Annotated in this window: 58 protein-coding genes and 1 pseudogene (2 of these 59 cut by a window edge); 42 read left to right on the top strand and 17 right to left on the bottom strand. The window is 72.4% G+C overall.

Features of this window, described 5'->3' with window-relative positions:
- The 4 genes from ACLJOU_RS18530 to ACLJOU_RS18515 all read left to right on the top strand — a co-directional run.
- A protein-coding gene (locus ACLJOU_RS18530; RefSeq protein ID WP_410568882.1) for a polymorphic toxin-type HINT domain-containing protein crosses the window boundary here: on the top strand, window positions 1-1,326 show its end. Its footprint begins 2,652 nt before the window's first position; the window shows 1,326 of its 3,978 coding nt (coding positions 2,653-3,978); its start codon lies off the left edge, out of view; its stop codon occupies window positions 1,324-1,326.
- A 5-nt stretch (window positions 1,327-1,331) separates the two neighbouring features.
- On the top strand, window positions 1,332-1,625 hold the full coding sequence (locus ACLJOU_RS18525; RefSeq protein ID WP_410568881.1) for a hypothetical protein: 294 nt from the start codon (window positions 1,332-1,334) through the stop codon (window positions 1,623-1,625).
- 175 nt (window positions 1,626-1,800) lie between these two features.
- Window positions 1,801-5,487, top strand: coding sequence for an ALF repeat-containing protein (locus ACLJOU_RS18520; RefSeq protein WP_410568880.1), 3,687 nt, complete (start codon window positions 1,801-1,803; stop codon window positions 5,485-5,487).
- Entirely contained in the window at window positions 5,488-5,847 is a 360-nt protein-coding gene (locus tag ACLJOU_RS18515) for a DUF6086 family protein (protein WP_410568879.1), read from the top strand.
- A 43-nt stretch (window positions 5,848-5,890) separates the two neighbouring features.
- Here the strand turns inward: ACLJOU_RS18515 and eccCa are convergent, their stop codons facing one another.
- Window positions 5,891-9,826 carry a type VII secretion protein EccCa gene (eccCa, locus tag ACLJOU_RS18510; RefSeq protein ID WP_410568878.1) on the bottom strand — a complete coding sequence of 1,312 codons (3,936 nt, stop codon included), beginning with the start codon at window positions 9,824-9,826 and terminating at the stop codon, window positions 5,891-5,893.
- A 143-nt stretch (window positions 9,827-9,969) separates the two neighbouring features.
- Here eccCa and ACLJOU_RS18505 point away from each other — a divergent pair, with 143 nt between their 5' ends.
- From ACLJOU_RS18505 to ACLJOU_RS18475, 7 genes are all read left to right on the top strand, one after another.
- On the top strand, window positions 9,970-10,740 hold the full coding sequence (locus ACLJOU_RS18505) for a WXG100 family type VII secretion target (protein ID WP_410568877.1): 771 nt from the start codon (window positions 9,970-9,972) through the stop codon (window positions 10,738-10,740).
- A 31-nt stretch (window positions 10,741-10,771) separates the two neighbouring features.
- Complete coding sequence (locus ACLJOU_RS18500; RefSeq protein ID WP_410568876.1) at window positions 10,772-11,812, top strand: hypothetical protein; 1,041 nt, start codon at window positions 10,772-10,774, stop codon at window positions 11,810-11,812.
- A 3-nt stretch (window positions 11,813-11,815) separates the two neighbouring features.
- The gene (locus tag ACLJOU_RS18495; RefSeq protein WP_410568875.1) at window positions 11,816-13,177 is read left to right on the top strand and encodes a WXG100 family type VII secretion target; all 1,362 of its coding nucleotides are present in this window, start codon (window positions 11,816-11,818) and stop codon (window positions 13,175-13,177) included.
- A complete protein-coding gene (locus tag ACLJOU_RS18490) occupies window positions 13,177-13,647 on the top strand; it encodes a hypothetical protein (RefSeq protein ID WP_410568874.1) in 471 nt (156 codons plus the stop codon). The genes ACLJOU_RS18495 and ACLJOU_RS18490 overlap by 1 nt, the downstream gene beginning before the upstream one ends.
- Complete coding sequence (locus tag ACLJOU_RS18485; protein WP_410568873.1) at window positions 13,644-13,964, top strand: YbaB/EbfC family nucleoid-associated protein; 321 nt, start codon at window positions 13,644-13,646, stop codon at window positions 13,962-13,964. The genes ACLJOU_RS18490 and ACLJOU_RS18485 overlap by 4 nt, the downstream gene beginning before the upstream one ends.
- A complete protein-coding gene (gene eccD, locus ACLJOU_RS18480; protein WP_410568872.1) occupies window positions 13,964-15,352 on the top strand; it encodes a type VII secretion integral membrane protein EccD in 1,389 nt (462 codons plus the stop codon). The genes ACLJOU_RS18485 and eccD overlap by 1 nt, the downstream gene beginning before the upstream one ends.
- Before the next feature lie 119 nt (window positions 15,353-15,471).
- Window positions 15,472-16,737: a glucuronoxylanase gene (locus ACLJOU_RS18475; RefSeq protein ID WP_410568871.1), complete on the top strand. Its 1,266-nt coding sequence runs from the start codon at window positions 15,472-15,474 to the stop codon at window positions 16,735-16,737.
- A gap of 2 nt (window positions 16,738-16,739) precedes the next feature.
- On the opposite strand, the pseudogene ACLJOU_RS18470 reads toward ACLJOU_RS18475, so the two are convergent.
- Window positions 16,740-17,779: pseudogene (locus tag ACLJOU_RS18470) on the bottom strand (type VII secretion protein EccE).
- Between the two features lie 140 nt (window positions 17,780-17,919).
- Here ACLJOU_RS18470 and eccB point away from each other — a divergent pair.
- From eccB to ACLJOU_RS18455, 3 genes are read left to right on the top strand one after another with little or no spacing between them, the layout of a single operon-like run.
- Window positions 17,920-19,341, top strand: a complete 1,422-nt coding sequence (gene eccB / locus ACLJOU_RS18465; protein WP_410568870.1) for a type VII secretion protein EccB — start codon at window positions 17,920-17,922, stop codon at window positions 19,339-19,341.
- 11 nt (window positions 19,342-19,352) lie between these two features.
- Entirely contained in the window at window positions 19,353-20,048 is a 696-nt protein-coding gene (locus tag ACLJOU_RS18460; protein WP_410568869.1) for a response regulator, read from the top strand.
- Window positions 20,045-20,674: a response regulator gene (locus tag ACLJOU_RS18455; protein ID WP_410568868.1), complete on the top strand. Its 630-nt coding sequence runs from the start codon at window positions 20,045-20,047 to the stop codon at window positions 20,672-20,674. The genes ACLJOU_RS18460 and ACLJOU_RS18455 overlap by 4 nt, the downstream gene beginning before the upstream one ends.
- Window positions 20,675-20,778: 104 nt before the next feature.
- On the opposite strand, the gene ACLJOU_RS18450 is transcribed toward ACLJOU_RS18455, so the two are convergent.
- On the bottom strand, window positions 20,779-21,573 hold the full coding sequence (locus ACLJOU_RS18450) for a carbon-nitrogen hydrolase family protein (protein ID WP_410568867.1): 795 nt from the start codon (window positions 21,571-21,573) through the stop codon (window positions 20,779-20,781).
- An 84-nt stretch (window positions 21,574-21,657) separates the two neighbouring features.
- On the opposite strand from ACLJOU_RS18450, the gene hisD reads away from it, so the two are divergent.
- Genes hisD through ACLJOU_RS18430 form a run of 4 tightly spaced genes read left to right on the top strand, consistent with a single transcriptional unit; the run spans window position 21,658 to window position 24,831 of the window.
- Window positions 21,658-22,983, top strand: a complete 1,326-nt coding sequence (gene hisD, locus ACLJOU_RS18445; protein WP_410568866.1) for a histidinol dehydrogenase — start codon at window positions 21,658-21,660, stop codon at window positions 22,981-22,983.
- Entirely contained in the window at window positions 22,980-24,080 is a 1,101-nt protein-coding gene (locus ACLJOU_RS18440) for a histidinol-phosphate transaminase (protein ID WP_410568865.1), read from the top strand. Before hisD ends, ACLJOU_RS18440 begins: the two co-directional genes overlap by 4 nt.
- A complete protein-coding gene (gene hisB, locus ACLJOU_RS18435) occupies window positions 24,077-24,676 on the top strand; it encodes an imidazoleglycerol-phosphate dehydratase HisB (RefSeq protein WP_410568864.1) in 600 nt (199 codons plus the stop codon). The genes ACLJOU_RS18440 and hisB overlap by 4 nt, the downstream gene beginning before the upstream one ends.
- Window positions 24,673-24,831, top strand: a complete 159-nt coding sequence (locus ACLJOU_RS18430) for a hypothetical protein (protein WP_410568863.1) — start codon at window positions 24,673-24,675, stop codon at window positions 24,829-24,831. The genes hisB and ACLJOU_RS18430 overlap by 4 nt, the downstream gene beginning before the upstream one ends.
- 47 nt (window positions 24,832-24,878) lie before the next feature.
- Here ACLJOU_RS18430 and ACLJOU_RS18425 read toward each other — a convergent pair whose 3' ends face one another.
- Entirely contained in the window at window positions 24,879-27,062 is a 2,184-nt protein-coding gene (locus tag ACLJOU_RS18425; protein WP_410568862.1) for an MMPL family transporter, read from the bottom strand.
- A 206-nt stretch (window positions 27,063-27,268) separates the two neighbouring features.
- On the opposite strand from ACLJOU_RS18425, the gene ACLJOU_RS18420 reads away from it, so the two are divergent.
- Window positions 27,269-27,862 (top strand): TetR/AcrR family transcriptional regulator, encoded by a 594-nt coding sequence (locus ACLJOU_RS18420; protein ID WP_410568861.1) that lies wholly within the window; start codon window positions 27,269-27,271, stop codon window positions 27,860-27,862.
- 37 nt (window positions 27,863-27,899) lie between these two features.
- On the opposite strand, the gene ACLJOU_RS18415 is transcribed toward ACLJOU_RS18420, so the two are convergent.
- Together ACLJOU_RS18415 and soxR are read right to left on the bottom strand one after the other, a co-directional pair.
- The gene (locus ACLJOU_RS18415; RefSeq protein ID WP_410568860.1) at window positions 27,900-28,433 is read right to left on the bottom strand and encodes an RNA 2'-phosphotransferase; all 534 of its coding nucleotides are present in this window, start codon (window positions 28,431-28,433) and stop codon (window positions 27,900-27,902) included.
- Between the two features lie 33 nt (window positions 28,434-28,466).
- The gene (soxR, locus tag ACLJOU_RS18410) at window positions 28,467-28,928 is read right to left on the bottom strand and encodes a redox-sensitive transcriptional activator SoxR (RefSeq protein WP_410568859.1); all 462 of its coding nucleotides are present in this window, start codon (window positions 28,926-28,928) and stop codon (window positions 28,467-28,469) included.
- A gap of 52 nt (window positions 28,929-28,980) precedes the next feature.
- Here soxR and ACLJOU_RS18405 point away from each other — a divergent pair, with 52 nt between their 5' ends.
- Together ACLJOU_RS18405 and ACLJOU_RS18400 are read left to right on the top strand one after the other, a co-directional pair.
- Entirely contained in the window at window positions 28,981-29,673 is a 693-nt protein-coding gene (locus ACLJOU_RS18405; RefSeq protein WP_410568858.1) for a thiamine pyrophosphate-dependent enzyme, read from the top strand.
- Window positions 29,674-29,684: 11 nt separating this feature from the next.
- Window positions 29,685-30,569, top strand: a complete 885-nt coding sequence (locus ACLJOU_RS18400; protein ID WP_410568857.1) for a transketolase family protein — start codon at window positions 29,685-29,687, stop codon at window positions 30,567-30,569.
- On the opposite strand, the gene ACLJOU_RS18395 is transcribed toward ACLJOU_RS18400, so the two are convergent.
- Entirely contained in the window at window positions 30,547-31,650 is a 1,104-nt protein-coding gene (locus ACLJOU_RS18395) for a hypothetical protein (RefSeq protein WP_410568856.1), read from the bottom strand. The genes ACLJOU_RS18400 and ACLJOU_RS18395 overlap by 23 nt on opposite strands.
- A gap of 465 nt (window positions 31,651-32,115) precedes the next feature.
- On the opposite strand from ACLJOU_RS18395, the gene ACLJOU_RS18390 reads away from it, so the two are divergent.
- Window positions 32,116-32,544 (top strand): NUDIX hydrolase, encoded by a 429-nt coding sequence (locus tag ACLJOU_RS18390; protein ID WP_410568855.1) that lies wholly within the window; start codon window positions 32,116-32,118, stop codon window positions 32,542-32,544.
- Here the strand turns inward: ACLJOU_RS18390 and ACLJOU_RS18385 are convergent.
- Genes ACLJOU_RS18385 through ACLJOU_RS18375 form a run of 3 tightly spaced genes read right to left on the bottom strand, consistent with a single transcriptional unit; the run spans window position 32,530 to window position 34,510 of the window.
- Window positions 32,530-33,072, bottom strand: a complete 543-nt coding sequence (locus ACLJOU_RS18385; RefSeq protein WP_410568854.1) for an NIPSNAP family protein — start codon at window positions 33,070-33,072, stop codon at window positions 32,530-32,532. The two genes, ACLJOU_RS18390 and ACLJOU_RS18385, sit on opposite strands and share 15 nt — an antisense overlap.
- Before the next feature lie 37 nt (window positions 33,073-33,109).
- Window positions 33,110-34,285 (bottom strand): acyl-CoA dehydrogenase family protein, encoded by a 1,176-nt coding sequence (locus tag ACLJOU_RS18380; protein WP_410568853.1) that lies wholly within the window; start codon window positions 34,283-34,285, stop codon window positions 33,110-33,112.
- 48 nt (window positions 34,286-34,333) lie between these two features.
- On the bottom strand, window positions 34,334-34,510 hold the full coding sequence (locus ACLJOU_RS18375) for a hypothetical protein (protein ID WP_410568852.1): 177 nt from the start codon (window positions 34,508-34,510) through the stop codon (window positions 34,334-34,336).
- Window positions 34,511-34,681: 171 nt separating this feature from the next.
- On the opposite strand from ACLJOU_RS18375, the gene ACLJOU_RS18370 reads away from it, so the two are divergent.
- From ACLJOU_RS18370 to ACLJOU_RS18340, 7 genes are all read left to right on the top strand, one after another.
- Window positions 34,682-35,545 carry a hypothetical protein gene (locus tag ACLJOU_RS18370; protein WP_410568851.1) on the top strand — a complete coding sequence of 288 codons (864 nt, stop codon included), beginning with the start codon at window positions 34,682-34,684 and terminating at the stop codon, window positions 35,543-35,545.
- A gap of 32 nt (window positions 35,546-35,577) precedes the next feature.
- Complete coding sequence (gene hisH / locus ACLJOU_RS18365) at window positions 35,578-36,195, top strand: imidazole glycerol phosphate synthase subunit HisH (RefSeq protein ID WP_410568965.1); 618 nt, start codon at window positions 35,578-35,580, stop codon at window positions 36,193-36,195.
- Window positions 36,196-36,231: 36 nt separating this feature from the next.
- The gene (gene priA, locus ACLJOU_RS18360) at window positions 36,232-36,969 is read left to right on the top strand and encodes a bifunctional 1-(5-phosphoribosyl)-5-((5-phosphoribosylamino)methylideneamino)imidazole-4-carboxamide isomerase/phosphoribosylanthranilate isomerase PriA (RefSeq protein WP_410568850.1); all 738 of its coding nucleotides are present in this window, start codon (window positions 36,232-36,234) and stop codon (window positions 36,967-36,969) included.
- Between the two features lie 109 nt (window positions 36,970-37,078).
- Complete coding sequence (locus ACLJOU_RS18355) at window positions 37,079-37,672, top strand: TetR/AcrR family transcriptional regulator (RefSeq protein ID WP_410568849.1); 594 nt, start codon at window positions 37,079-37,081, stop codon at window positions 37,670-37,672.
- A 55-nt stretch (window positions 37,673-37,727) separates the two neighbouring features.
- A complete protein-coding gene (locus ACLJOU_RS18350; RefSeq protein ID WP_410568848.1) occupies window positions 37,728-38,069 on the top strand; it encodes a DUF1330 domain-containing protein in 342 nt (113 codons plus the stop codon).
- A gap of 194 nt (window positions 38,070-38,263) precedes the next feature.
- Window positions 38,264-38,443 (top strand): hypothetical protein, encoded by a 180-nt coding sequence (locus ACLJOU_RS18345; protein WP_410568847.1) that lies wholly within the window; start codon window positions 38,264-38,266, stop codon window positions 38,441-38,443.
- A 32-nt stretch (window positions 38,444-38,475) separates the two neighbouring features.
- Window positions 38,476-38,952 (top strand): GNAT family N-acetyltransferase, encoded by a 477-nt coding sequence (locus ACLJOU_RS18340; RefSeq protein ID WP_410568846.1) that lies wholly within the window; start codon window positions 38,476-38,478, stop codon window positions 38,950-38,952.
- Here the strand turns inward: ACLJOU_RS18340 and ACLJOU_RS18335 are convergent.
- Window positions 38,936-39,322: a PPOX class F420-dependent oxidoreductase gene (locus ACLJOU_RS18335; protein WP_410568845.1), complete on the bottom strand. Its 387-nt coding sequence runs from the start codon at window positions 39,320-39,322 to the stop codon at window positions 38,936-38,938. The genes ACLJOU_RS18340 and ACLJOU_RS18335 overlap by 17 nt on opposite strands.
- Window positions 39,323-39,488: 166 nt before the next feature.
- Between ACLJOU_RS18335 and ACLJOU_RS18330 the strand changes: the two genes are divergently transcribed.
- A complete protein-coding gene (locus ACLJOU_RS18330) occupies window positions 39,489-40,427 on the top strand; it encodes a hypothetical protein (RefSeq protein ID WP_410568844.1) in 939 nt (312 codons plus the stop codon).
- Here ACLJOU_RS18330 and ACLJOU_RS18325 read toward each other — a convergent pair.
- The 3 genes from ACLJOU_RS18325 to ACLJOU_RS18315 form a co-directional block, all read right to left on the bottom strand.
- Entirely contained in the window at window positions 40,417-41,394 is a 978-nt protein-coding gene (locus ACLJOU_RS18325) for a hypothetical protein (protein ID WP_410568843.1), read from the bottom strand. The two genes, ACLJOU_RS18330 and ACLJOU_RS18325, sit on opposite strands and share 11 nt — an antisense overlap.
- On the bottom strand, window positions 41,391-41,891 hold the full coding sequence (locus ACLJOU_RS18320; RefSeq protein WP_410568842.1) for a SigE family RNA polymerase sigma factor: 501 nt from the start codon (window positions 41,889-41,891) through the stop codon (window positions 41,391-41,393). The genes ACLJOU_RS18325 and ACLJOU_RS18320 overlap by 4 nt, the downstream gene beginning before the upstream one ends.
- 68 nt (window positions 41,892-41,959) lie before the next feature.
- Window positions 41,960-43,132, bottom strand: a complete 1,173-nt coding sequence (locus ACLJOU_RS18315) for a phytase (RefSeq protein ID WP_410568964.1) — start codon at window positions 43,130-43,132, stop codon at window positions 41,960-41,962.
- Between the two features lie 117 nt (window positions 43,133-43,249).
- Here ACLJOU_RS18315 and hisF point away from each other — a divergent pair, with 117 nt between their 5' ends.
- Genes hisF through ACLJOU_RS18295 form a run of 4 tightly spaced genes read left to right on the top strand, consistent with a single transcriptional unit; the run spans window position 43,250 to window position 45,115 of the window.
- Window positions 43,250-44,023 carry an imidazole glycerol phosphate synthase subunit HisF gene (hisF, locus tag ACLJOU_RS18310; RefSeq protein WP_410568841.1) on the top strand — a complete coding sequence of 258 codons (774 nt, stop codon included), beginning with the start codon at window positions 43,250-43,252 and terminating at the stop codon, window positions 44,021-44,023.
- On the top strand, window positions 44,020-44,397 hold the full coding sequence (locus ACLJOU_RS18305; protein ID WP_410568840.1) for a hypothetical protein: 378 nt from the start codon (window positions 44,020-44,022) through the stop codon (window positions 44,395-44,397). Before hisF ends, ACLJOU_RS18305 begins: the two co-directional genes overlap by 4 nt.
- Window positions 44,394-44,756, top strand: coding sequence for a phosphoribosyl-AMP cyclohydrolase (gene hisI / locus ACLJOU_RS18300; RefSeq protein ID WP_410568839.1), 363 nt, complete (start codon window positions 44,394-44,396; stop codon window positions 44,754-44,756). The genes ACLJOU_RS18305 and hisI overlap by 4 nt, the downstream gene beginning before the upstream one ends.
- Window positions 44,753-45,115 (top strand): DUF1304 domain-containing protein, encoded by a 363-nt coding sequence (locus tag ACLJOU_RS18295; RefSeq protein WP_410568838.1) that lies wholly within the window; start codon window positions 44,753-44,755, stop codon window positions 45,113-45,115. Before hisI ends, ACLJOU_RS18295 begins: the two co-directional genes overlap by 4 nt.
- Here the strand turns inward: ACLJOU_RS18295 and ACLJOU_RS18290 are convergent.
- On the bottom strand, window positions 45,090-45,278 hold the full coding sequence (locus tag ACLJOU_RS18290) for a DUF397 domain-containing protein (RefSeq protein WP_410568837.1): 189 nt from the start codon (window positions 45,276-45,278) through the stop codon (window positions 45,090-45,092). The genes ACLJOU_RS18295 and ACLJOU_RS18290 overlap by 26 nt on opposite strands.
- 13 nt (window positions 45,279-45,291) lie before the next feature.
- Window positions 45,292-46,125, bottom strand: coding sequence for a helix-turn-helix domain-containing protein (locus ACLJOU_RS18285; protein WP_410568836.1), 834 nt, complete (start codon window positions 46,123-46,125; stop codon window positions 45,292-45,294).
- Window positions 46,126-46,324: 199 nt separating this feature from the next.
- Between ACLJOU_RS18285 and ACLJOU_RS18280 the strand changes: the two genes are divergently transcribed.
- Window positions 46,325-47,398 (top strand): DUF3592 domain-containing protein, encoded by a 1,074-nt coding sequence (locus ACLJOU_RS18280; protein WP_410568835.1) that lies wholly within the window; start codon window positions 46,325-46,327, stop codon window positions 47,396-47,398.
- Window positions 47,395-48,393, top strand: coding sequence for a DUF3592 domain-containing protein (locus tag ACLJOU_RS18275; protein WP_410568834.1), 999 nt, complete (start codon window positions 47,395-47,397; stop codon window positions 48,391-48,393). Before ACLJOU_RS18280 ends, ACLJOU_RS18275 begins: the two co-directional genes overlap by 4 nt.
- Before the next feature lie 115 nt (window positions 48,394-48,508).
- On the opposite strand, the gene ACLJOU_RS18270 is transcribed toward ACLJOU_RS18275, so the two are convergent.
- Window positions 48,509-49,165 carry a TetR/AcrR family transcriptional regulator gene (locus tag ACLJOU_RS18270; protein WP_410568833.1) on the bottom strand — a complete coding sequence of 219 codons (657 nt, stop codon included), beginning with the start codon at window positions 49,163-49,165 and terminating at the stop codon, window positions 48,509-48,511.
- A 53-nt stretch (window positions 49,166-49,218) separates the two neighbouring features.
- Here ACLJOU_RS18270 and ACLJOU_RS18265 point away from each other — a divergent pair, with 53 nt between their 5' ends.
- The 6 genes from ACLJOU_RS18265 to ACLJOU_RS18240 all read left to right on the top strand — a co-directional run.
- Window positions 49,219-50,778 (top strand): anthranilate synthase component I, encoded by a 1,560-nt coding sequence (locus tag ACLJOU_RS18265; RefSeq protein WP_410568831.1) that lies wholly within the window; start codon window positions 49,219-49,221, stop codon window positions 50,776-50,778.
- 88 nt (window positions 50,779-50,866) lie between these two features.
- Complete coding sequence (locus tag ACLJOU_RS18260) at window positions 50,867-51,394, top strand: Trp biosynthesis-associated membrane protein (RefSeq protein ID WP_410568963.1); 528 nt, start codon at window positions 50,867-50,869, stop codon at window positions 51,392-51,394.
- Window positions 51,395-51,518: 124 nt separating this feature from the next.
- Window positions 51,519-52,328, top strand: coding sequence for an indole-3-glycerol phosphate synthase TrpC (gene trpC, locus ACLJOU_RS18255; protein ID WP_410568829.1), 810 nt, complete (start codon window positions 51,519-51,521; stop codon window positions 52,326-52,328).
- Entirely contained in the window at window positions 52,307-53,539 is a 1,233-nt protein-coding gene (gene trpB / locus ACLJOU_RS18250) for a tryptophan synthase subunit beta (RefSeq protein WP_410568962.1), read from the top strand. Before trpC ends, trpB begins: the two co-directional genes overlap by 22 nt.
- The gene (trpA, locus tag ACLJOU_RS18245) at window positions 53,536-54,327 is read left to right on the top strand and encodes a tryptophan synthase subunit alpha (protein WP_410568827.1); all 792 of its coding nucleotides are present in this window, start codon (window positions 53,536-53,538) and stop codon (window positions 54,325-54,327) included. Before trpB ends, trpA begins: the two co-directional genes overlap by 4 nt.
- Window positions 54,328-54,488: 161 nt before the next feature.
- Window positions 54,489-54,538, top strand: the beginning of a protein-coding gene (locus ACLJOU_RS18240) for a peptidoglycan recognition family protein (protein ID WP_410568825.1). It continues 610 nt past the right edge of the window; 50 of the gene's 660 nt are visible here — the first part of the coding sequence; its start codon is at window positions 54,489-54,491; its stop codon lies off the right edge, out of view.

The raw sequence follows: 54,538 nt of genomic DNA, 5'->3' as shown, positions 1-54,538 counted from the left end.
AACTCGGCCGTTCAGGCCCGGGCGTCGGCCAGCCGTGCGAGCACGGCCGCGAGTTCGGCCCAGGAGTACGCCGAGCGTGCTCGCACCGTCGCGGCGCAAGCGGGCAAGGACGCCGCGGAAGCCGCCCAGGCGGCCACGGAAGCGGCGAAGTTCGCCGCGGACCGGCAGAACGAAGAGGAGCAGCGGCGGCAGGCGAGCCCACCGCAGCAGTCCGGGCCGCTCAGCGCCGAAGACGAAGCGGCGTTGCGTGCCGCGGGCGGGCAGGACCTGGTCGACCAGTACAAGCGGGCGATGGGGGGCGCCGAGCAGAACCTGATCGACTGGATCATCGAAAACGGCGGTCAGATCCTCGTCGACCTCTTCATCGGCGGGATCAAGTCGTGCGTCAAGGAGCCGAACCTCGTCAACTGCCTGATGGGCGCCATCGACGTCGCCTCGCTCGGGCTGGCGGTGCTCAAGGCCTACGACGTCGGCAAGGCGCTCTGGCGGGTCATCTCGACCATCGGCAAGTACTTCGAGGAGACCGCGAGTTTCAAGAAGATCCTCGACCGCGGCCGGTCGGTGATCGCGGAAGCCAAGGTCAACTGCTTCCCGGCGGGGACGCTGGTGGCCACCGCGGACGGTGACCGGCCGATCGAGCGGATCCGGCCGGGCGACCTGGTCTGGGCGAAGGACACCGCCGGCGGCGGGACCCGGCTGCAGAAGGTGGTCCGGACCTTCGAGCACGACGCGCGGTCGCTCGTCACCGTCCACTTCGGGACGACCAGCGTGCAGGTGACCCGGGAGCACCCCTTCTGGGTACCGGAGCGGGGTTGGGTGCACGCCGACGAGCTACGCGTCCACGACCGGGTGCAAAGCCTGGACGGCGGCGCACCGGAGGTCACCGCCACGGAGACCACGACCGCCCCGGTCTCGGTCTACAACTTCGAAGTCGAAGGTGACCACGACTACTTCGTCACGGCTGCGCACCTGCTCGTGCACAACAACTGCCTCGACGACCTCGGCGAGAGCTGGGTGCCGAAGTCGGTCGCCGAGGTGTGCCATACGAACACCTGCACGCAGACCGCGCGGGAGATCCAGCAGAAGATCGGCGGCGACGTGTACCGGATCACCGACCGCTACAACGCACCATCGGTCGGCGAGATCCGTGACCTCGACCACCCCGAGGTCTGGTACGAGTCCGGGTGGGCCTACCACGACGTCCTCCTCAAGGACGGCCGGGTGTACGACGCCACGACCGGCCGGTACGGGCTTTCGCTCGAGGAGTACCGGAACAAGTTCAAGTACGGTGAGTACCTCGACTTCACCCCAGTACCCGGAGGATGAAAGCTTTGGACACGGCCGACCGGATCGCCGATGTGATGCGGCGGCCAGGAGCGTACGAAATCCGGACCCTGGAGCAGGCGATTGCCTTTTTCGGCGGTTTCGACGCCGCCACCGGATTCGATTTCCTCCGGGGTTTCCGGGAATGGTTGTCCCGTAACGGCGGCGACGGCCCGAATCTCACCTGGGCCTACCAGGTGAGCCGGGTCGTCGCCGGCCAGGTAGGTCCGGACGTCGGCGAAGAGGCACGGATCGCCGAATTTTTCCGCTTGGTCCGGACCTTCCTCGCGGCCGCTGAATGACGGGTGCCGTGGTCGCATTCATCCCGTGAGAACCTTGCTGATCGCCGCCGCGGGTCGCTAGTCTTTTTCGGGGCGGGAGGGGTCGCGATTTTTGCCGGAAATCCATCCGGGCTGCCTTTCGCGCCGGCCGGTGAAGCCCTCAGCTGGTTGATTTCCGGAAAGGATGCGACGACGAATGAGACGCAGATGGTCATGGCCCGGCAGGGCCCGCGACGCGGTGGGACTGCTCGCCGCCGTGGCACTCACGGTGGGCTTGGCGCCCGCCGCTTCCGCCGACGACCCGCCCGCGCCCACCGAACGGCAGCAGCTGGTCGCCTTGCTGCGCACCGGGGGCCCGGTCGTTTCGCGGGCGGCCGAGGCGGCCTTGTGCGGTACCGATGAAGACGTGCACGCCTTCGTCACCTCGGGGCTCGCGCAGATGCAAGAGGTCGAGGACCGTGTCGCGGTCCAGAAGATGCTCACCGCCGGCGGCCCGGCGACCCGGTACGCCGCCAACAGCGCGCTCAGCGGCAGCATCATCGACGTCCGGACGTTCCTCACCGCCGGCTGGCAGCAGCCGTGGCGGGACGACGTCCGCATCCAGGTCAGCAGGCTGCTCTCGGCGGCGACCGGGCCACGGGTGAAGTCCGCCGCGAACACCGCGTTGAACGGCACCACCGACGACCAGCTGGCTTTCCTCGGCAGCGGCTGGCAGCAGGCCCAGGACGCCGACGACCGGATCGCGGTACAGCTGCTGCTCAACAACGGCGGCCCGGCGGTCAAGAAAGCGGCGAACCAGGCGCTCTCGGCCACCATCGAAAGCGTTCGCGAGTTTCTCCGCACCGGCTACCAGGTGGCGACGCAGCGGGACGCGGAAACGCTCTCGGTGAGCGCACTCGCCGATCTGGCCAAGAGCGCGCAGGCCCGATCGGCCGTGCAGACGCAGGCCGCCAAGGACGCGTCCGACCAAGCGGTGGCCGCGGCCGCGGCGGCCAGGACCGCGGCCCAGAAGGCGGCCGAGGAAACCCAGCAGGCGCAGAACTCGGCCGCGCAGGCCGCGAGTGCCGCCGGCCGCGCGGCGGACGCCGCGAACCGGGCCGCCCAGGCCGTTCAGAAGGCGATCAACGCGGCCGCCGCAGCCGCGAGCGCCGCGCGCGAGGCCTCGCACGCGGCGGGCCAAGCGGCGTGGGCCGCTTCGATGGCGGGCCAGGCGGCCGCGCGAGCCCGCAACGCCGCCGCGGCGGCCGCGACCGACCGCGGGCAGGCCGACGCCGCCCGCGACGCCGCCCGGAAGGCGCGCGACGCGGCCATCGGGGCGCGGACCGCCGCGGACGCCGTCGCCCAGGCCGTCGAGGCCCTCCGGCAGGTCTCCGTGGCGGCATCGGCGGCCGCGTCGGCCGCCGGGGATGCCGCGGCCGCCGCCCAGGCTTCCCGGGACGCGGGTGGTTGGGCCCAAAAGGCGGGCGCCAGCTCCGCGGAGGCCGCGGCCGCGGCCAACCGGGCGCAGCGCAACGCCGACGAAGCCAAGCGCGCCGCCGGGGTGGCGACCGCGCTCGCCAACGACGCCGCTGCCGCCGCCGGCCAGGCCAGGCAGGCCGCGACGGACGCCGCCGCGCACGCCGACGCCGCCGCGGCGGCCGCCGACGAAGCCGCGCAGCACGCCGGCGAGGCCGCCGGCGCGGCGGACCGGGCTCAGGCCGCGGCCAACGAGGCGAAGAACGAGGCGGACAGTGCCCAGGCGGCGGCCGACCAGGCGAAGAGCACGGCCGAGCTGGCCCGCCGGGCGGACACCGAGCGCCTCGCGCAGCAGCAGTCCCAGGCGACGCGCGACGCGCAGGACGCCAAGCAAGCCGAAGCGGACCAGGTGAGCACCCCGCGTTGGACGGCCGGCACCGCCGAACAGGTCGACGCGGCCACCCAGCGGTTGCTGACCGAGGCGGCCGATCCGGCCACCGCGCCCGGCACGGCGGTCGCCGACGGCCGCCGAGGCGCGGCCGCGCTGTGGCACAACGGCGGGCCGCAGGTGCGGCGCGCCGCCTCCGAGGCGCTCGGCGGAACCGACGCGCAGATCCTCGCCTTCGCCCGCGCCGGGCTGGCCGCCGCCCTCGAGCAGGACGACCGGCTGAGCGTCGACATCATCGCCGGCACGACCACGATCGCGGCCCAGCGCGACGCCGCCCGCGCGGCCAACGCCGGGTCTTACGACCAGGTCAAGGCATTCCTGCGGACGCGGGCCTACCCGCACAAGGACGACGACGACCGCGTCGCCGTCCAGCGGATCCTCAACACCGGCGGGCCGATCACCCGCGACGCGGCGAACCGCGCCTTGTCCGGCACCGTCGACGACGTCCGCGCGTTCCTGGCCACCGGCCGCTACCTCGCGGCCCAGGACGACGACCGGGTCGCCGTCCAGAAGATCCTCGACGCCGGGGGTCCCGAGGTCCGCGCGGAGGCCAACGCGGCGCTGTCCGGGCCGTGGTCGTACGTGAAGAAGTTCCTGGCCACCGGCCAGTTCGCGGCCGCGCTGCGGGACGCGGACGCCGCCGAGCACGTCGCCCAGATCAACGGCTACGTCGCGGACGCGGCGCAGTCGGCCGCGCTGGCCAAGCAGAACGCGGCCCTGGCCGCCCAGTACGCGGCGACCGCCCGCGGAGCCGCGGACGAGGCACGGCAATGGGCCGACGCGGCCAAGGCGTCCGCGGACGAAGCCGGGCAGTTCGCCGCCCAGGCCAAGGCGTCCGCCGACGAGGCGAGCAAGTCGGCCGCGGAAGCGGCGCTGTCGGCGAAGCAAGCTCGTGACGCGGCCGCGGCGGCCCAGGGCAGCGCACAGGCGGCCAAGAACTCGGCTGCCCACGCCGCCCAGTCGGCCGCGCTGGCGTCTCAGTACGCGGCGCAGGCCCGTGCGTCGGCGGCGCAGGCGCTGGCCGACGCGATCGCCGCCGGCAAGTCCGCGGCCGAGGCGGCGGAGGCCGCGGCGGCCGCGCAGAACGCGGCGGTGGAGAAGCAGCGGGAAGAAGCGACCCGCCAAGCCGTGACCGACATGCGCGACCAGGTGCAGAAACTGCGCGACCAGGCCGCGGCCGGGGCACAGGACCGGCCGGAGCTGGCCGCGCTGCGGGACGCGGCGGACCAGCTGCTGGCGATGATCGACGCGATGGCCCGGGGCACCCTCGACTTCGTGCGCGACCACGCCGGGGAACTGCTGGCCCTGATCGCGCACCTGCTGGAGATCGGTGGCGGGATCGGGCTGGCCTTGGCCGGCGCGAGCGCGGTCGCCGGCGGCGCGGCCACCTGCGGTGAGGAGATCGCCGGTGCCACCGCGGCGGGAGCGCTGATCGGGCTGCCGGAAGGCGGTGTCGGGGCCATCCCCGGCGGCGCCATCGGCTTCGTCGGCGGCGTGATCGCCTGTGTGTTCACCGGCGGCCCCGAAATCGCCGGTGGCATCGCCGGGATCATCGGCGGCCTCAAGATGGCGATGGACGGCATCGGGGGCGCGGCCGACGACATCGGCAAGCTGGTCCAGAACAAGGGGCCGCTCGAGGGCCAGAAGATCGTCAAGGTCTTCGACCCGAAGGTGCCCAACAACGGCCGGATGATCACCGACATCGACCACGTCGAAGGCGGTGTGCTGTGGGAGGAGAAGAGCGCGACCTGGGCCGGGAACGTCGACGACTGGGTGGACAAGCAGGTGACCGGCAAGCTCAACTCGTACCTGGAGGCTCGGGCGATCAGCCCGGAACTGTCCGCGTACCGTAACGCCCCGATCGGCTTGCGGATGACCGTTCCCGGGGTGGAGGTGGAGCTGCGCGAGTCGATCGAAGCCGCGGTGAGCCAGTTCCGCACCGCCCACCCGGGCGTGACCGTCTACCTGGAGTTCTTCTGAATGAGTTACATCTTCGACGTGGACGGCGAGGTCGTCTGGAGTCCGGCGCTCCGGATCGGGAAGCTGTTCACGACCTTGGTGGACGTGCTGGCCGGAGACGTCGACGTCGAGCCCCGGGCCACCGGGCTCACCGCGATGGCGAGTGACTACTACTACGTGAACCCGCCGGTGTTCGCGCAGTTCGTCCGGGCGCTGCTCGGCAGTTCGGTGCTCGCGAACCCGGTGTACGCGGAGCTCGCCCGCGGGTTCCTGGTGATCAGCCTGGTCGTCCTCGACCGCTGCGGCGTCGATCTGACTCCGGAGCGGGCAGCCCACCCGGAGCTGTTCGAGGCCCGGGACGCGCTGGCACCGTCGGTGTGACCGGGAGCCGGCCCCGCCCGCGCCGGGCGGGGCCGGCTTTCCGTCAGCTCTCCGCCGGTTTCGTCCACGCCACCTGGACCAGTCCGGTCCCGTGCCGCCGCGACACCAGCGTTCCCCGGCCCGGCGGTTGCGGCGACGGCTTCACGTCCGCCAGCAACGCCCCCTCGTCCTTCGCCCCCGACATGATCAGCCCCGGCGTTCCCAGCTCCCGCAGCCGCTGCAGGACCGGCTCGAACATCGCCCGGCCCGCCCCTCCGGCGCCGCGGACGATCACCAGGTGCAGGCCGATGTCGCGGGCCTGCGGGAGGAACTCCAGCAGCGGCTGCAGCGGGTTGCGGCCCACCGTCGCCACCAGCTCGTAGTCGTCCACCAGCACGAACAGCTCCGGACCGCGCCACCAGGACCGGTTGCGCAGCTGCTCCGGTGTCACCGACGGGCCCGGCAGGCGGTTGCGCATCGCCTGGGCGCACTCCGCGATCAGGTCCGTCAGCTTGCCCTCCGCACCCGCGTACCCCAGCAGGTGCGGCTCGGACACCGCGCCCAGGAGACCCCGGCGGTAGTCCGCCACGATGATCGCCGCTTCCTCCGGCGTGTACGCCGTCGTGATGCCCTGAGCCAGCGCACGCAGCAGCGACGACTTGCCGGACTCCACGTCGCCGAACGCCACGAAGTGCGGGTCCGCGGCGAAGTCCAGGTACACCGGGCGCAACGTCGATTCCGCGATGCCCAGCGTGACCTGGCGCGCAGGAGCGGGCGGCAACCCGTCCAACGGCACCTCCGGCGGCAGCAGGCGAACCTGCGGCGCCCGTGGGCCCCGCCACGCCTCGGAAATCCGCCGGACCAGGTCGACGCCGCCCGCGCCGACCGTCTCCGGGCGCTGGTCGCCGTCGATGCGGGGCAGGGCCGCCAGGAAGTGGAGCTTCTCCGCGGTGAGGCCGCGGCCCGGGCGGTCGGCGGGGACGTTGGCCGCCACCTTGCGGTCGATCGACGAATCCATCGGGTCGCCCAGGCGCAGCTCGAACCGCGTGCCGATCGCGTCGCGCAGCTGGGCGCGGACGCCGATCCACTGGTTGAGCGAGACGATCACGTGGATGCCGAAGCCGAGCCCGCGCGCCGCCAGCCCGGTGATCTGCTCCTCCAGCTGCTCGTACTCCTGGCGGATCGTGGTCCAGTTGTCCACGAACAGGAACACGTCGCCGAACTCGCGCTCGTCCGTGCTCTCGGTGAACTCCGCACGGCGGGCGCGGAACGCCGCCATCGACTCGATGCCGTGCGCGGCGAAGAACTCCTCGCGCTGCTCCAGCAACGTCGTCAGCTCGGCGACGACCCGGCGGCAGCGCTGGGCGTCACGGCGGGTCGCGTACCCGGACACGTGCGGCAGCCCGGCGATCGGCGCCAGCGCGCCACCGCCCATGTCCAGCACGAACAGCTGCACTTCGGCCGGGGTGTGCGTCAGCGCGAGCATGCCCGCGATGTCCTTCATCAGCGTCGACTTCCCGCTCTGCGGCGCGCCGACGATCAGCGCGTGCCCGGCCGCGCCGGAGAAGTCCGCCCACAGCAGGTCGCGGCGCTGCTCGAACGGCTTGTCCACCAGTGCGACCGGGATCGTCAGCTTCCCGTTGCCGCCCCAGCCGAGCGGGCACAGGCCGCGCGCGGCGTCCTCGCCCAGCGGCGGCAGGAGCTGGTCCAGCGTCGGGGGTTCGGCCAGCGGCGGCAGCCAGATCTGGTGCGCGGCCGGGCCGCGGCCCTCCAGGCGCGAGAGCATCGCGCCGATGATCGTCTCGCCGGTGCCCTCGGCCGAAGGGGCCGGGGAAACCTCCGAGGGCTCGACAGTCACCGGGATTTCCACCGGGGCCAGGGAAAACGGCAGCACGCCGAGTTCCTGGCCGTCCTCGCGCACCACCGTGCTCCGCGGCGGCAGCTCGCCGGAGACGTAGGCGGCCTTGAGCCGGATCAGCGTTTCGGTGTCGGACTTCAGGTACGCCGACCCCGGCACCGGCGGCAGGTGGTAGGCGTCCGCGACACCCAGCACGGCCCGGCTTTCCGCGGCCGAGAACGTCCGCAGCCCGATCCGGTACGACAGGTGCGAGTCGAGCCCGCGCAGCCGGCCCTCCTCGAGTCGTTGGGACGCCAGCAGGAGGTGGATGCCGAGCGACCGCCCGAGCCGGCCGATCGCGACGAACAGGTCGATGAACTCCGGGCGCGAGGACAGCAGTTCGCTGAACTCGTCGATGATCACCAGCAGCGACGGCAGCGGGTCCAGCGGCGCGCCGTCCGCGCGGGCCTTCTCGTAGTCCCGCACCGACGCGTAGTTCCCGGCCGCGTGCAGCAGTTCCTGCCGCCGCAGCAGCTCGCCGTTGAGCGCGTCGGCCATCCGGTCGACGAGCGCGAGGTCGTCGGACAGGTTGGTGATGACCGCGCAGGTGTGCGGCAGCCCGGTCATCCCGGCGAAGGTCGCGCCGCCCTTGAAGTCGATGAGCGCCAGGTTGAGCGTCTCCGACGAGTGCATCACGGCCAGCGCCGTCACCAGCGTCCGCAGCAGCTCGCTCTTGCCGGACCCGGTCGCGCCGATGACCAGGCCGTGCGGGCCCATCCCGCCCTCGGCCGACTCCTTGAGGTCCAGTTCGACCGGCCGGCCTTCCGGGTTGACGCCCAGCGGGATCCGCAGCCGGTCGCGCGCCGCCCGCGGGGCCCAGGTGACGGCGGTGTCGGTGTCGCGCGGGTCGCCGATGCCGAGCAGCCCGGCCAGCCCGAACGTCGACGACATCGGCTTCTCGCCGACGACCGCGGCCGGGGTGTGCAACGGCGTCAGCATCCGGGCGAGGGCTTCCGCGGCGCCCCGGTCGAGGACGTCCGGGCGGCCCAGGAAGCCGAGCCGCTGCTCGCCGCCGTCGCCGACGACCATGCCGAGGGACTCCGGCGCGGTGTGCAGGCTCAGCAGCTTCTCGGTCGAGGACGCCCGCGGGTGCTCCTGCCCGACCTCGAGCACCGTGACGCCGAGCCGGCCGTCCGCGCCGATCAGCCGGGGCTCGCCGTGGGCGTTGCCCCCGTCGACGACGACCACGAGGTGGGGCAGGTCGAGTTCGGCGGCCGCGCGGCGGCTGAACGCGGGCCGTTCGCCGAGGTCGGCGCCCAGCAGCTCGGCGAGCCCGGCCGCGCTGGCGTCGGCCAGCCGCCGCGAACCGACGGCGTCGGCCGCGCCGGCCGCGGTGGCGTGCGGCAGCCACTTCGCCCATTCCCAGTCGTGCTGCCGCTCCGGCGACACGCAGACCGCGATCCGCAGGTCCGCGGGGGAGTGGAAGGTGACGAGCTGGCACAGCAGGGCCCGCACCAGGCCGAGCACGTCGGGCCGCCGCCCGGCCACCGTGACCGCGGCGAACGACCGCAGCGACAGCGCCACCGGCAGGCCGTCGACCGTCGAGTAGGTGCGGATGAAGTGCTTGAGGCTGGTGGAGGACACCGGGTCCAGGTCCTCCAGCGGCACGGTCTGCGGCGCCTTCAACGGCGTCGCGAGCCGCTGCGGCCCGGTGCCCGCGCGCACCTGCGCGAACTGCGGCTCACTGCGGCGGCGGTCCCAGAGCTTCCCGGTTTCGACGTAGGCCCACAGGTCGGCCGGGTCGGGCTGGACGGCGATCATGGCCGCGCGCTGGCCGTCGGCGATGTCGCGGACCTGGGCGCGCAGCCCGGACAGGTACCGCTGGTAGTCCCGGCGTTCGTCGTTGATCTGCGCCTTCTTCGCCATGCCGCCGCGGCCCAGCGACATCACGACCATGCCGCCCATCGCGCAGAGGAACAGGGCGCCGAAGATCCACGTCATCACGCCGCCGTCGCGTCCGATGTAGACGAACGACATCGCGCCCATGCCGAGCATCATCGGCAGGAACATCATGAGCTGGACCATCCCGCCGGACGAGCTCTTCGGGAGCATCGGCGGCGACTGCAGCACGATCTCGGACGGGCGCTCGGGCGTGAGGCTCATGCAGCAATGCTCCAGCGGGTAGCGGCGGCTCTGACCGGTATTTTGGCCACTAGCCGCCGCGGCGCGGTGGGTACTTTTGCCGTCCGCCCGCTTCCGGGGCCGAACTTACGCTCGGGCCGAGCACACCCCCCGGAAGGAGACCCATGGCCGGCGAGTACCGGGCTGAGCCCGAGGCGATGCGCTCCGCCGTGGGCAACGTCGGGGGCATCATCGCCCACGGCATCAACGCCGTGGCCGACCTGGAACGGCTCGTCGTCCAGCCGATGTCGTTCGCCACGTTCGGCAGCGCGGTCGCCGCGGCCAACGCGGCCCTGCACTCCGGCCAGATCACCGCCGTCCGCACCTTGCTGCAGCTGCTGCAGCAGATCAACGGGCTCGTCAAGGCCAGCGCCGACGCCTACCAGGCGGCGGACCAGGACGTCGCCTCGGGCTACGGCGGCGGGCACACCCCGAGCGGCACCGCGTCGTCGATCTGGGGCAACTCGCACGCGTCCGAGCTCGCCACCCTGGCCATCAACGACAGCGCGGGCGCCCACGGCGAGCCGTCATCGGTCGGGAACGTGCTGCGCTACCTGGGGGACGCGCGGCTGGGCCGGCTCGGCGACCACCCGATCACGGACACGCGCTTCCACGGCGTGGCCGACTTCAACGACTGGCTCGCCGGCGACGCCGACAACCAGGCGCGGGTCGGGCTGATCGAGGTCTACGCGGGCACCGCGCGCACCTTCTCCGACGTGCCGGGCGGGGTGCACAGCGGGGACGTCGTGGTCGTGGAGCCGCTGCGGTTCTCCGACCGCCAGCCGGTCATCGGCGTCGCCGGCGACGGCGGGCGCCTCTACAACCACGGGCTGCTCGACGCCCGCACCGGCGGGCTGGCGCGGGTCAGCGTCTACCGGCCCGCTTCCGTCGTCTGATCGTCCGCCCCCGAACTCCCTGTGAGGACCGATGCTGACTTTCCCGAACTCCAGCGCGATGGACGCGACCGCGTCTTCGGGTGGGCCGATCACCGTCCTGCCGCAGATCGTCACCGGTCAGCCGGAGCAGATCGCGAAGCACGTGACCGACCTCGTCCGCAAGGCCGAGCAGTTCCTGAGCATGTACAACGAGCTGACCAAGGCCGCCGACCAGCTGGGCCGGATCTGGTCGGGTGCGGCGAGCGAGTCGGCGCTGAAGAAGATCAGCGACTCCCTCGGCCAGCTGACGAAGATCATCGACGTCGTCCAGAAGGGCGCCGAGCTCCTCGGTGTCTCCGGCACGCTGATCAAGACCGCGCAGGAGGCCTACCGCGCGGTGGTTTCCGCGGTGAACCCCACGGTCGCCGCGCTGATGTCGAACTGGTGGACCTACGGGGCCGCGGTCGCTTTGTCGACCGCGACGAGCGCGTCGCTGCGGGCGTTCATCACGTCGATCGGCGCGCTGCTCAAGGCGCTCGGCGCGGTGGACCTCGCCCAGCAGGTCACCACCCTCGCGCAGGTCATCGGCGAGATCGAGAAGCTCTTCCACCACTCCTCCGGCAGTTCGGGCGCGACATCACAGTCGTCGATCGGGAGCACCCCGGTCACCGCGCCGCAGACCCCGCCGCCGGTGGCGAGCCCGTCGGGGCAGCAGGCGGTGGCGGGCGGGAGCGGCGGGGGGATCCCGCAGCAGCCTTCGTTCACCGACTACACCCCGCCCGCGCTCGCCACCGGCGGCGGTTCCAGCGGCGGCGCCGCGGTGACCGGCAACGGCTCCCCGCTGAACCCGGCCAACAGCTGGATCGCCGTCGACCACCCCGTGGCGACGCCTGCCGTCCCGGCGCCCTCGGTGCCTTCGGTGCCCGCTCCCGCGGCCGGGCACGCCGACGAGGTCGTCATCCACACCGACCTGACCACCGGTGAGTCCACTGTGGAGGCTCCGGGCGGGCAGGACTTCGACCTCGATATTGCGCTGGACTACAACGGGAAGCACTTCAGCCAGCACGTCGGCTACGACGCGGCCGGGAACTAGCCGGTGGCGGGCTCGGGGGTCGTCGACGCGTCCGGGGTGGTCAGCTCGGTGCTGTCCGGGTACCGGCGTGTGCTGGTCGAGTGCCACCGGCGCGTCACCGGGGACCCCGGCGCGCTGAGCGCCGCCTCGCAGCGGGTCGCGACCCGGGCGTCGGCTGTCTCCGGCAAGGCGCGCGAAATCGAGGAATCCGCGAAGACCCTGCACGCGGACTGGGACGGCGACGCCTACACGGCGTTCGCGACGGCCGCGGGCGACCTCGGCAAGGAACTCGCCGAAACGGCCGCCAAGCTCGGCGACCAGGCGAACCGGCTCGCCACCGCGGCCCGGCTCGTGCAGTCCGCCGAAGCCGCCGTCCGCTCGGTGCTCGCGCAGTTCGACTCCTACGCCGCCCAGCTGACCGCGCAGGCCCGCGCGGTGAACTCCGCGTCGGTGGGTGCGTTCATCCAGGCCGCGCGCCAGCTCGGGGAGCAGAGCGTCGCCGCGGCCCGCCAGGTCGTCGACGAGTTCTCCGACGCGCTCGCCGAACTGTTCCCGCCCGAAGGCGTCGGACGGCTCGAGCACGAGCTCGGCAAGTGGGCCCGCGGGCCGCTGCACTGGCTCAACGGCGAACCCCTGGACGGCCGGAAGCGGCCGCGGACCGTGCCGTCGTGGTTCGGCAACTCCGGCTGGAAGAAGCTCACCTGGGACGGCCTCGAAGGCACGCGCGCGCCGAAGAAGGCGGACACGCCGTTCGGGCAGCCCGAAGCCGAGGGCCTGAAGAACAAGATCGGCCGCAACACCGAGATCACCTACTACAAGTTCCAGCACGAGCAGGACGGCTTTTCCCCGGAGTACGACGGGAAGATCACGTCGAAGGGCTGGGACGCCGGCGCGTCCGGGCACGCGGAACTCGCGGCGCTGCACGGCGAAGCCGAAGCCAAGAAGGCGTGGGGCGTCGCCGAAGCCCACGCCAAGGGCACGGTGTTCGCCGGCGGCGAGGTGAGCGCGGCCGGCACGATCGGCGCCCACGGCGTCGGCGCGCACGCGAACGCCTTCGTCGGCGGGAAGGTCGAAGGCGAGGTCGCCGCGGACGTCGCCGGCATCGGTGTCGGCGCGAACGGCACCCTGCAGTACGGGCTCGGTGCGCAGCTGGACGCCCAGGCCGTCTACGACGCCGGGCACCTCAAGGTCAACTTCAAGGCGGGCGCGGCACTCGGCCTCGGCCTGGGTGTCGGCGCGAAGATCGACATCGACCTGCCGAAGCTCGGCCACACGATTGGCGAGTACGGCGGCGGGGCGGTCGACGCCGTCGGCCACGCGGCTTCGGACGCGGCCGACGCCGTCGGCTCCGCCTGGAACGACGCCGTTTCCGCCGTGGGGCTGTGATGACCCTTCCCCTCGACTTCGTCATCCCGGACGGCTGGACCGCCGTCGACCCGGGCGACTCCGGTGCGGTGTTCGTCGCCGTGCACGCCGCTGCCCCGGGCGAGTTCGTCCCGAACATCACCGTCAGCGTGCAGCAGCGGCCGGACGACGCCTCGATCGACGCCATCGCGGCCGAAGCCGTCGAACGGCTTTCCCGGACGCTGGCCGGGCTCGAGGTGCTGAGCCGCCGCGACGTCGGCGATGCGGCCGCTCCCGCCGTCATGCAGCTCCTGCGCCTGCGCACCGGCGAGGGCACCGAGCTGGTCCAGACCCAGGTGCACCTGACGGTCCCCGGCGCGGTGCCGGCGGACCGGCTGGTGCTCGAGCTCGCCTGCACGGCCGCGCCCGCGACCGCGCGGCGGCTCTCACCCGGTTTCCAGCGGTTCGTGGCCAGCGTCCACGTCCGCCAGCACGAAGGGAAAGCACAGTGACCGATCCGTACGCGGTGCCGGACATGGACGAGCTGCTCGCACAGGTGCGCAAGCAGACCGAAGAGGTCCAGCGGATCCAGCGCACGGTCGAGGCGATGGAGGTCAAGGCGCACTCGCGGCAGAACGAGGTCACCGTCACCCTCCGCGGCGACGGCCGCTTCACCTCGATCGACATCGACCCCCGCGCGATCCGCGAGTACGACGCCCGCAACCTGTCGGAAATCGTGCTGGAGGCGGTGAACGCCGGGCTGCAGAAGCTCGCCGAGGCGTCGAGCGCCAAGTTCGCCCCGGTCATCGCGGCCGCGAAAGACGCGTGATGACCCGAGGCGGCGTGAGCACGGCTTCTCTTACGGGGACGACCCGGCGGGTCACGGTGGTCACGCCGAGGGCCCGCGTCGACGTCGCCCTGCCGCAGCAGTCGACGTTCGCCGAGCTGGTCCCGCAGCTGGTCCGGCTGGCCGGGGCGTCGGGCCAGGCGTCGGCCGACCACCCGGGCTGGGTGCTGTCGAGGCTGGGCGGCGCCCCGCTGGCCTTGGGCCTAAGCGTGGCAGCGGCCCAGATCCGCGACGGCGAAGTGCTGCACCTGACCCCGCGGGAGCGCCCGCGGGGTCCGCTGCTGTTCGACGACGTCATCGACTCGATCGCCAGTGTCGCCGACACTTCCGGTGGCTGGAGCCCGTCGGTGGCGCGGCGGTCCGGCCTGCTCGCGGCCGTGGTCCTGCTGCTGGCCGGCGGCCTGCTGGTGCAGGCGGCGGCGTCGGGCAGCGTCCTGGCCCCGATCGGGACCGGGCTCCTGGCGTTGGTGCTGCTGCTCGGCGGCGGTGCGCTGAGCCGCGCGTACGGCGACGCCGAAGCGGGCGCGGCCGGGTCGCTGGCCGGTGTCGGGGTGGCGCTGCTGGCGGGGATGTCGGTGCTGCCACCGCACCCGCTGTTCTCGCTGTCGGCGGGGCCGCTCGCCGCGGGGTTCGCGGCCGTGACGGTGTACGGCGTCCTGGCGGCGGTCTCGGTGGCCGACCGCCTGCCGTGGTTCGTGGCGATCACGGGCGCGGCGGGCTTCGGCGCGCTGACGACCGGTGTGGTGCTGCTGGCCGGTGTTTCCGCGGTGTCGGCCGCCGGGGTGGTCGCGGTGCTGTGCACGGCACTGGCGGCGGTGGCCCCGATGCTGGCGCTGCGCTTGGCCCGCCTGCCGCTGCCGCGGGTGCCGGACGACATGGCGGCGTTCCGCGCGGACGAGCAGCCGTCGCTGGGCACGGAGATGATCGGCCGGACGTCCCGGGCGCAGGCGGTCCTGACGGGCCTGCTGGTGGCCTTGGGCCTGGTGGTGCTGGCGGCCTCGGTGGTGCTGTCCTCGGGCGGGCCGTGGGAGGCGGGGCTGGCGGGTCTGCTGGGCCTGGCGTGGATCCTCCGCTCGCGGTCGTACGCGGGCCGCGCGCAGCGGCTGGTGCTGGTCGGGTTCGGCGTCCCGGCACTGGTGTGCGCCGGCGTGTGGCTCGTGGCTTCGGGCGACCGCACGGCGGTGTTCGCGGCCGGGTGCGCGGTGGTCGTGGCGGCGGTGGTGTGCCTGGTGTACGCGACGCGGGTGGCGCGGGGCCTGCGGTCGCCGTACTGGTCACGGCTCTTGGACGTGACGGAGTTCCTGGTGCTGCTGTCGCTGGTCCCGGTGGTGGCGATGATCGCGGGGGTGTACGAAGCCGTCCGCGGCTGAGCGTCTTCCGGCGGTCGACGCATTCGACTGAACGTTTCATTGACCGTGCCGCGAGGACACTGTTAAGACTGATTTGGGAGCGCTCCCAGGCTGTGGCCCGCCGACTCCAGGGAGATGCCATGTCACCACGTCCGGAACAGTCCGAGAGCTCGCCGCTGCTGAAGCGGCGGACCGTGCTGGCGGCCGGCGCCGCCCTGCCGGTGCTGGCGGCGGCCGCGACACCGGCCGCGGCGGCCACCGCGGTGGTCGTCGAGCCGTCGAACGTGCAGCAGACGATCCTGGGTTTCGGCGGGATGAACCACACCGTCTGGATCAGCGACCTCACCGCCGCCCAGCGCGAGACGGCGTTCGGCAACGGCACCGGGCAGCTGGGGTTCACCGTGCTGCGCATCCCCGTCCACGAGGACCGCGCCAACTGGAGCCGCGAGGTCGCCACGGCCAAGCGGGCGAGCGAGCTCGGGGCCAAGGTCATCGCTTCGCCGTGGAACCCGCCCGCCTCGATGACCGAGAGCTTCTCCGGCGGCAAGCGGCTGAAGTACGGCTCGTACGGCGCCTATGCGCAGCACCTGAACGACTTCACCGCGTTCATGCAGAACAACGGCGTGAGCCTGTACGGGATCTCGGTCCAGAACGAGCCGGACTACGCGCAGCAGTGGACGGCGTGGACCGCCGCCGAGATCGTCCGGTTCCTGCGCGAGAACGCCGGCTCGCTCACCACCCGGGTGATCGCGCCCGAGTCGTTCCAGTACCGCAAGAACATGTCCGATCCGATCCTGAACGACCCCACCGCACTGGCGAACGTGGACATCATCGGCACGCACCTCTACGGCACCTCGTTCGCGGACCTGCCCTACCCGCTCTTCCAGCAGAAGGGCGCCGGCAAGGAACTGTGGATGACCGAGGTCTACTACCCCAACAGCACCGATTCGGCCGACCTCTGGCCGCAGGCGCTCGACGTCGGCGAGCACATCCACCGCGCCCTGGTCGACGGCCGGTTCCAGACCTACGTGTGGTGGTACATCCGCCGTTCGTACGGCCCGATGCGCGAAGACGGTCAGCTCAGCAAGCGCGGCGCCTGCATGGCGCACTTCGCGAAGTGGGTGCGCCCCGGCTACCAGCGGATCACCGCGACCGCGAACCCGCAGGCGAACGTCTACGTCTCGGCGTTCAAGAGCGGCACCCGGATCGTCGTCGTCGCCGTGAACAAGAACACCGCGGCGGCCGACCTCGCGTTCACGATCCGGGACACCGGGTCCGCGACCGCGCAGACCTGGCTGACGAACCAGAGCGCGAACCTCGCCCGCTACACCGACGTCACCATCGCGAACGGGGCGTTCGCCGCCCAGTTGCCCGCCCGCAGCATCCGGACGTTCGTCGTGAACTGACCTCACCCGTCCAGGGCGAGGGGGAGCGTGCGGCGCACCCCGGCGCCGTGCCGCCCGTGCAGCGGGACCACGCCGGGCGGCACCGGGACCGGGGCACCCGCCCGCGCCCCCACCCGGATCGTCACTTCCGCCTTCTCCTTGCCACCGGCCGTCCGCGTCAGCGTGTACGACGTCGCCGTGAACGCCGCGCCCGGGACGGCCGGATCGATGACTCGCGAAGAACGCGGCGTGAAGCACACCTGCACCGAGTCGCCCCAGGTCCACGCCCGCCAGCCCTCGGGCGCCCCGGTAGCCGGCCCCTGCACGCCCAACGCCACCCGGAGCTCCTTCGCCAGTTCCCCGGCTTCCAGCACCGTGCTCTGGTACCCCGCCTCGGCCAGCGCCCCCATGAGGCTCAACGCCGCCGACGCCGTGCTCCGCAACGCACCCAGGTCACCGCCGCCCCGGGCCAGTGCCGCGATCGGGGCCAGGTCGGGCCGGTAGCGCACGGCCAGCCAGCGCACCCGCAGCACCTGGTCGCCGCGCGGGATCGCCCACGTCAGCAGCTGCGCCGACGCCAGCGGATGTCCGCGCGCGCGTAGGCCGCGCGCAAGGCCTCGACCAGCGGCCCGGGCGCTCCCGGACCCGGTGTCAGGCGGATCAGGGCGCTCCACCCGCCGTCGATCTCCGCGACGCCGAAGCGGTTGCCCGCGCGGTCGACGTGCTGGCGGACCTTCACCGGTCCCGCCACCGACAGCAGCGGGTCCGGGCTGTCGCGGCGCGTGTCGTGACGGCGCAACCGGAACGCCGTCCACGTCAGCGCCCAGCCCGCCGGGTGGCGTCCGGCGAAGCGCACCGACGTCAGCAGCACCACCAGCCCGGCGAGCACGCTGACGCCGATCCGCAGCGGCTGCGCGACGCCGCCGGCCAGCCACGCGAGCAGCACGGCGACGGCGGCGATCTCCCACAGCGCCGCCTGCAGCGGCCGGACCGGCAGCAGCCACGGCAGCGGTGCGGGCGCGGGCCGGGACGGTGCCGGGCGGACGGCGGTATCGACGGACACGGGCTCCCCTTTCCCCGGCCTCCGACGCTACTGCCTGCCCGGATAGGGCGTGGGCGTAAAAATTACCCTCGCCGCACCTTGGTCGGGTGCCTAGCATCGGGCGCTCGGGAGGTCGACGCACAGCCGGGGGGCACAGCAGCGTGTGGACGCAGCGGGACCAGATCCAGGCGTACCAGTTCCTCCGCCGCAGGCTGGTTTCCGCGCTCGTCGCCGCCGACGCCAACCACCCCGTCTCGCCCAGCCGCCGGCTCGTGCTGGGCACGGTCCTCGGCGTCGTGGCCGCGCTCCTGGTCACCGCCGTCTTCGGCATCATCGGGCTGCTGAACCCCTCCGGCGGCAAGGACTGGCTGGCCGGCGGCAAGGTGATCGTCGAGGAGGGCACCGGCGCGCGGTTCGTGCTCGGCGCCGACGGCGCGCTGCACCCGGTGCTCAACTACGCCTCCGCGCGCCTGCTGGCCGGCGGCACCGGCGACGCGACCGTGTCGGTGTCGCCGGAAAACCTCGGCAAGGCGGGCCGCGGCGTCCAGATCGGCATCCCGGGCGCCCCCGACTCGCTGCCGTCCTCGCCGGCGCTCGTGACCGTCCCCTGGACGAGCTGCAGCCGGACCACCCAGGACGCGCCCGCGTCGGCCGAGCCGCGCACCGCCGTCCTGCTGGCCGCGCCGGCGTCCGGCGTCGAGCTGCCGCGGGACCAGGGTGTGATCGTGCGGCTGCCGCAGGGCGACCGGTTCCTGCTGGCCGGCGGACGGCGCTACCAGCTCAGCGACGAGGCCGCGACCGCGCTGCAGTTCGACAGCTACCCGACGATCGCGGTGTCCTCGCGGTGGATCGACACCGTCCCGGCCGGCCGCGACCTGACCGCGCTGCCGGTCGACGGCGCCGGTGACCCGGGACCGGCGGTGGGCGGCCGCGGCACCCGGGTCGGCGAAGTCCTCGCCGTCGTCGACGCCATGGCCGCGCCCGGTGCGGCCACGTCGTACTACCTGGTCCGCCGCGAGGGTCTCGAGCCGGTCGGGCAGACCGAGGCGAGCCTGCTGGTGACGACGGCGGCCAACGCCGCCGCCTACGCCGGGCCGCCCGCGCCGGTGGAGGTCCGCGCGGCCGACGTCGCCGCCGTCGCGAAGGTCGCCGCGCCGCGCGCCGGCGGAGCCGACCCGGCGGCCTACCCCGACCGCATCCCCGGCAAGGCGCCGATCACCGGCAACTCCGTCGCGCTGTGCGTTCAGGGCAGCCGGCTGCTCGTTTCGGCCGAATTCCCGCTTCCCGCCGGCGCCCGGGCCATCCAGGTCGCCACCCGGACCGAAGCACGGGTGGCCGACGAGGTTTTCGTCCCTCCTTCCGGAGGGGCCGTCGTCGTCGAGGCCGGTTCGGTCACCACGTACCTGGTGACCGACACGGGCCGGAAGTACCCGGTGGTGAACGCGCAGGCCCTGGCCTCGCTCGGCTACGGAAGCGTCGCCAAGCCGCCGATCGCAGGTAGTTTGCTGGCATTGGTGCCGACGGGCCCCGCGCTGGACCCGGCCACGGCCGGGCGGCCGGCTCCGTCGGGTGGAACGGGGTGAAAGTCGTGCACATGACACAAGAGCGTCCGACCGAGGGTGAGCTGGGCCAGGGGCGGGTCCGGGTCGCGGTCATCGAAGACCACCCGCTGTACCGCGTCTCCGTCGAACGGGTGCTGGCCGAGGCCGACTTCGTCGAACTGGGTGCGGTCGTCGATTCGGTCGCCCGGTTCCACGTGCACCGGCAGCCGCCGGGCAGCGTGGTCCTGCTCGACCTGGGCCTGCCCGGCGTCGCGGGGGCGGCGGCGGTGCTGGAGGTGTGCGAGCTCGGGCACCACGTGCTCGTGGTGTCCGCGCAGGCCGAACCGGAGGTCGTGCTCGGCGCGATCGCCGCCGGGGCCCGCGGGTTCCTCTCGAAGGACGTCGACGCGGACGAACTGCTGATCGCGATCAAGACGGTCGCCGACGGCGGCGCGTACGTCTCGGCGGTGGTCGCCGGGATGATCATGAAGGACAACGCCGACCGGCCCGCCGTGTCGGCCGAAGCCGAGCTGTCCCCGCGCGAGGAGCAGGTGCTGCGGCTGGTGGCGGCGGGGGAGCGGGACGTCGACATCGCGCTGATCCTCGGCATCGGCGTCCGGACGGTCCGCGGCTACCTCGACCGCATCCGCGACAAGACGGGCGAACGGCGGCGGCCCGGTCTGGTCAAGGAGGCCATCCGCCGCGGCCTGATCGGCGAGGCGGGCCCCCGGCGCGGCGGCCGCAAATGAGCGGGCGCATCGCGGTCGGGGTCATCGAGGACCACCCGCTCTACCGGTACGCCCTGACCCGCGTGCTGACCGAGGCCGCGGACATCGAGCTCGGCGCGGTCGCCGACTCGGTGGCCCGGTTCGCGGTCCAGGACCAGCCGGCGGGCAGCGTCGTCGTGCTCGACCTCAAGCTGCGCGGCGTCCAGGACGCGGCCGCGGTCCTGGAGGTGGGGCAGATGGGGCACAAGGTGCTGGTGGTGTCCGCGCACGCGGAACAGCCGGAGGTGCTCGGCGCGATGCAGGCGGGCGCGAAGGGCTTCCTGTCGAAGGACGTCGACGGCGACGAGCTGCTGCGCGCGATCCGCACGATCGCCGACGACAACGCGTACGTGTCGCCGACGCTGGCCGGGATGATCATCCAGGACAGCGAGGAGCGGCACGCGGGCCCGAAGATCGTGCTGTCGGAACGCGAGAAGCAGGTGCTGCGCCTGGTGGCGGCGGGGGAGCGGGACGTCGACGTGGCGGAGATCCTGAACATCAGCGTCCGCACGGTCCGCTCGTACCTGGACCGCATCCGCGACAAGACCGGCGAACGCCGCCGCGCGGGCTTCGTCCGCGTCGCCATCCGCGAAGGCCTGCTCCGCTGACCCCCGGCCCCAAGCGCCCCAATGTGGCCTTCGGTGCGTGAGACGCACCCAAGGCGGCCTTCGGTGCGTCAGACGCAACCAAGGCCGCATTGGGGCGCTTACAGCTAGAGCCGTCGGTTGGCCAGGGCTCCCGTGGCTGCGCGCGCCTGGGCCGAGACCGCCGGGTCCACGTCCACCAGGAGGGTTTCGGGAGCGGGACCCGCCTGAGCGACCACCCGGCCGAAGCCGTCCGCCACCAGCGAGTACCCGATGCCCGTCGGCGCCTTCGGGTTGACCGTGAGGCCCGTCGCCGCGGGGTCGGCCTGGCCGCAGCCCAGCACCCAGCAGCCCGAATCCAGCGCCCGCGCCCGCACCAGGACCTCCCACTGCTCGCGCTTGCCCGCGCCCGCGCCCCACGACGTCGGCAGCAGCACGACGTCGGCGCCGTCGTCGGCCAGTGCGCGGAACAGCTCCGGGAACCGCACGTCGTAGCAGGTCGCGACGCCGTGGACGACGCCGTCCAGCTCGAACGTCGTCGCCGTGGAACCGGGCGCCACCGTGTCGGACTCGGCGAACCCGAACGCGTCGTAGAGGTGGATCTTGTCATAGCCGCGGTGGTGCCCGGCGCCGGTGATGAGGAGCGTGTTGCGGACGCGCCCGTCGCCGGCCGGGGTGAACATCCCGGCCACGACCACGACGTCGTGCTCGGCGGCCACCGCGGCCACGGCGGCCGCCCAGGGACCGTCGAGCGGCTCGGCGACCGGTTCGAGCGGCCGGCCGAAGCGGGCCATGGTCGCTTCGGGGAACACGACGATCCGCGCGCCGTCCGCCGCCGCGGCCTCGACGCCGGAGCGAATCAGCTTCAGGTTCGCCTCCGGATCGTCACCCGAGTTGACCTGGCACAACGCGATTCGCGCCACCGCTGCCTCCTGCATGCTGGGATCGGCCGTCACCGGGGAGTATCGCCGAAAACCCGTTCGGTGTGACCTCGTACCCTGGTGGGCATGCTGAACCGCACCGACCTGCGCGGGCAGGTCCCGACCGCCGCCGAACTGCGCGCCACGCTCCCGCGCGCCGAATACGACGTGGACGCGGCGCTGCACCACGTGCGCCCGGTGGTCGAGGCGGTCCGCGACCGCGGTGTCGAAGCCGTCCTCGAGTACACCGAGAAGTTCGACAAGGTGCGCCCGGCGGCCGTGCGCGTGCCGCGGGCCGCGTTGACGCGCGCGCTGGCGGAGCTCGACCCGGCCGTGCGCGCCGCGCTCGAGGAGTCGATCACCCGCGCCCGGAAGGTGCACGCCGAGCAACGCCGCACCGACGTCACGACCACCGTCGTCGAGGGCGGCACGGTGACCGAGAAGTGGGTGCCGGTCGAGCGGGTCGGGCTGTACGCCCCGGGCGGGCTGGCCGTGTACCCCTCGACCGTGGTGATGAACGTCGTCCCGGCGCAGATCGCCGGCGTCGGCTCGCTGGTCGTCTGCTCGCCGCCGCAGGCCGCCTTCGACGGCCTGCCGCACCCGACCATCCTCGCCGCGGCGGAGCTGCTCGGCGTGGCCGAGGTGTGGGCGGCCGGCGGCGCGCAGGCCGTCGCGCTGCTGGCGTACGGCGGCACGGACACCGACGGCGCCGAGCTCGCGCCGGTCGACATCGTCACCGGGCCGGGCAACATCTACCTCACCGCGGCCAAACGGCTCCTGCGCGGCCTGATCGGCATCGACGCCGAAGCCGGCCCCACCGAGATCGCCATCCTCGCCGACGGGACGGCCGACCCGGTGCACGTCGCCGCCGACCTGATCAGCCAGGCCGAGCACGACCCCCTGGCCGCGAGCGTCCTGGTCACGACGTCGACCGAGCTGGCCGACGCCGTCGACGAGGAGCTGGTGAACCGCGTCGCGGCGACCAAGCACAGTTCCCGGGTCGCCGAAGCCCTGGCCGGCAAGCAGTCCGGCATCATCCTGGTGTCCACAGTGGACGACGGACTGCGCGTCGTCGACGCCTACGCCGCCGAACACCTGGAAATCCAGACGGCGGACGCGCGGTCGGTCGCGGCCCGGGTCCGCAACGCGGGCGCGATCTTCGTCGGCGCGTACGCCCCGGTCTCGCTCGGCGACTACTGCGCCGGCTCCAACCACGTCCTGCCCACCGGCGGGTTCGCCCGCCACTCCTCGGGCCTGTCCGTGCAGAGCTTCCTCAAGGGCATCCACGTCGTGGACTACACCGAGGACGCGTTGCGCGAGGTCGCCGGCCGCGTCGTCGCGCTGGCTGACGCCGAAGACCTGCCCGCGCACGGCGAGGCGGTCACGGCGCGGTTCGGAGGTGCGGTCCGATGACGATCGGCGAAGAGGTCACCCTGGACCAGCTGCCGCTGCGGGAGGACCTGCGCGGCAAGTCGCCCTACGGTGCGCCGCAGCTGGACGTCCCGATCCGGCTCAACACCAACGAGAACCCGTACCCGCCGCCGCCGTCGCTGGTCGCGGACGTGGCCGAGGCGGTCCGTCTCGAGGCGGCCGAGCTGCACCGCTACCCGGACCGTGACGCGGTGGCGCTGCGCCAGGACCTGGCCGACTACCTGAGCGTGTCGACGCGGGTGGTGCTGTCGGAGGCGAACGTCTGGGCGGCCAACGGGTCCAACGAGGTGCTGCAGCAGATCCTGCAGGCGTTCGGCGGGCCGGGGCGCAGCGCGCTCGGCTTCGAGCCGTCGTACTCGATGCACCCGATCATCGCGTCCGGCACCCGCACCGAGTGGGTGCCGACGCCGCGCCGCGGAGACTTCACGCTGGACACGGCCGCGGCGGCCACGCTCATCGCTTCGCGGCGGCCGGACATCGTGTTCGTGACCAGCCCGAACAACCCCACGGGTGGCTCGATCCCGCTGGCCGAGCTGCGCTCCCTGCTCGACGCGGCCACCGGGATCGTCGTCGTCGACGAGGCGTACGCGGAGTTTTCGTCGCAGCCGAGCGCGGTCTCGCTGCTGGCCGAGTACCCGTCGTCGTTGATCGTGTCGCGCACGATGAGCAAGGCGTTCGCGTTCGCGGGCGGCCGGCTCGGCTACCTGGCGGCGGCGCCGGCGGTGGTCGACGCGCTGCAGCTGGTGCGCCTGCCCTACCACCTCTCGCGGCTGACGCAGGCGGCGGCCCGGGCGGCCCTGCGGCACGCGGACGCCACGTTGGCCAGTGTGCACAAGCTGGCGGCCGAGCGTGATCGCGTCGTGGAAGCGTTGGCGGGCCTGGGTTACGACCCGGTGCCCAGCGACGCCAACTTCGTCCTCTTCGGACGGTTTTCCTCGCCGTCGGACGCTTGGCAGTCCTATCTGGACCGCGGGGTGCTGATCCGCGACCCGGGCATCCCCGGTCACCTGCGCGTGAGCATCGGCACCCCGGAAGAGAACGACGCCTTCCTCGAGGCGAGTAAGGAAGTCTCGCGATGACCCGCATCGGCAAGGTCGAACGGACCACCAAGGAGTCCTCGATCTCCGTGCAGCTGGACCTCGACGGAACGGGCGAGGTGGAGATTGCGACCGGCGTCCCGTTCTACGACCACATGCTGACGGCGTTCGGCGTCCACGGCTCGCTGGACCTGAAGGTCGAGGCCACCGGCGACGTCCACATCGACGCCCACCACACGGTCGAGGACACGGCGATCGTCCTGGGCCAGGCGATCCGCCAAGCTCTGGGCGACAAGAGGGGAATCCGCCGCTTCGGCGACGCGTGGATCCCGATGGACGAGACACTGGCCCACGCGGCGATCGACGTATCGGGGCGGCCGTACTGCGTGCACGTGGGCGAGCCGGAGCAGTTCAACACCTTCACGATCGGCGGCAACTACCCGTTCGTGCTGACGCGCCACGTGTTCGACTCGCTGGCGTTCCACGCGCAGATCGCCTTGCACGTGCGGGTGATCCACGGCCGCGACCCGCACCACATCGCGGAGGCGGAGTACAAGGCGGTGGCGAGGGCCCTCCGCGCGGCCACCGAACCGGACCCGAGGGCGGGCGGCATCCCGTCGACGAAGGGCGTGCTGTGAGCAACGGAGTCGTCGGCGTACTGCTGCTGGCCCTGGGCGGTTTCCTGCTGGGCGGGGTGTACTCGACCTGGAAGACGGCGAAGTTCATGGCGGTGGTCCTGGGGGTGGCGGCAGCCCTCGCCATCGGCGGCGCGATCTTCTGGTTTTCCAGCTGAGAGACGGCGAAGGCCCCCTCGGGTGAGGGGGCCTTCGCCGTTTCCGGTCAGCGGCTCGCGCCGACCAGTTCCCGCCCGTCGTCGCCAGGGGCGTCGTTCAGCTGCTTCGTCAGCTTCTCGCCCTCCACGTCGACATCCGGCAGCACGCGGTCCAGCCACTTCGGCAGCCACCACGCGCCGCGGCCCAGCAGGGACATCACCGCCGGCACCAGCGTCATGCGCACCACGAACGCGTCCACCAGCACGCCGAACGCCAGCGCGAAGCCGATCGACTGGATCAACGACGACTCCGCCAGCACGAAGCCGGCGAACACGCTGATCATGATCAGCGCCGCCGCGACCACCACGCGGGCGCCGTGGCGGAAGCCCGTGACCATCGCTTCCTGCGGCTCCGCGCCGTGCACGTGCTCCTCGCGCATCCGCGTCACCAGGAACACCTGGTAGTCCATCGCCAGCCCGAACAGCACGCCGATCAGCAGGATCGGCAGCATGCTCATGATCGGGCCGGTCGAGGAAACACCGAGCAGATCCGTCAGCCAGCCCCACTGGAACACCGCGACCACCGCGCCGAACGTCGCCGCGACCGAGCCGAGGAAGCCGATCGTCGCCTTCAGCGGCACCACCACCGAGCGGAACACCAGCATCAGCAGCACGAACGCCAGCCCGACGATCAGCGCCAGGTACGGCAGCATCGCGTCCGACAGCTTCTCGGAGACGTCGATGTTCGCCGCCGTCTGGCCGGTGACGGCCAGCTTCGCGTCCAGCTTGCCGGACTCCGCGCGGATCGCGGCCACCAGGTCCTCGGTCTGCGTGCTGCTCGGCCCGCTCTTCGGGATCACCGTCAGCAACGCCGTGTCACCCGCCTGGTTGACCCGCGGCGGAGTGACGGCGGCGACGTCGGGCAGCTTCTGGATGTCGGCCGCGGCCTGGCCGAGCGCGGCCTGGCGGTCGGCGGTCTGCGAGACGTCGACGACGACCAGCAGCGGCCCGTTCGAGCCTTCGCCGAAGCTGCGGCTGGCGATCTCGTACGCCTTGCGCTGCGTCGACTCCGGGGCCGCCGTGCTGTCGTTGGGCAGGCCGAGCTGCATGCTCAGCGCGGGCAGCGCCACGACGGCCATCCCGGCCAGCGCGACGAGCAGCACCGGGATCCGGTGCCGGCCGACGAACCGCGCCCAGCGCTCCCCGTGCGTCGTTTCGACCGGCTTGCGGCGCAGCCGGATGCGGCCGCCGGCGACGCGGGACCCGGCGAAGCCGAGGATCGCGGGCAGCAGCGTCAGCGCGATGAGCACGGCGATCGCGACGGTCACCGCGGCGGCGACGCCCATCTGGCCGAGGAACGGGATGCCGATCACGGTCAGGCCGGCCAGCGCGATGATCACGGTCAGCCCGGCGAAGACCACGGCGGATCCGGCGGTGCCCGCGGCGCGGCCCGCGGCTTCTTCGGGGTCGCGGCCGATGCCCAGTTCGTGGCGGTACCGCGAAACGATGAACAGCGCGTAGTCGATGCCGACGGCCAGGCCGATCATCAGCGCCAGGATCGGCGTGTTCGAGTTCAGCTCGAGGAACCCGGAGGCGAGGAAGATGCCCGCCATCCCGGTGCCGACGCCGATCAGCGCGGTGAGCAGCGGGATGCCGGCCGCGAGCAGCGAACCGAACGTGATGACCAGCACGACGGCGGCGACCGCGACGCCCAGGCCTTCGGTGGCGCCGGTCGCGGGCACGCCCTGCACGGCGTCGCCGCCGAACTCGACGGTGAACCCGGCGGCGCGGGCGGCGTCCGCGGTGTCGAGCAGCGCCTGACGGTCCTCGTCGGTCAGCTCGTACGCCTTCGCTCCGTAACTGACCTGGGCGAGCGCGACGCGCTGATCGGGGGAGATCGACCGTGCCTGGAAGGGGTCGACCACGGCGGCGACCTTCGGCGCCGTCTTCAGGCGACCGGCCAGCGCTTCGACGGCGGCCTTGCCTTTGGCGTCGGTCACCGTGGTGCCGGCGGGGGCCTCGATGATCACCCGCGCGGTGGCGCCACCCGCGTTGGCCTGCGGGAACTTCTCGGTGAGCTGGTCGATCGCCCGCTGCGACTCGGTGCCGGGGATCGTCACCGAGTTCGACAGCTGGCCCGACAGCGTCAGCGCGCCCAGGCCCAGCGCCACCAGGACCGCCGCCCAGACGGCCGCGACCAGCGCTCTGCGCCGGAAGGAAAACCGGCCGAGCCGGTACAGGAAGGTCGCCACGAGTCAGCTCCGTTTCGCCCGAACGGGGTCGGTTCACTCCATAGGGTCGTTCCCCAAGCTAGCCGATCGGCAAGGGCGACTCCAAGCCGATCGGCAAGTATGTGACTTGCCGAACAGCAAGGTTTATCCCTTGCCGGTCGGCTAGTAAGGCGGTTTGCCGATCGACAGGGGGTGACGTAGGCTCCGACGGCTGCTGAGGAGGAAGAATGACCGCCGGCCCGGCCGAGGACACCCGGACCCGACTGCTGCAGACCGCGCTGCGCCTGTTCACCGAACACGGGGTCGAGGGCACGTCGCTGCAGATGATCGCCGACGCGCTGGGCATCACCAAGGCGGCCGTGTACTACCACTTCAAGACGAAGGCGGAGATCACCGAGGCGGTCGCCGAGCCGGGCGTGCGCGACCTGGACGAGCTCGTCCGGCGCGCGGCGGCCCAGAAGCGCCGGGGCGCGCAGGTGGACCTGCTGCTGGAGGGGTTCGTCGACCTGGTGATCCGCCACCGGGCGCTGGTGGCGCTGTTTTCGAGCGACCCGGGCATCGCCCGCGCGATCGAGAAGTCGGCCCACGGCGGCATGGAGGGCTTCGGCCGGGTGCTGCTCGGCATCCTGTCGGGCCCGGACCCGGACACGACGGCCCGGGTCAACGCCTTGGTGACGTTGACGGGCATCGCGATGGCCGGCGGCTCGCCGGACCTGGCGGGCCTGGGTGACGAAGAGCTGCGAACGGAACTCCTGGACGTGGGCCGCCGCCTGCTGGGCCGCCCGCGCCGCCGAACCCCCACCCCGCTCGCCGCCCTCTGACCGCCGGGCCGGCCGTCCGGGAACGCGCGGGCGCCGGTCAGCCGGTGAACGTCAGGTACTCCGGCGGCACCGCCGACGTCAGCCAGACTCCGTTGGCACTCACCTGGAACGCGTGACCCGCCTTGGTCATCGCGGCGGCGTCGACCCGGAGGATCACCGGCTTGCCGCGGCGGGCACCCACCGTCCGAGCCGTCTCGACCGTCGCCGAGAGGTGGACCGCGTGGCGGTTCATCGGGCGCAGGCCTTCGCGGAAGATCGCGTCGAGGTGGGTCGCCACCGTGCCGTGGTAGAGCACGTCCGGTGGTGTCGCGTCCGGCAGGTCGAGGTCGACCTCCACGCTGTGCCCCTGGCTCGCGCGGATGCGCGTGCCCGTTTCGTCGAACGCGAACCGGCGCTTGTTGTTCTTCTCGACCACTTCCTCGAGCTCGCCGCGGGTGATCGAGAGGGCGCGCACGAGGGCGTCGACCGGCACCCAGCCGCCGGGGGCGAGCGTCAGGCCGAGCGCGGCGGGGTCGTGACGCAGGTGCCGCGCCAGCCGCTTCGAGAGGTGGATCAGCTGCTTTTCGTTCATCGCCGTTCCAGCATCGCGCCGGGCGCAAGCAGTTCAGATGCCGCCCTCGACCGCGGGACGCAGTTTGCTCGCGCCCGGGCCGAAGCGGGCCAGCTCGTCGTCGTTGTTGTACAGCGCGCAGCTGCGCAGGGACAGGCAGCCGCAGCCGACGCAGCCGGTGAGGCGGTCGCGGAGCCGTTGCAGGGCGTCGATCCGCGCGTCGAGCTCCCGCTGCCAGTCGCGGGACAGGCGTGCCCAGTCGGTCTTCGTCGGCGCGTGGTCCACCGGCAGCGTCGCCAGCGCCGTGCTGATGTCCTCGAGCGAAAGCCCGACCCGTTGCGCGGCGCGGATGAACGCGATCCGGCGCAGCACCGAGCGCGCGTAGCGGCGCTGGTTGCCCGCCGAGCGCTCCGAGCTGATCAGCCCCTTCTCCTCGTAGAATCGCAGTGCCGTGTGCGGCACCCCGCTGCGTTCCGCCACCTGTCCGATGCTGAGATGTTCAGCGAGCCTGGTCACCAGGTCAGGCTATCCTTGACTTCGAGTTTAGTCGAGGTTGCATCGTCGGGTCATGACCACTGTGACCGAACCCGGCTACGCCGGCTTGCCCCGGCTGATCGCGCTGATGACCGGCGACGAAAAGCACAGCGCCGCCGCGGAGTCCACTTTGGACGTCCTGTGGGTCCTCTACGACCGCGTGCTGGACGTCACGCCCGAGAACTTCCGCGAGCCCGGCCGCGACCGGTTCCTGCTGTCCAAGGGGCACGGGCCGATGGCGTACTACGCCGTGCTCACCGCGAAAGGCTTCATCGCCGAGGAGGAGCTGGCGACGTGGTCCGGCCCGGGGTCGCGGCTGGGCCACCACCCCGACCGGCGCCGCATCCCCGGCGTCGAAATCTCCAGCGGGTCGCTCGGCCACGGCCTGCCGATCGCGTTCGGCACCGCGCTCGGCCTGCGCGCCCGCGGCCTGACGCGCGCGAAGGTCGTGACGCTGGCCGGCGACGCCGAGCTGGACGAAGGTTCGAACCACGAAGCGATCGTCGTCGCGGCGCGCGAAGGCCTCGAAAACCTGACGGCGGTGGTGATCGACAACCAGTCGTCGACACGCGGCTGGCCGGGCGGCATCGCGCGCCGCTTCGCCGTCGAAGGCTGGGAGACGCGCACGGTGTCCGGCCGCGACCACGACGCGCTGTACGACGCCTTCACCACCGCCCACCCCGGCCGGCCGCTGGCCGTGGTCGCCGTCGTCGAACCGAAGGGCTGACCGTGCTCTCGATGCGTGAAGAATTCCTCGCCACCACCGAACGGATCGTCGACGCCGACCCGGACGTCGCGGTCGTGCTGGCCGACATCTCGGCGGCCCAGCTCGCCGGCGCGGCCCGGCGGCACCCCGACCGGGTGATCAACGTCGGCATCCGCGAACAGCTGCTGGTCAGCACGGGCGCCGGCCTGGCGCTGGCCGGGCTGCGGCCGATCGTGCACACGTTCCCGCCGTTCCTGGTGGAGCGCGGGTTCGAGCAGATCAAGCTGGACTTTTCCCACCAGGAGGTGGGCGGCGTCCTGGTGTCGTGGGGAGCGTCGTACGACATGCCGACGGCGGGCCGCACCCACCAGTCGCCGGCCGACGTGGCCTTGATCGATTCGCTGCCGGGCTGGACGATCCACGTGCCGGGCCACCCGGAGGAGGCCCGCCGCCTGCTGCTGGAATCGATCCCCGGAGACGGGCGCGTGTACCTGCGGTTGTCGGCGCAGGAAAACGCTTCCCCCCACCTCGGCGTGGGCTTCACCCGGCTGCGTTCGGGTTCGTCCGGTGTGGTCGTGGCGGTGGGGCCGGTATTGGATCGGGTGCTGCGCGCGTGTTCCGGACTGGACGTCACGGTGTTGTACGCGTCGACGATCCGGCCCTTCGATGCGGCCGGTTTGCGGTCGGCGGTCCTTTCGGCGTCGCCTTCGGTGGTTCTCGTTGAGCCGTACTTGGCGGGAACGTCGGCGTATTGCGTCGCGGAGGCACTGGCCGATGTACCGCACCGGCTGCGGTCGTCGGGGGTGCGGCGGGATGTGGAGGTGCGGACTTACGGCGGGATCGCGGACCACGATCTGGCGCACGGGCTTGATGCCGGGTCGCTGGGGTTGTCGATCAGAGATTTCCTGGGGGATTAGCAGGAGCGGCTGGGGGCGGCGGAGGCCCCGCGGCGGGGTGGTCGTAGCGGATGTCTTCGGCCTCTCCTCTCAGCAGGGCCATGAGCTTGGCGTTGTTCCGGCGTTCTTCGCGGGAGTTCGGCGGCTTGCGCAAATGAAGACCCTCGTAGAACTTGAAGCGGTTCAAGTCGATCAGAGTGCGTAACGCGGTCGTGTATTCGTCAGCCGCCGCAACGGAAGCGCGGTACGCGAGGTAGGTCAGCGCATAGGTGGCCAACCCCAGGAACAACCACCAGCCGTCCGTAACCAGGCACGCGACGGTCTCGACGGTGGCAATGGCCGAGACCACGCTCAACCGAACCGACGTGTCGAGCTGCTGGCGAGAATCGCGGAGGTACGCGATGTGCTTGTCGTCCGCGAGCAGGGCGAAGTGCGGGGCCGTGATGACCGCGTCGATTCCGTACTGACGACCGGCCCGATCCTCCTCCCTGCGCAGTGCGTTGCCCAGCCGCGTCGGCATGAGCCTTGTCGGATCGGGATACCGTTCAGCGGCTTGGCCGAGGGTTTCGTCGGCGATGAGCCATGCGGTGAGATCGTCGCCGCGCTCGGAGGCCAGCAGGCGACGGCGGTTCTGTTCGTAGGTCGCATCATCCCAAGACTCGAACTCTTCTCTACCCCAAGCCAGTTCGAGTCGTGCGTCGACGAGTTCGCGCAGCTGATCGGCGATCGTCACTCGCCGATGCTCCAGCTCGCGCTGCTTCTCCCGGTACCGGTCGATCCGCATGCCCGTCAGGATCCGGCCGATCCGCGAAGGTCCCCAATACCCCTCGAGCACCTGGGTCATCGCGAACTGGAGCGGGTGGAGGAAGAGGCCGGTCGCGAGGCTCAGGAGGAGAATCCACGCCACCTTCGCCACCGTCGGCTGTCCGAACGCGGCGCCGAGCGAATCGAGTCGCGGCCGGCCGTGCCATGCGCCGCTGGCGATCAACGCCGCGGACCACAGGACGAGGAAAAGTGCGGGGAGCATGCTGACAACGCCGAAATAGCGGCCGATCCGGTTGCCGACCGCGAGTGCTCCTTCGGTCAGTGATGGTGTCGTCACTTACGGCGACCCGACCCGCCGACCGGTGGCAACCCGCATCGCAGGCAGACGACGTCGCCGTCCTTGTCGGCCCGAAGCGCACCGCCACAGCCGGGCCGGTCGCACCGGCCGCCCGAGCGGCGGGTGGTCCGCGCGGGTGTGCGTGGCGAGGGGATGTCCTGTCCGAGCAGCGCCTGCACGGAGAGGACGCCGAGCACGAGCCGAAGTCCGCGCATGAGCCTCACCCCGCCCTCCAGGATCCGACCATGGTAGGTCAGCATTCAGGCCGAGTCGACAGCGTGGAAGGCGGTGGTGATGGGGGTTTCGCCCTGGGCGGTGCCCGCCGTGGGAATCACGGTGGTCGCTGTGGCCGGGGAGTTCGGTGTCGGGTGGGCGTGGCTTGCCGCCGGAGTGCTCGCGGCGGCCGGTGCCGGCTGGCTTGCCTGGGTCCTGCTTTGGCGGCGTCGGCCCGATAGCGTGGCCGGCATGGGGTCCAGCATTCGGCCGATCGCGCTCGGCCTGATCCGGCGGCGGGAGCAGATCCTCGTTTTCGAAGCACGCGACGACGTCAAGGGCGAGACCTTCCACCGGCCTCTCGGCGGGGGCATCGAGTTCGGTGAGCACAGCAAGGACGCTCTCGAACGCGAGTTCCGCGAGGAACTCGACGCCGAGATCAAGGTGGGGGAACTCAGAGGCGTCCTCGAGAACGTCTTCGACTGGCGCGGCAACCCCGGCCACGAGATCGCCTTCATCTACGAAGCCGAGTTCGCCGACCCCGATCGGTACGGCGTGGACGCCATGAAGATCCTCGACGATCCCGCCACCGCGCGGTGGGTCGACCTCGCCGAGTTCCGGGAGGGACGCCGGATCCTCTACCCCGAAGGGCTCATCGGGCTCCTCTCAGCGGATCAGTGACCGTGACGTCGGGACGAGCTCGAGTGACGACGGCGACGGCTCCCGGCTGAACCACACCGAGAACGGGCCGTCCGTGCGCACCGGCAGGCGGGGGAAGTTGTTCGGGGACGGCTCCGTTTCGAACGCCGCGAACGCCGACTCCGGTGGGGATGCCGTTGCCGACACGGTCACGTGCAGACCCGTGCCCGGGGGTGGCGCGGCCAGGCCACGGCGGACCGGGCGCAGCAGGAGCACGTTGTCGGAGTCGATCATCGTCGCGTTCGCCGCCGCGCGGTGCTCCTGCCACGCCGGCCCGAAGTAGAACTCCTCCAGCGCTTTCTTGCGGGCCTCCATCGAGCGGAAGCCGCGCAGCCACACGAACTCGTCCGGCGCCGACGGCGCGCGAAACAAGCCGAACAGGTGCGCGCCCGCGGCTTCCTGCGGCTCGACGAACTCGCGCTCGAACAGCTCGATCAGCTCGTCGCGCCGGCCGGGGTGCAGGGTGTAGCGCCGCAGCTCCACCACGGTTTCGAAGTCGGAGAAAGTCATGGTGGAGAAGCTAGCGGCCACCACCGACAAAAACCGGTCAGCGGAACGCCGCGAGCCCCGTGACCGCCTGGCCGAGCGACAGCGCGTGCATCTCCTCGGTGCCTTCGTAGGTCAGCACCGTTTCGAGGTTCGCCATGTGCCGCATCACCGGGTACTCCAGGGAAATCCCGTTCGCGCCGAGCATCGACCGCGCCGTGCGGGCCACCTCCAGCGCCGACCGCACGTTCGCCATCTTGCCGAAGCTGACGTGGTTGTGGTGCAGCGAACCGGCGTCCTTCAGCCGCCCGATCTGCAGCGCCACCAGCCCGGCGCGGTTGACCTCGACGAGCAGGTCGGCCAGCTTGCGCTGGGTCAGCTGGAACCCGGCGAGGGGCTTCCCGAACTGCGACCGCGCCAGCGTGTACTCCAACGCGGCTTCGTAGCACGCGCGCGCCGCGCCGACGACGCCGAACAGGATCCCGTAGCGCGCTTCGTTCAGGCAGGACAACGGCCCGCGCAGCCCGCGGACCTCGGGGAACGCCGCCGAGGCCGGCAGCCGGACGCCGTCGAGCACCAGCTCCGCGGTCAGCGACGCCCGCAGCGACAGCTTGTGCTTGACCTCGTTCGCGGTGAATCCCGGCGTCGACGTCGGGACGACGAAACCGCGGATCCCGTCGTCGGTCTGCGCCCAGACGACCGCGACGTCGGCGACGGTTCCGTTGGTGATCCACATCTTCGTGCCCGACAGCACCCAGTCGGAGCCGTCGCGCACCGCCCGCGTGCGCATCGAGCCCGGGTCGCTGCCCGCGTCCGGCTCGGTCAGGCCGAAGCAGCCGAGCGCCTCGCCCGTGGCCATCCGCGGCAGCCACTCCTGCCGCTGCTCCTCGCTGCCCCACTTGTGGATCGCGTACATCGCCAGCGACCCCTGCACCGAGACGAAGCTGCGGAGCCCGGAGTCGACGGCTTCCAGTTCGCGGCACGCGATGCCGTACGCGACGGCGCTGGTGCCGGCGCAGCCGTAACCCTCCAGGTGCATGCCGAGCAGGCCGAGCGAGCCGAAGCTCTTCGCCAGTTCCGCGGCGGGCAGGGCGCCGGTTTCGTACCAGTCGGCGACGTGGTCGAGCAGGTGGTCCTTCGCGTACGCGCGGACGGCGTCGCGGATGGCGCGTTCCTCTTCGGCGAGCCCGGCGTCGAGGTCGAGAAAGTCGTGCGGGTCAGGGGTGCGGCTGCTCATGAGGGCTCCCGGGGGACGCGTCGATGCGGCCCCCGCAGGAAACCACAGTCAGGCGTCTGTCCTCCGCGTGGCGTTCGTCACGCACGCAGCAGACGGCGCCGGCGTGTGCCGCGACCGGGTCTGCTGCCGGGGGATCAGCAGCTCGCCGAACTGCGGGAACGGGACGCTCTCGATGTCGTCACGCCAGGCGTGGAGCATCTGGGACAGCAGATCGTCCTCGGCCATCTTCGCCTCCCTGGCGTCCGGTCGTGGCGGCCCGGCGCACACGATCGGGTGAAGTGATACCCGGCGAGCGGGACGGTCAAACGGGGTTTCTTCAAGTTTTTTCCGGGTGGGGTCCGCTCTGTGGCAGGATGGCGTCGCCGCCGCCAAGGCCTCAACTCCCGAGGAGCGCACATGCGCGCATTGCGGACGGCAAGTCTGCTCGCCCTCACCACCGCCACCCTGCTCGCCGTCACCGGCGTCGCCGCCGCGCACGGCACCCGCTGGCAGCAGGTCGGCCACACCACCGCCGAGAACCGGATCAGCGGTGAGGGCCTCACCACCCTCCGGCTGCCGGGGCGCCCGCCCGAGATCGTCTACCGCAACGGCGCCACCATCCCGCAGCCGCTGAAGGACGAGGGCTGGGGCCACGTCGGCGACCCCGACTCGCTGCGCGGCTACGTTTTCGACGTCTACCAGGACACGCGCACCCCGACGCCGACGACGAAGATGTACCTGGTCACCCGGCCCGACGGGACGGCGACGGAGTTCGTCCACCCGCTGCAGGCCGACGAGCCGGCCGCCAACGCGAACGCGCAGGTCGCGGTCACCCCGGACGGGCAGTGGCTGGTCTCGGGGCCGCTCGGCGAGATCGACCGGCTCTACGTCTCCCCGACACCGTTTTTGAACCCGCGCGGCCCGAAGGCGGCCGGCGACCTCCCCGTCGCCGCCCGCATCCACCTCGACCACCACATCCGCAGTGCCCAGGGCTGCGACTTCGCCGGCGCGACGCGGCTGATCTGCGCGACCAGCGATCCGTACAACGACCTGTACCCGACGAACCTGCAGCTGCTGCAGATCGACCTCGCGCACCCGCTGACCGGCCGCGACGTCACCGCGCGGGTGCACGAGATCGGCCAGGTGCCGCTGGTCAGCACCTGCACCGGCACCTTCACCCCGGAAGGCGTCGACTACGACGCCGGGGTGCTGCGCGTCGAGGTCGTGCCGCCGTCACCCTGCAACACGGTGACGGACGTCTATTCGTTCGAGCGCCGCTGAGCGCGACGGCTACGCTGGGTGGCGTGTCTCGTGTGGTGATCCTCGACTACGGTTCCGGCAACCTCCGCTCCGCCGAACGCGCTGTGGCGCGCGCCGGGGCCGACGTCGAGGTCACCGCCGACCCGCATGCCGCCGTCGAAGCCGACGGCCTCGTCGTGCCCGGCGTCGGCGCGTACTCCGCCTGCATGGCGGGCCTGCTGGACGTGCACGGGCACCGGATCATCGGCAAGCGCCTGGCCGGCGGCCGTCCGGTCCTCGGCATCTGCGTCGGCATGCAGATCCTCTTCGCCCGCGGCGTCGAGCACGGCGAGGAGACCGAAGGCACGGGGGAGTGGCCCGGCGTCGTCGACCGGCTGCACGCCGACGTCCTGCCGCACATGGGCTGGAACACCGTGCGCGCGCCCGCGGACTCGCAGCTGTTCGCCGGCCTCGACCCCGACGAGCGGTTCTACTTCGTGCACTCCTACGCCGCGCGCAAGTGGGAGCTCGAATCGGGCATCGGCCAGGAGCCCAAGGTCACCTGGGCGAACCACGGCGAGGACTTCGTCGCCGCGGTGGAGAACGGGCCGCTGTGGGCGACGCAGTTCCACCCGGAGAAGTCCGGCGACGCCGGGGCGCAGCTGCTGCGCAACTGGCTGGCGACCCTCTGACCGGGTGATCCGGGGCCCCGCCCTAGAGTTACCCGCGTGACTTTCACGCTGCTTCCCGCCGTTGATGTGGCCGATGGCCAGGCCGTGCGACTCGTCCAGGGCGAGGCCGGCACCGAGAGCTCCTACGGCAGCCCGCTCGAGGCCGCGCTCGCCTGGCAGCGGGACGGCGCCGAGTGGATCCACCTGGTCGACCTCGACGCCGCCTTCGGCAAGGGCAGCAACCGGGAGCTGCTCGCCGAGGTCGTCGGCCGGCTCGACGTGCAGGTCGAGCTCTCCGGCGGCATCCGCGACGACGCCTCCCTGAAGGCCGCCCTGGACACCGGCGCCCGCCGGGTCAACCTCGGCACCGCCGCGCTCGAGGACCCGGAGTGGACCGCGCGGGTCATCGGCGAGTACGGCGACCGGGTGGCGATCGGCCTCGACGTGCGGATCACCGAGGCCGGCCACCGGCTCTCGGCCCGCGGCTGGACCTCCGACGGCGGCGACCTCTGGGACGTCCTGGAGCGCCTGGACCGCGACGGCGCGTCCCGGTACGTCGTCACCGACGTCAGCAAGGACGGCACCCTGCGCGGCCCCAACCTGGAGCTGCTGCGCGACGTCGTCGCCCGCACCGACGCGCCGGTGATCGCCTCCGGTGGGGTGTCGAGCGTGGCGGACCTCGTCGCGCTGGCGGGCTTGGCCTCCGACGGCGTCGAGGGGTCCATCGTGGGCAAGGCGCTCTACGCCGGCGCCTTCACGCTGCCGGAAGCCCTCGCCGCGGTCGCGCAGGCCTAGCCGAGCGCAGGTCTGGTCCGCCGGTTCGGGGGTCACCGCGCGGAAGCGCCAGTCGAAACAACTCCGCGTGGAGTACTTTGGCCGAAGTGGTTCAAGGTCGGGAGCCGACATGGTGCGACGCAACCCCGAGCGGCGGGCCGCCCTGCTCGACGCCTCGATCGAGGTCCTCGCCAGCGAAGGCGCGCGCGGGCTCACCTTCCGCGCCGTCGACCAGCAGGCCGGCGTCCCGGTCGGCACGGCGTCCAACTACTTCGCCAGCCGCGACGAGATCCTGCGGCACGCGGGGGAGCGGGTCTACGAGCGGCTCGTCGACGAAGGCGTCATCGCGGGCGGGCTCGAGGGGCCGCGTGACCGGGCGCGCGTCACCGAGCTGATGCACGCGCTGGTCGATCGCGTGGCCGCCTTCCCGACCGGGTTCCTCGCGCTGCTGGAACTGCGGCTCGAAGCCACGCGCCGCCCCGAACTGCGGGACGTGCTGACCCGGCGCATCCGGGAGGACGTCGACTTCAACGTCGGGTACCACGAGAAATCGGGTCTGCCCGGCGACGGCACGATGGTCGTCCTGCTGTGGCTGGCGCTGAACTGGCTGATCATGGAACGGCTGACGCTGCCGGACCTGTTCACCGACGAGCAGCGCCACGACCTCGTCACCGCGCTGGTGGAGCGCCTGCTGGCCGGGCAGCCGACCTTACCTCCGGGGTAATCGACGCCGTGCGCGCGGCGGGCCAGACTTCGGGCGGGACAACGGAAGGAACGCCATGACCGCCTACGGAGTCGCCCACCTGCAGCCGCCCGCCGTGCTGCCCGAAGAGGTTTTCGAATACCTGGAACGCATCCAGGCCACGCTCGACCCGTACGGCGGCCGGTTCCTCGTGCACGGCGCTCCGGTGCAGGTCATGGAGGGCAACTGGCCCGGCGGACTCGTGCTCATCGAATTCCCGAGCCTCGCCGCGGCGCGCGAGTGGTACGCCTCGCCCGCATACCGGGAGATCCTGCGGCTGCGCGCGGACCACATCCCCGGCGACCTGATCCTGGTGGAGGGGTGCGGACCGGACCACGACTCGGCCGCGCTCGCGGCGGCCCTGCGCGGAGCCGCTTGAGGCCGAAAAGCGGCTGACAGGGGCCGCCGGGAGTCGTAGGTTGCCGCGGGCCGTGCTGCCCGAAGAGGTTCCGGGCGAAGGCGCAGTTATCCACATCGGGTCAGGTTGTCCACAGATTTCCGGAGCGGGCGTTTTTGCAGGCCAGGGCCGGTAGACTGGACTTGGGACGCCCCCCCCGGAGAGGGTGGGGGTCTGTGTGGTCGGCGGCGGGGGCCGTCGCGGGCAGCAGTGGCGCGGCTCGCCCGCCCACCAGCAGATCCCGCGCGGACCACATCCCCGGCGACCTGATCCTGCTGGAGAGTCGCCGACCGGACCACGAGTCGGCCGCACTCGCGGCGGCCCTGCTGACCGGGCAGCCGCCGAAAAGCGGCTGACAGGCGCCGCCGGGAGTCGTAGGTTGCCGCGGGTGGAGGAGATCGTCACCCAGCTCGAAATGACCGCCGTCGATCAGCTCAACCCCGCTCCGCTCGTCGACGGTGTCGCGCTGCGGACCACCGGGCCCGGGCCACTGATCCGCGACCTGCACGTCCGGATCGGGACGCCGTACCGGTGGCCGAGCGCGTCGCGCAGCGACGAAGAATGGGCACGCTGGCTCGCCGCGCCCGGCCGCGAATACCGGCTGATCGAGTACCGCGGCGAGATCGCCGGGGCCGCGGATTTCGAGCCGCAGCCCGGGAACGCCGTCGAGATCACCACGTTCGGGCTCGTGCCCGAGTTCGTCGGCAAAGGACTCGGCGGCTGCGCGCTCACCCTCGTCGTCGCCGACGCGTGGGCGCTGCCCGGCACCCGGCGCGTCTGGCTGCACACCTCGACCCTCGATCACCCGAACGCGCTGCCGAACTACCTGCGCCGCGGTTTCCGCAGCTTCAGCCGTCCAGCTTGACCGCGATGCCGACCGTCCGGTCCGCCGGCCCGCGCAGCTTCGAGAAGAACATCGTGACGCGCCCGACGATGCCGTACTTGCGGGCGATCGCGCGCCGGACCTGTTCGGTGTCGGCGGCGTCGAGCAGCCGGGCCTGGCCGGGCACCTTCGTGCCGTACGTCTTCCGCCCGCGGACGTCGCAGGCCTGCACCTCGACCCGGCCGCCGTTGCGGATGCGCTTGACCTTGCCGGCCTCGCGCACCGACCAGAAAACGAGCTCACCGCCCCGCCCGGCGACCCAGATCGGGGTCGGCACGGCCCGCCCGTCGCGCCGGAACGTGGTGAGGACGACGTAACGCTCGGCGGCGAGCCGGTCGGTTTCGGAAGTCATGCGCCCACCGTAGCCGCGTGGGGCGCAGCGTCCAGTGTGGACTCAGCACGCCGGGGAAGCCGACTGGGCCGTTCGGCCCCCGAACCCCACACGGGCGGCCGAAGCGTTTCAACACCGCATCCTGCAACGCTTCACGGGGCTGGATTCCCGCACCCTGGAGGCGTAGATGGCGGTCGAACAGCAACTCCCGGTACACCCTCGAGCCACCTTCTTCGGCGAAGGGCCCTACCCGCACCGGCGCGCCCGGATCGCCGTCGGAGCGATCCTGGCGGGGTTCGTGCTCACCGCCATCTGGTCGGCACCCTTCGTCGACTCCGTGATCGGCGACAGCGTCGCCAACAACCTCCTCGGCCACGACGCCAAAGCCACCCCGATCAGCGGCGTCCTCGCCGGGACGCTCTTCGCGTTCGTCTCCGGGCTCGCGGGCTCCTTCACCGCCTGCAACATCGCCGCCTTCGGGGCCGTCGCGCCGCTGGTGGGCGACCAGGCGGACCGGAGGCGAAGTGCGCTCAAGCCGCTCGGCTGGATCGCCGTCGGCATGCTCACCGTGTCGATCGGCTACGGCGTGATCGTCGCGCTCGTCGGCACCCGCATGCCGCAGTTCGACACCTCCAAGACGACCGGGCTCACGCCGCGCGGCATCCAGTCCATGGTCGCCTTCGGGGTCGTCGGCCTGGTCTTCCTGCTGATGGGCCTGATCGCGCTCGGCCTCGTCCGGAACCCCTTCGCCGGCTTCACCCGCCGTCACCCCGCCGCCCCGCTCGTGCTGATGGGCGCCCTCATCGGCGGGTTCCTCATCGGGCGGCCGTACCCGCTCTTCCGGATCATGTTCCGCAGCGCCGCCGAACAGCACGACGTGCTCTACGGCGCCGCCGCGTTCGCGCTGCAGTCGCTCGGCAACATCGTCGTCATGGCGGTGCTGTTCCTGGTCCTCACCTACGCCACGGGCGGCCGCGTGCAGCGCTGGCTGGCCGCGAAACCCGCGCGGGTCGCGGCCGTCACCGGCGCGGCCCTGCTCGTCGGCGGCACGTTCACGCTGCTCTACTGGGACGTCCGGGTGCTCGGCAGGCTGGGGATCATCTGGTTCCCGATGGTCAACTGGTAGCCCGCCCGAGCCAGCGGTAGTCGGGTGCCGGGTCGAGCTGGACGCCGTTCGCGACGGCGAGCAGCTCGGCCTCCGGCCGCGAGCCCGACACCTGCAGCCAGCGCCCCGACGGCAGCCGGACGGCGACCAGCGCGTCCCGCCCGTTCGCCGGCTTCACGAAGAACCCCGCACCGCCGCGGACGGTCACCGGCGCCGCGCCGGCCAGCCCGGGGGCCGTTGCGCCGACGACGGCCCGCACCGCGAAGTCCGCCGGCCGGGCCGGGTCCACCGCGATCAGCGTGGTGCTCGCGTCGCCGGGACCGGTGCCCTGCACCGCCGTCGAACGTTCGGCCAGTCCCGCCGGCAGCGGGCCGAACCGCAGCTCACCGCGGATGCCGACCGGGTCGGCGGTGACGGACTCGGCGATCCGCTGGGCGACCGTGCGGGCGTCCGGGATCCCGGAGATCGCCGCGCACAGCACGTGCGCGTCGTCGGCCAGCCAGGTGAGCCGGGCCTCGCCGCCGTCGCCGGTGACCATGGAAACCCGGCCGCGCACCAGGGCCTGGTCCTTCAGCGACGCGATCCTCAGCGCCGTCCGCGACCACTCGGGGTCGGCGGTGGAGTAGGTCAGCAGCGTGACCGAGGCCTGGCCGGCGGACCACCGCCGGACTCCCGGGGTGATCCCGGGACCGCCTTCGCGGTACTGCTCGGTGAAGCCGTCCGGCAGCCAGCCCGGGCCGTAGGCGAGCACCGGGCGGCCCGCGGCCGGCACCACGTCCGGCCTGGTCAGCAGCTGCGTGCCGGCGACGATGCCGACGACCAGCACGACGACGGCCGCGGCGACCAGGGCCAGCCGGCTCGCCGGCTGCCGTTTCCGGCCCGCGCGCGCGAGCGCCTCGCGGATCGCGTGGCCGTCCGGGGCGCGCGTGGCGAGGCGGTCCAGGCTGTCCCGGATCAGCGTCTCGGTCTCGTGCTCGCTGCGGGTCATTCGGGGGCTCCGGTGGTGATGACGGTGGAATCCAACCCGGCTTCGCGCAGGGTGGCCAGTGCCCGCGAGATCTGGCTGCGCACGGTGGAGGGGCCGCACCGCAGGAACGCGGCGATCTCGCTGTCGGTGTAGTTCTCGTAGTACCGCAGCACGACGGCCGCCCGTTGCTTGCGGGGGAGCGTGGCGAGCAGGCCGAGCATGGCGTCCCGCTCGTCGTAGGCGGCCGACGGGTCGGGTTCCGGCGGGCCGAGCGCGTCGAGGACGTCGTGGCTGCTGGACACCATCCGCCGCACCGCGCGCCGCCGCCACGACAGGTACTCGTTGGTGACCATCCGCCGCACGTACGTCGGCGGCGTGTCGATGCTGTCCCACCGCTGCTGGGCGCGCAGGAGCACGTCCTGCACGACGTCCTGCGCCAGGTGGGGGTCGTCGGTCAGGACGGTGGCGTAGCGGAGCAGCCCGTCCAGCCGCTCCGCCACGAACTCTTCGAAAGTCACCCGCGTCCTCTCCGTCACCCCTGTGGACGCGCGAGGGGGCCGGATCGCTGCACGGCGGCCCGGACTTTTCAGCGGGCGAGGACGTCCTCCAGCCGGACGAAGGCGAACCCGGTGGTCGGGAGGCCGTGCACCGCGGGGCGGCGCTCGCCGTCGTGGACCACCAGGAGGCCGTGCGGGAACCGGCGGCCGAGGGACGCCGTGCTGATCGCCGAGCCGTCGGAGTGCTCGACCGAGTCCGTGCCGCGGCCGGCGACGATCCGCAGGTCACGGACGTGCCTGCCGTACACCACGAACCGCGAGTCGCCCTGGCTGGAGGCGAACAGCGTGCCGTCCGCCACCGCGAGGCCCTCCGCGTCGGCGGTCAGCCACCGGCCGCCGAAACCGGGGTCCGGGCCGTCGGGGACGCACTCCTCGGTGGCGGCGTCCCACCGCTGCGGGACGCCGAAGGAGCGCACGCGGTCGACCAGCTCGGGCCGCCCGAAGCCGCCCGGCGTCACCGGGATCCGCCAGATCCCGACGTCCTCCTGGGCGGTGTAGAGGACGCGCCCGTCGAACACCGAGCCCTCCAGCTGCGGTCCTTCGCCGGGTTCCTCGCACGGCGACCAGCCCGAGCCGTCCGGCAGGCGGAACCGCGAGGGCAGGTCCACGGTGGCGATCGACGCGGTCCCGACGGTCCCGTCCGGCCGGTCGGCGAGCCGCAGCAGCGCCACGCGCGTTTCGTGCCGCCGCGTCACCGCGACCCACCGGACGCCGGTGCGCGGGTCCCGGCCCGCGGCCAGGCCGTAGGCGGTCCGCTGCTCGTCCACTTCGGACTCCGACGCGGAGAACACCGGCGCGGCGGCGGGGTCGGTCACGTCCCGCAGCACGTGCCCGCCGGCGGCCGCGCCCGCGGGGTCGATCCGGTAGACGCGGATCCGGTCCCGCCCCCGATCGCTGACGATCGCCAGGTCCCCGACGACGTCGACGTTGTTGAACCGCCCGCCCGGCCCGGCCGGGACCAGCTGCAGGGTGCGGGCGCCGAGGTCGAACGCGGCGAGCCCGCCCTCCTTGAGGGTGCCGAGCACGACACTGCGTTCGGGGTCGCGGGGGTGCACCCAGACGGCGGGATCGTCGGCGTCGGCGTTGGCCGGGGAGGCGCCGGGATCGTCGACGAAGGCCTGCGTCTGCAGGACGGGCGCCGGATCGCGGGGCGCGGCGGCGGCGGGGACGGCGGTCAGCAGGGAGACGGCGGCGAGGGCCACCGGGAGGAGTCTGCGCACGGGCGGAAACTAGACGAATCGGATGGCCGGGGCGTGAACGGCAGATGCCGGGCCGTGCCATCGGCGGCGGTCCGGAGCCCCTTGACTACGCTGGTGGCCATGTCTGTCGCGGTGCGGGTGATCCCCTGTCTCGACGTCGACGCGGGCCGGGTCGTGAAGGGTGTCAACTTCGCCGGCCTCCGCGACGCCGGTGACCCTGTCGAGCTGGCCCGGCGGTACGACGCCGAGGGCGCCGACGAGCTCACCTTCCTCGACGTCACGGCCTCCTCCGGGGACCGTGAGACCACCTACGACGTCGTGCGCCGGACGGCCGAGCAGGTCTTCATCCCGCTGACCGTCGGCGGCGGCGTGCGCAGCAACGACGACGTCAACCGGCTGCTGCGGACCGGGGCCGACAAGGTCAGCATCAACACCGCCGCCATCGCGCGGCCCGAGTTCCTCAGCGAGGCGTCGAGGAGGTTCGGCGCCCAGTGCATCGTGCTGTCCGTCGACGCCCGGCGCGTGCCCGAGGGGGGCGAGCCGACCGCCTCCGGGTTCGAGGTCACCACCCACGGCGGCCGGCGCGGGACCGGGATCGACGCCGTCGAATGGGCCGCCCGCGGCGAGGAACTCGGCGTCGGGGAGATCCTGCTCAACTCCATGGACGCCGACGGCACCAAGAACGGCTTCGACCTCGAACTGCTCGGACTCGTGCGCAAGGCCGTGCGCGTGCCCGTGATCGCCAGCGGCGGCGCCGGGGCCGTCGAGCACTTCCTGCCCGCCGTGCAGGCGGGGGCCGACGCCGTGCTCGCCGCCAGCGTCTTCCACTTCGGACAGCTGAAGATCGGCGACGTCAAGGGCGCCCTGCGCGAAGGCGGGGTCGAAGTCCGGTGAAGTCCTGGCAGGCACCCGTCGAGGTGAAGGTGACCGCCGGCCTGCTGGTCGGGCTGCCCGTCGCGTGGGCGTTGCTGAACCTGATCCCGGTGCTGGGCGCCGGGTCCGGCCTGGCGATCTACCGGATGCCCGCGCTCGCCCTCATCCTCGGTGGCGTCGTCACCACCGGGCTCGTGCTCAAGATGGGCAGCGCGCGCGTCGGCGGGCTGGTCGTCACCGTCGTCTTCGCGCTGCTGCACGCCTTTTTGCTGCTCGCCGCCGAGCTGTGGTGGGTGAAGCTGTTTTCCGGTCTTTCCTTCGCGGGCTACGGCTACGCGTTCGTCCTGTTGAACTCGATGCCGCTCAAGCGGCACATCCTGGGAGCCAACGCATGACCCTGGACGCGGCCGTCTCGGCGCGCCTCAAGCGCAACGCCGACGGCCTGATCGCGGCGGTCGTCGTCGAGCACGCCACTTCGGACGTGCTGATGATGGCCTGGATGAACGACGACGCCCTCGCGGCGACGCTGGCCACGCGCCGCGGGACGTACTTCTCGCGCAGCCGGCAGAAGCTGTGGGTCAAGGGCGAGACGTCCGGCCACTACCAGCACGTTCGCGAGGTGCGGATCGACTGCGACGGCGATACCGTCCTGCTGCGCGTCGACCAGACCGGCCCGGCCTGTCACACCGGCACGCACACCTGTTTCGACACCGAGGAGCGCCTGCTCCTGGCCGAGGAGAAAGAACTCGCGTGACCATCGTCGCCGACATCCTGGTCGGGCTCGTCGCCCTGATCCACCTCTACATCGTCGTCCTGGAGATGTTCCTCTGGACGTCGCCGCGCGCCCGCGCCGGCTTCGGCACGACGAAGGAGTTCGCGGAGCAGACCAAGACGCTCGCCGCGAACCAGGGGCTCTACAACGGGTTCCTGGCGCTGGCGCTGGTGTGGGGCCTCGTCGCGAGCGACCCGACGGGGTTCCAGCTCAAGCTGTACGGCCTCGTCTGCGTGATCATCGCGGGCCTCTACGGTGCGGCGACGGCCAGCAAGCGGATCCTGCTCGTGCAGGTGGTCCCGGGCGCGCTGGCGCTCATCGCGCTGCTGCTCGCCCGGTAGGCCGGCGCAGCCGGTCGAGAACGGAACGCCAGGCTCCCGCGGAGACGGTCAGCTGACCGGCTTGGCGGGCCTTGGTGTCCCGCACGCTCACGACCGGCCCCAGCGCCACCTCGACACAGCTGTAGTTTTCGTTGCTGTGGGATGACTTCCGCCATTCGGCCATGTGGTCGCCTCCGCTAGTGTGCGGCCTCCTCGAGCAGTTCCCGGGAAGCTGCCTCGCTCAGTGCCCGCTCGGCAAGCATCTTAGCAACCTGCCGGTAGGTCAGGGTTTGCTCACTTTCATGGAGAAATGCGCTTGATCGGATGTGTTCCACGAAGGTGATCGGCGGGGCGCCGGGGAACTCGTAGATCTCGAACGGTCCCGTCAAACCGACGTGGTAGCCGAGTCCCGCGGGGACCACCCGTACGGAAACGTTCGTCCGCTGCGATATTTCGAGCAGGTGATCGATTTGATCCGACATGATCGCCGGGGTGCCGATGGTCTCCCGGATCGCCCATTCGCCGATCAGCGCGCGGAGCGCGACCGGCTCCCGCCGCGTGAGCACCGCCTGCCGTTCGAGCCGGATGCGCAGGCGCTTGTCGGCTTCCTCGATCGGAACCGAAGAGGCTTCCATGATCGATCGGATGTAGTCGGGAGTCTGCAGCAGTCCGGGCAGGAGCATCGGCGACCAGGTGGTGATCTTGGTGGCGGTGCTCTCGAAGGCCAGCAAGGCCGTGAGGGCGTGGGAGATATCGGCGTTGCTCGACGCCAGCCAATTGGGTTCCCGGGCGTGGCGGGCGAGCGTGCGGATCCGGTCGCGTTTCTCCCCGTGGATGCCCAGCAGCGCCAGAATCGCCGACACGTCCTCGACGCTCGGCAGGCGGTACCCCTTCTCCCACGCCGACAGCAGTTGGGGCAGGATGCCCAGTTCGTCGGCGAGCACGCGAAGTCCGACTTTCCGCGCTTCGCGTTCTTCACGCAGTGAAGCGGCGAGAGTTCTCGCGGCGGGCCCCGAAGACGTTGGCTTCATGAGGCGATAATACGAATCCCGTCGATTCCCCTAATGTGCGAAGGTGTCCGCGAAATGCGATGAACCGCCATTCCCTCCGGCGTCCGGGTGACCCGCGGGCCCGCTCACCGGCACGCTCGGCGGGGCCGTCCGGTTGCCTCGCCGTCCTGTGCCGTTTCTCGCAGCATCGGCCGCCGGTCCCCGGGCCTAAGCTCGGCGGATGGTGCTCGACGATCCCCTCCGGGCTCTCGCCCGGCGGCGGGCCGGGTGGCTGGCCCTCGCGGCCGCCGGCGTGGCCGGTTTCGTCTTCTTCGCGGTGGCCGTGGCGGTTTACGGGCTCGTCGTCGCGGATCCGGGCTTCGACCGGGGGGATATTTCTGCCTTGCTCGTCGTTTTCTCGGTGTCCCTCGGCTGTGCAGTGCTCGGCGGCAGGCGGCTGCGGGTGCTCGCGCACCGGATCCGCGCCACCGCGGGCGAAAACGGCTTCGGGGCCTGGCTGCCGGCGCCGGCCGCCGCCGACCAGGACCCCCGGATCGACTTCGGGGCCGAGACCGCCCGGCTGCGCCGGACCGCCGGTCGCGCCGCGGCGCTCATCCTCGGCTGGGTCGCGTTGTTCGCGGGCGGGCTCACCGGGATGAGCCTGCTCGACGAGGCCGCCGCCGAACTCCTCGCGACCGGTGACCGGGTCCCCGGTGTGGTGGTGTCCGTGGCCGCCCCGGTCAAGGGCACGCCGTCGATGCGGGTGCGCTACGGCGGCCGGACCGCGAAGATCGTCCGGGACTCCGGGCATCCCTACCACGCGGGCGAGGCGGTCACCGTCGTCGTGGACCCGGCCGATCCGGCGCACGTGCGGACCACCGAAGAACGGAACGAAAACCAGTTCGTCTTCGGCGTCTGCGTCGCCGCGCTGCTGATCGGGCTCGCCGGGGCCCCGGTGGCGGCCGGGGCCGCGCTCGGCTGGCGGCGCCGGGCCCGCGCGGTCGCGGCGACCGGGTGGCGGGTCGCCACCGTCGACGTCGTGCCCGTCCGCTCCGCCGCCCCCCGGAGGCGGCCGCCGCCGACGCTGTATGTCCGTTACCCGGACGGTACCGGGATCGTGCTGCGCGCGGTGCCCTCGACGCACGGCGCCAAGGCACTGGCGGACTTCACCGACCGCCTCGCGTGGGTCGGCGGCTGGGGGCGGGAGATGGCCGTCTTCTTCCCGCAGGGACCGCGCCGCGCGGGGCCCTACGTCGTTCCGGCGGCCGCGAAGACCCCGCGCGCCGCGAGCGCCTTCCGCCGGTCCCGCCGATGACGCGCCGCATGGCGTGGTCCGCCGTGAGCGTGCTCGCGGTCCTCGTCTTCCTGTTCTTCGGCGCGGGCACGGCGTACTCGCTGCTGACCCCGGACTACGTCTTCGCCGACGGCGAACTCGCCGGCGAGGCCGCCATCCTGACCGGCTCGCTGGCCCTCGCCGCGGTCGGCGCCCACCGCTCGCAGGCGGCGGACCGCCGGCTCCGCGACGGCGTGCCGGACTTCGGCGCCTGGCTGCCCGGGCGGGCGGGCTCCCACGGCGAGGGCCGGATCGATCTCGACGCCCAGACCGTGCGCCTGCGCCGGACCGCGCGCCGGGCCACCGCGATCGCCGCCGTCTGCGGCGTGCTGTTCGTGGGCGGCCTCGCCGGGATCATCGCCGCGGACCGCGCCGCCGCGGCCCTGCTCGCGACCGGCGTCCGCGTGGACGGCTCGGTGCTTTCGGTCGTGAACCCGGCCAAGGGGGACGGCACGCCGTCGATTTGGGTGCGCTACCACTCGCCGGACGCGTCCTGGACCGGGGAAATCGACCGCGACACCGACCACGCGTACCACGAAGGCGAGGTGGTGACGGTCGTCTACGACCCGGCCGACCCCGCGCACGTCCGCACCACGGCCGAGCCCAACGCGAGCTCCGGCTTCAGCGTGGTGCTGCTGATCTGCGGCTTCGCCGCGCTGCCGGTCACGGCGACGTCGGCGGTGGGCTGGCGGCGCCGGGCGCGCGCGGTCGAGGCCACCGGCTGGCGGATCGCGACCGTGACCGTCGTGCCCGCCGTGCGGCGCGCCACGGAGATCGAGGCCCGCTACCGCGACGGCAGCGCCATCGAGCTGCGGTGCGCGCTGTCGCTGCACCGCCCGGACGCGCTGGCCCGCCGCCGCGCGTGGATCGGCGGCTGGGGACGGCAGATGGTCGTCCTGTTCCCGTACGGCTCGGACACGCCCGGACCGCACCTGGTCCCGGTCTCCGCCCTCACCCCGCGGGCGACGACCGGATAGCGCAAGCGCCCCAAGGCGGCCTTGGTTGCGTCAGACGCACCCAAGGCGGCCTTCGGTGCGTCTGACGCACCGAAGGCCACATTGGGGCGCTTGGGTCGGGAGTTCGCTCGCGGGCTCAGCCGATCTCGCCGGTCAGGTAGCGCTGCAGGTTCGGCGCGATCGCCCGCACCAGGACCTCGACCTCCTCGGTGGCGAGCGGCTCGAACTTCGCCACGTACCGGACCACGCCCAGGCCGACCATCTGGGTCGCGCACAGGTTCATCCGCAGCGCGGTGCGGTCCGAGCCGATCGAGGTGATCACCGCGCTGAAGAACTTCCGGAAGAAGTCGCGCAGCACGTGCCCGGCCTGCTCGTGGCCGGTGACGCTGCGGATGAGCGCCACGAACTGGCCACCGCCCGCGCTGTCCCAGCGGGTGATGAAGGTGCGGACGATCCGTTCGCCCAGTTCGTCGTCGGGGCCGTCGCGCAACGCCTGCTGCAGCTCCATGGGGTCGAACGGCAGCTCGAGGACCGCCTGCGCGAACAGCCCCTCCTTGCTGCCGAACCAGTGGTTGACCATCGCCGCGTCGACGCCGGCGCGGGTGGCGATCGCGCGCACGGTCGCACCGTCGTAGCCGTTCTCGGCGAACACGGCCCGCGCGGCTTCGACCAGCGCGGTGCGGGTGTCCTGGCCGGCGGGCCGGCGCCCGCGGCGGCGGCCGGTAGTCTCGGTGTTCCCCGTGGTGCTCACGCCTCCATCATGACCCAGGCGCCCGTGTAATTCAACAGCCATTGAATTACGGCCCGGCGCCCGCCCCGATCCGGCCGAGCGGCACAATGAGGGCCATGGTCAGCGCATCCGCCGGTTCGGCCGGTCCCGGCACGGTCAGCCCGTCCCGCGAGGACTTCCGCGTCCTCGCCGAGAGCCGCCGCGTGATCCCGGTCGTGCGCCGGGTCCTCGCCGACGGCGAGACACCGATCGGCGTGTACCGCAAGCTCGCCGCCGACCGGCCCGGCACGTTCCTGTTCGAGTCCGCCGAAAACGGCGCGTCCTGGACCCGCTGGTCGTTCATCGGCGTCCGCAGCCCGGCCGCGCTGACCGTCCGCGACGGCGAAGCGGTCTGGACCGGCACCCCGCCGGTCGGCCTGCCGTCGGAGGGCAACCCGCTGACCGTCCTGCGCGAAACCATCGAGGCCCTGCACACCGAGCCGCTGCCCGGGCTGCCCCCGCTGACCGGCGGCATGGTCGGCTACATCGGCTACGACGCCGTGCGCTGGCTGGAACGGCTGCCGGAGCTGGCCGAGCGCGACCTCGACGTGCCCGAGCTGACCATGCTCCTGGCCACCGACCTCGCCGCGTTCGACCACCACGAGGGCACGGTCACGCTCATCGCGAACGCCGTCAACTGGGACGACTCGCCCGAGCGCGTGGACGCGGCCTACGACGACGCCGTCGCGCGGCTGAGCGCGATGACCGAGCAGCTGCAGGTCCCCGCGCCCGCCACCGTCGCCGCGTTCGACCGGCCCGCACCCGAATTCGTCCGGAAGCGGTCGAAGGCGGACTTCCACGCGGCCGTGGAGAAGGCCGTCGAGGCGATCAAGGCCGGCGAGGCGTTCCAGATCGTGCCGTCGCAGCGGTTCGAGATCCCCACCGCCGCCGACGCGCTCGACATCTACCGCGTGCTGCGGACGTCCAACCCGAGCCCGTACATGTACCTGCTGCGGCTGGAAGGCTTCGACATCGTCGGCTCCAGCCCGGAATCCCTGGTCACCGTGCGGGACGGCCGCGCGACCACGCACCCGATCGCGGGCACCCGCTGGCGCGGCGCCGACCCGGAGGAGGACGCGCAGCTGGCCAAGGACCTGCTGGCCGACGAGAAGGAGCGCGCCGAGCACCTGATGCTCGTCGACCTCGGCCGCAACGACCTCGGCAAGGTCTGCAAGCCGGGCACCGTGCGCGTGGTCGACTTCTTCCAGATCGAGCGCTACAGCCACGTCATGCACATCGTGTCCACCGTCACCGGCGAGCTGGCCGAGGGCAAGACGGCGTTCGACGCGGTCACGGCGTGCTTCCCGGCCGGGACGCTGTCGGGCGCGCCGAAGGTCCGGGCGATGCAGCTGATCGAGGAGCTCGAGCCGGTGCGCCGCGCGCTGTACGGCGGGGTCGTCGGCTACCTCGACTTCGCCGGGGACGCCGACACCGCGATCGCCATCCGCACGGCCCTGGTCAAGGACGGCATCGCGCACGTCCAGGCCGGCGGCGGCGTGGTCGCCGACTCGGTGCCGGACTACGAGGACACCGAGTCGCTGAACAAGGCGCGCACCGTGCTGTCGGCGGTGGCCGCCGCGCAGACGATGGTGGCGGCCGGCGCCCTCGACCAGGCCGCGGACACCGCCCGTGTCTGACACACCGGACGCGCCGGGCGTCGACCGGCCCGCCTCCCCGGACGCGGCCACCGCGGCGGTGGCGACGGCGTCGAGGCGTCCACTGTGGATGATGGTGGTCGCGCTCCTGCTGGGCGCGCTGGCGCTGTGGGGTGCGTCACGGCTGACGTGGTTCGCCGAATTCCGCGACGGCGGCGTGCGCGGGACCGTCCTGTACCGCGAGACCGGCGAGCAGCGGGCCACCGCGCTCGTGCCGCTGGCGCTGCTGGCCCTGGCCGGCGTGGCCGGGCTGGTGGCCACGGGCGGCTGGGCGCGGCGCGTGCTCGGCGTCGTGCTCGCGCTGGCCGGTGCGGCGGCGATCTGGATCGGCGTCGCCGGGGTCCGGTTCACCGGCTACGCCGACGGCCTGCCGGTGACCCAGATGCTGCTCGGCCGCGGCTTGGCCGTGCTCGGGGGAATTCTCGTCGCCGCCGGCGGGTTGGCCGCTGTCAAGGGTGCGGGCGGAGCCACCCGGCTCGGGGCGAAGTACGCGGCCCCGGCCACCCGGAAAAAGGTCCGTGACCCCGACGTCCAGCTGTGGGACGCCCTGTCCGAAGGGGAAGACCCGACGGACGTCCGTGGCGGGCATTCGGAGTAACGCGCACACCCGGAACCGGGCGTCTCGGATGCGGGGGTTAGCATCGTTTCGGCGGGAAGGGGAAGGTTTTTGTGAGCGACCTTGCGAGTCAATCCGTGAGCACGCGCCCTGGTGGGGGCGCCCGGTGAGCGTGCTCGAAGACATCGTCGCCGGCGTGCGGGAAGATCTCGCCGTGCGGGAATCCGCGCTGCCGTTCGACCAGCTGAAGATCCGCGCGGCCGCCGCCCCCGGCCCCCGCGACGTCATGGCCGCGCTGCGCGAGTCGGGCATCGGCGTGATCGCCGAAGTCAAGCGCCGCAGCCCCTCGAAGGGCGAGCTGGCCGACATCCCCGACCCGGCCGCGCTGGCGAAGGACTACGAGGCCGGCGGCGCGCGCGTGATCAGCGTCCTCACCGAGCAGCGCCGCTTCGGCGGTTCGCTGGCCGACCTGGACGCCGTCCGCGCCGCGGTGGACATCCCCGTCCTGCGCAAGGACTTCATCGTCAGCCCCTACCAGGTGCACGAGGCCCGCCTGCACGGCGCCGACATGGTGCTGCTGATCGTCGCCGCGCTGGAGCAGAACGCGCTCGTCGCGCTGCTCGACCGCGTCGAGTCCCTCGGCATGACCGCGCTGGTGGAGATCCACAACGCCGAGGAAGCCGATCGGGCCCTCGAAGCGGGCGCCAAGGTCATCGGCGTCAACGCGCGCAACCTGCACACCCTCGAGGTGGACCGGGACGTCTTCTCCCGGCTGGCCCCCGGCCTGCCGATGGACGTCTACAAGGTCGCCGAGTCCGGCGTCCGCGGCCCGGGCGACCTGATGTCCTACGCCGGCCACGGCGCCGACGCGGTGCTGGTCGGCGAGGGCCTGGTCGCCTCCGGCGATCCGAAGGGCGCCCTGGTCAAGCTGGTCACCGCCGGTTCCCACCCCGCCTGCCCGAGGCCGTCGCGGTGACCCAGCAGCAGCACGACAAGCACGACCCGGACGAGCGCGGCTACTACGGCCCGTACGGCGGGCGGTTCATGCCGGAGGCGCTGATCGGCGTCGTCGACGAGGTCGCCACCGAGTACGACAAGGCCCGCCACGACCCGGAGTTCCTGAACGAGTTCAACCGCCTGCTGAAGGACTACGCGGGGCGCCCGTCGCTGCTCACCGAGGCCAAGCGCTTCGGCGAGCACGCCGGCGGGGCGCGGGTGTTCCTCAAGCGCGAGGACCTGAACCACACCGGCTCCCACAAGATCAACAACGTGCTGGGCCAGGCGCTGCTCACCAAGCGGATGGGCAAGAAGCGCGTGATCGCCGAGACCGGTGCGGGCCAGCACGGCGTCGCGACGGCCACCGCGTGCGCGCTGCTCGACCTGGACTGCGTCGTCTACATGGGCGAGGTCGACACCGAGCGCCAGGCGCTGAACGTGGCCCGCATGCGGCTGCTGGGCGCCGAGGTCATCCCGGTCAAGACGGGTTCGCGGACGCTGAAGGACGCGATCAACGAGGCGCTGCGCGACTGGGTCACCAACGCCGACACCACGCACTACCTGTTCGGCACGGCCGCCGGCCCGGCGCCGTTCCCGACCATGGTGCGCAACTTCCACCACGTGATCGGGGAAGAGGCCCGCGCGCAGATCCTGGAGCAGGCCGGGCGCCTGCCCGACGTCGTCGCGGCGTGCGTCGGCGGCGGGTCGAACGCGATCGGCATCTTCTCGGGCTTCTACGACGACCCGTCGGTGCGGCTGGTCGGCCTGGAGCCGGGCGGCGAGGGCATCGAGGGCAACCGCCACGGCGCGACCCTGACGAAGGGCACCCCGGGCAACCTGCACGGCGCGATGACGTACCTGCTGCAGGACGAGGACGGCCAGACGGTCGAGTCGCACTCGATCTCGGCCGGGCTGGACTACCCGGGCGTCGGCCCGGAGCACGCGTGGCTGAAGGACACCGGCCGCGCCGAGTACCGCCCCATCACCGACGCCCAGGCGATGGACGCGTTCAAGCTGCTGTCGCGCACCGAGGGCATCATCCCGGCGATCGAGTCGGCGCACGCGCTGGCCGGCGCGCTGGACCTGGGCCGCGAGCTGGGCCCGGACGGCCTGATCGTGGTGAACCTCTCGGGCCGCGGCGACAAGGACATGGACACGGCGGCCAAGTGGTTCGGACTGGTGAACGGATGAGCGGGCTCGACGACCTCTTCGCGGCCACGCGCGCGGAGGGCCGCGGCGCGCTGATCGGCTACCTGCCGGCCGGCTTCCCGACCGTGGCCGGGTCGAAGGACCTGATCGCGGCGTGCGTCGACGGCGGCGCGGACCTGATCGAGGTCGGCGTCCCGTATTCGGACCCGGTGATGGACGGCCCCACGATCCAGGCCGCCTCGGTGACCGCGCTGGACAACGGCTTCCGCCTCCAGCACCTGTTCGAGGTGGTCGAGTCGGTGTCGTCGCGCGGCGGCCGCGCGGTCGTGATGACGTACTGGAACCCGGTGAACCGCTACGGCGTGGACCGCTTCGCGCGCGACCTCGCCTCGGCGGGCGGCCTCGGCCTGATCACCCCGGACCTGATCCCGGACGAGGCCGGTCTGTGGATGGAAGCTTCGGCTTCGCACGGCTTGGACCGCACCTTCCTGGTGGCGCCTTCGTCGTCGGAGGAGCGGCTGGCGTTGACGGCGGCCGCGTCCTCGGGGTTCATCTACGCAACCGCGGTGATGGGCGTGACGGGCGCCCGCGACCAGGTGGGCGCGGGCGCAGAGGAGCTGGTCCGCCGCACCCGGGCCCACACATCGCTGCCGATCGGCGTGGGCCTGGGCGTCCGCTCGGGCGACCAGGCGGCCGAGGTGGCATCTTTCGCGGACGCGGTGATCGTGGGCTCGGCCCTGGTCACAGCGGCGGCCGAGGGAGCCGAGGGGGTTCGCCGCCTGTCGGCGGAGCTGGCGGAGGGCGTGCGGCGGACGGTCGCGAAGGCCTGAGTTGCTACCGGGCGTGAACGTGCGCCTCGGAACGCGGCGGCTCCTGACCCCGACCTGGTGATCCTCGACTGTCCTGCACTTCACCCGCCCCTTCGAAGCCACCCTTCGCCTCTGACGGTTCTTGTACGAAAGCTGTACGCCGCCGCGGCAGGGTCCGTGCCATGGACATCGCACACCTCCCGCGGCGCGGCTTCCTCCGCGGTGCCGCCGG

This window comes from Amycolatopsis sp. cmx-4-61 (genome assembly GCF_046548775.1).
Lineage (GTDB): Bacteria > Actinomycetota > Actinomycetes > Mycobacteriales > Pseudonocardiaceae > Amycolatopsis.
Note: the sequence above shows the minus strand (reverse complement) of the source record. Positions and strands in the feature narration are given on the sequence as shown.

Bases quoted from the DNA above. Each gene is read 5' to 3' on its own strand.
- hisI (WP_410568839.1), top strand. From the start codon at position 44,394: ATGACCCTGGACGCGGCCGTCTCGGCGCGCCTCAAGCGCAACGCCGAC.
- ACLJOU_RS18420 (WP_410568861.1), top strand. From the start codon at position 27,269: ATGACCGCCGGCCCGGCCGAGGACACCCGGACCCGACTGCTGCAGACC.
- ACLJOU_RS18290 (WP_410568837.1), bottom strand. From the start codon at position 45,278: ATGGCCGAATGGCGGAAGTCATCCCACAGCAACGAAAACTACAGCTGT.
- ACLJOU_RS18330 (WP_410568844.1), top strand. From the start codon at position 39,489: ATGGCGGTCGAACAGCAACTCCCGGTACACCCTCGAGCCACCTTCTTC.
- ACLJOU_RS18285 (WP_410568836.1), bottom strand. From the start codon at position 46,125: ATGAAGCCAACGTCTTCGGGGCCCGCCGCGAGAACTCTCGCCGCTTCA.
- ACLJOU_RS18265 (WP_410568831.1), top strand. From the start codon at position 49,219: ATGGTCAGCGCATCCGCCGGTTCGGCCGGTCCCGGCACGGTCAGCCCG.
- ACLJOU_RS18515 (WP_410568879.1), top strand. From the start codon at position 5,488: ATGAGTTACATCTTCGACGTGGACGGCGAGGTCGTCTGGAGTCCGGCG.
- ACLJOU_RS18475 (WP_410568871.1), top strand. From the start codon at position 15,472: ATGTCACCACGTCCGGAACAGTCCGAGAGCTCGCCGCTGCTGAAGCGG.
- ACLJOU_RS18505 (WP_410568877.1), top strand. From the start codon at position 9,970: ATGGCCGGCGAGTACCGGGCTGAGCCCGAGGCGATGCGCTCCGCCGTG.
- ACLJOU_RS18385 (WP_410568854.1), bottom strand. From the start codon at position 33,072: ATGACTTTCTCCGACTTCGAAACCGTGGTGGAGCTGCGGCGCTACACC.
- hisF (WP_410568841.1), top strand. From the start codon at position 43,250: ATGTCTGTCGCGGTGCGGGTGATCCCCTGTCTCGACGTCGACGCGGGC.
- ACLJOU_RS18490 (WP_410568874.1), top strand. From the start codon at position 13,177: ATGACCCTTCCCCTCGACTTCGTCATCCCGGACGGCTGGACCGCCGTC.
- ACLJOU_RS18440 (WP_410568865.1), top strand. From the start codon at position 22,980: ATGACGATCGGCGAAGAGGTCACCCTGGACCAGCTGCCGCTGCGGGAG.
- ACLJOU_RS18460 (WP_410568869.1), top strand. From the start codon at position 19,353: ATGACACAAGAGCGTCCGACCGAGGGTGAGCTGGGCCAGGGGCGGGTC.
- ACLJOU_RS18350 (WP_410568848.1), top strand. From the start codon at position 37,728: ATGACCGCCTACGGAGTCGCCCACCTGCAGCCGCCCGCCGTGCTGCCC.
- trpA (WP_410568827.1), top strand. From the start codon at position 53,536: ATGAGCGGGCTCGACGACCTCTTCGCGGCCACGCGCGCGGAGGGCCGC.
- eccCa (WP_410568878.1), bottom strand. From the start codon at position 9,826: ATGAGCCTCACGCCCGAGCGCCCGTCCGAGATCGTGCTGCAGTCGCCG.
- ACLJOU_RS18520 (WP_410568880.1), top strand. From the start codon at position 1,801: ATGAGACGCAGATGGTCATGGCCCGGCAGGGCCCGCGACGCGGTGGGA.
- ACLJOU_RS18390 (WP_410568855.1), top strand. From the start codon at position 32,116: ATGGGGTCCAGCATTCGGCCGATCGCGCTCGGCCTGATCCGGCGGCGG.
- ACLJOU_RS18500 (WP_410568876.1), top strand. From the start codon at position 10,772: ATGCTGACTTTCCCGAACTCCAGCGCGATGGACGCGACCGCGTCTTCG.
- ACLJOU_RS18375 (WP_410568852.1), bottom strand. From the start codon at position 34,510: ATGGCCGAGGACGATCTGCTGTCCCAGATGCTCCACGCCTGGCGTGAC.
- ACLJOU_RS18280 (WP_410568835.1), top strand. From the start codon at position 46,325: ATGGTGCTCGACGATCCCCTCCGGGCTCTCGCCCGGCGGCGGGCCGGG.
- ACLJOU_RS18415 (WP_410568860.1), bottom strand. From the start codon at position 28,433: ATGAACGAAAAGCAGCTGATCCACCTCTCGAAGCGGCTGGCGCGGCAC.
- eccD (WP_410568872.1), top strand. From the start codon at position 13,964: ATGACCCGAGGCGGCGTGAGCACGGCTTCTCTTACGGGGACGACCCGG.
- ACLJOU_RS18370 (WP_410568851.1), top strand. From the start codon at position 34,682: ATGCGCGCATTGCGGACGGCAAGTCTGCTCGCCCTCACCACCGCCACC.
- ACLJOU_RS18275 (WP_410568834.1), top strand. From the start codon at position 47,395: ATGACGCGCCGCATGGCGTGGTCCGCCGTGAGCGTGCTCGCGGTCCTC.
- ACLJOU_RS18325 (WP_410568843.1), bottom strand. From the start codon at position 41,394: ATGACCCGCAGCGAGCACGAGACCGAGACGCTGATCCGGGACAGCCTG.
- hisD (WP_410568866.1), top strand. From the start codon at position 21,658: ATGCTGAACCGCACCGACCTGCGCGGGCAGGTCCCGACCGCCGCCGAA.
- ACLJOU_RS18380 (WP_410568853.1), bottom strand. From the start codon at position 34,285: ATGAGCAGCCGCACCCCTGACCCGCACGACTTTCTCGACCTCGACGCC.
- ACLJOU_RS18400 (WP_410568857.1), top strand. From the start codon at position 29,685: ATGCGTGAAGAATTCCTCGCCACCACCGAACGGATCGTCGACGCCGAC.
- hisB (WP_410568864.1), top strand. From the start codon at position 24,077: ATGACCCGCATCGGCAAGGTCGAACGGACCACCAAGGAGTCCTCGATC.
- ACLJOU_RS18455 (WP_410568868.1), top strand. From the start codon at position 20,045: ATGAGCGGGCGCATCGCGGTCGGGGTCATCGAGGACCACCCGCTCTAC.
- ACLJOU_RS18355 (WP_410568849.1), top strand. From the start codon at position 37,079: ATGGTGCGACGCAACCCCGAGCGGCGGGCCGCCCTGCTCGACGCCTCG.
- ACLJOU_RS18260 (WP_410568963.1), top strand. From the start codon at position 50,867: ATGATGGTGGTCGCGCTCCTGCTGGGCGCGCTGGCGCTGTGGGGTGCG.
- ACLJOU_RS18405 (WP_410568858.1), top strand. From the start codon at position 28,981: ATGACCACTGTGACCGAACCCGGCTACGCCGGCTTGCCCCGGCTGATC.
- ACLJOU_RS18270 (WP_410568833.1), bottom strand. From the start codon at position 49,165: ATGGCTGTTGAATTACACGGGCGCCTGGGTCATGATGGAGGCGTGAGC.
- ACLJOU_RS18335 (WP_410568845.1), bottom strand. From the start codon at position 39,322: ATGACTTCCGAAACCGACCGGCTCGCCGCCGAGCGTTACGTCGTCCTC.